This window comes from Streptococcus suis YS56, from assembly GCF_000440115.1.
Lineage (GTDB): Bacteria > Bacillota > Bacilli > Lactobacillales > Streptococcaceae > Streptococcus > Streptococcus suis_L.
The window spans coordinates 1-51,538 of sequence record NZ_ALMY01000017.1 but is presented as its reverse complement, the minus strand read 5'-3'; the positions used below and the strand labels follow the sequence as shown (position 1 = coordinate 51,538).

Here is a 51,538-nt window from a genome sequence, read left to right as displayed (position 1 = left end):
GTTTGGAAAGCAGGCTAAAACATCAAGATAGCGTCTCACTTTTTCGCTATCTTGTTCTTTATAGGTTGTGGTCTGTTTTTAAAGTGATGTTCAGTTTTTTTAAGGCTGCCCAAACTGAGGGAATACTACAGTCAAAATGCTCTGCAATTTCCCTTAAGAAAGCATCTGGATGTTCCTTGACATAGGCTTCCAAGCGGTCAAGCGGAAGTTTGCGAGGACTACGAGCTCGTGGTTTACGATTCAGATGTCCTTCATTTTTCAGCTGTGTCTCCCAACGGTACAAGGTATCGGTTCCAATACCAAATAGGTCACAGGTTTCCTTTTTTGTGTGTCCTGATTGGACATAGGCAATAACGCGTTTTCTAAAATCAATTCCGTAAGTCATAAGTCTATTTTATCATACATCAAATAAAAACTAAACAACTATAAAATCCGTGTCATGTCATATCCTTTCTCGGTAGTCTAAAGGTAAATCGAAGCCCTGGAGTTGCCTCAACAGACACTCGACCACCCAATCTCTCAATAATATTTTTTACGATAGCTAATCCTAAACCATGTCCTTCTACTTGTTGACGTGTATCGTCTTCCCTGTAAAATTCTTCAAAAATCAAGTTAAGTTTATTCTTTTCTAGACCTTTCCCATTATCCGTAAAGGTCCAAACAACTTCTTGCTCCTCTAGATGACCAGCAAGGCTTATTTTCAATGGACGAACAGCTGCGTATTTTCTGGCATTATCAACCAGATTGTCCAAAATCCGACGGAATTGGGTAGGATCAATCTCAACAGGCAAGTTTTCAGATAGATCCAGTTGGAACTGAACGCCTTCATCTGCCAACTCAGCTGTTTTTTCTCTTACATATTCCTGTAAAAATGGAGACAGATCAAGTTTCACTTTATCAAAAGGCATCTTATCTGTTTGTAACTGTGAGAATGCAAATAGTTTTTCCAGTAACTTCTCCATCACCTGAGATTTTTGATAAATGACCGTCAGGTACTGATTGCGCTTTTCATCCGTATTGGCAATACCATCCAAAATTCCCTTGGCATAGCCTTTGATAGACGTCAAGGGAGTTCGCAAATCATGAGAAATATCTGCGACCATCTGCGTTCGGTTTTGCTCATACAATCGATTTTTCTCATGGGCAGCTAACAAGGAAGTCTGCATTTGATTGAACCCTTGGGTCAATTCTTCAAATTCCTTATCACCTTGGTAGGTCAGAGGTACTGTATAATCTCCCTGTTGGATACGGTCTACACCGCTATGCAATTCATCCAAAGGACGCATGACGACACTTAAAAGACGGCGAGTAAAGAAGAAATTCAGCACCACAACAACCACGATACCTGCTCCACCAACAAATAAAAGTTGTAGTAGAAAGGCCTGAAATTCCTGACTTTCTTGCTGTTCTTCCATATCCTCTAGCATAGCATAGAGATAGTAAATCTGACCATCTGTTGCGACCTTGCGACTAATGACAATTTCTCCATCCACATAGGAAGTGTGGGTTGTAGCAGACACTGTTACTTCTGACAATTCATCTGCATCATCTGTCAGATTTGAAAATAAGACCTCGCCATTACTCTCTACGTATAATTTTGCATCACTTAATGCTAAATCGTCAGCTAATTTGGGAAAATCTGTACCTGAAAAGCTTTCCAGCGTTTGCTGGCTGCTAGCTGTCTTCTGACTGGTTGATTGCCAAGTACCCTGACTACGATAAATGCTGTTCACCACATAGACACTAACTCCTAACATGGCTATCAATGATAAGACCAGCATAATCATATTCAAGCGAAATATTCGTTTCTGTAAATTCATTCTTCTTCTCTTCTAGTCAATTTTTTCACATTATAAGCAAAATCGCAGCATTTGTAAAGCATGGAAAACCATCAACTAAAAAAGCCTAGTAAAACTAGACTTTTTATTGTGTTCTTAATACCAGCCGTTTGCCAACCAGAAGGCTTTAGCTGCTGACCATGAACCGTAGCGTTCTGCTACATAGGCATCTGCCACACGCTCTTGGTTTTCTGGTGAATAGTCACCATTCAAATAAGTATTGGTTAACTGGTAGCGACCAATGTAGATACCGTTACGGGCATCATAGCTACCGCTTGATTCCTTCATTGCAATCCATTCTTTTGCTGCTGCATCCTCAGCGCTCAAATTTGAAGAATAGGTGCTAGTTGTTGCAGTAGAAGTTGATGATGTTGTTGATTGAGTTTGTTCAACTGAACTCTCTACTGTCTTCACTGTCACATCACCCAATTCGATAACTTGACCGACATGGATAAAATCTAAGTTGGTAATCTTATTCTGCTCTGCTAATTTTTCAACAGTAGTATTGTGTGTTTCAGCAATTTCAGACAGGGTATCACCAGACTTTACAGTATAGGTTTCTGCACTGACTACACCCGCAGTCAAAAGGGAGATTCCCGCTACCAAACCAGCAATAGTTGTTTTTAAGTTTTTCTTTAATGTAATGTTCATAATAGTCACATTCCTTTCTATCATGTGTCTATCATACCCTCTAACTATTACTTAGACTTTGTGAAATTGTTACAAATATTACAGACAAGTTGAGATTAGACAATAAAAACGCTATTTCTAGCGTTTTTTACTCATTTTTTCAATATAAATAAGAGTCCAGCTAAAGCTAACATAACTAAAATTGCTAACGTATCTGCTAACTTCCATTCCAAAATCCGGTACTTGGTTCTCCCATCTCCGCCTTGATACCCACGCGCCTCCATCGCCGTTGCAAGAGCATCTGCCCTCTTAAAACTTGATGCGAATAAGGGAATCAAAATAGGAATAACTGACTTTACCTTCTGAATAAGATTTCCCTCATTAAAGTCCACTCCACGAGCTCTCTGAGCATTCATAATCCGAGTGGTATCATCCATCAAGGTCGGTACAAAACGCAAGCTCATGGATAACATCAAACCAATTTCATGCACAGGAACTTTAAATTTCTTCAAAGGTGCAAGACCTGATTCAATACCATCTGCCAAGCTAAGGGGTGTCGTCGTCAAGGTCAACAAGGTCGAGAAGAAAATAATCAAAACAAAGCGAACAAAAATAATCGCCGCCTGTTGCAAACCCTCAACTGATAATTTAAAAATCCAAAATTCCCATAAAAGTGTCGCTCCAGGTGTAAAGAAAACCTGAAAGAAAGTTGTAAATAGAATAATTCCTATCATCGGTTTCAAACCATTAATAAAAAATGATAAGCGAATACGAGATAAAACAACCATTCCTAAAACAAATGCTATCAACAAGGCATTGGTGACCAAATTATTGGCCCAAAAAATCATCAATAGAAATCCAAACATTGCTAAAAGCTTACTTCTTGGATCCAAGCGATGAAGAATGGAATTCCCTGGAATATAGCGACCCAAAATCAATTTATCCATGTGTCACCATCCCTGTAAATTCTTCAATTGTAATAGGAAGACGTTCAAATACAAAGCCTCTTCTCTCCAAATTAGCTGCAAACTTAGTAATCTTAGGCACTCCCAACTGAATACTCTCTAAAAAATCTACCTCTTGAAAAATATCAACTGGTTTACCAGAACGGACCAGCTTTCCCTTTTCCATAATGTAAACAAAATCAGCATAGTTAGCCACATCGTCCATCAAATGAGTTACCAAAACGATTGTCATGCCTGATTCATGAAGCTTTTTGAAAATATCCATCAATTCCTGACGACCCGCAGGATCCAATCCAGCTGTTGGTTCATCCAAAACTAAGATACTTGGTTCCATTGCCAGAATCCCAGCAATAGCTACCCGACGCATTTGACCACCAGATAGTTCAAAAGGACTACGCTCAAACAAGATTTCATCAATTCCAACCAAGGCCAACTTTTCACGCGCAATCGTTTCAGCATCTTCCTGAGAAACTCCGAAATTTTGTGGACCAAAAGCAACGTCTTTTAAGACCGTTTCATCAAACACTTGACTTTCAGGAAATTGGAACACTAGCCCGACTTTCTTCCTGACTTGCTTAATATCCTTATTTTCAGATGTCGCTGTAATCACAACATCATCAATGACCACTCTTCCTTCTGTCGGCACATTCAATCCATTCAAGAGTTGTAAAATCGTTGACTTACCCGAACCCGTATGCCCAATAAGGGCCGTGTAAGAGCCATCAACAATCTCCAAATCCACACCAAAAAGCGCACGCCCCTCAAAAGGAGTGCCAGCTTGATAGGTATAGCTTACTTCTTGGAGATCAATTCCCATAAAGTTTCCTCTAATTCTTCCTCTGTAAAATGGCGGAGCGGTAAATCAAGTCCAGTCTGGCGCAAAGATGAAGCCAGTTCTGTCGTAAACGGTCTATCCAAGTCTAAATCTACCAAATCTTCTCGCATAAATAGTTCATTTGGAGTGCTAATTGATTCAACCTGTCCATTTTTCATCACGATAACTCGATCACTCAATGCAACCTCATCCAAATCATGTGTTATAGAGATAACCGTCATACCATGACGCTCCTTAATTTCACGGACAATCTTAATCAAGTCGAGACGACCTTCTGGATCCAACATAGACGTAGCCTCATCCAAAATAATAATTTTTGGACGCAAGGCAACCACTCCAGCAATCGCCACCCTCTGCTTCTGACCACCAGATAAACGAGCAGGCTCACGTGTTTTAAAATCAGTCATTCCAACCAATTCCAAAGCTTCGTCAACTCGACTACGCATCTCCTCCAAAGGGATTCCCTGGTTCTCTAAACCAAATGCAACATCATCTTCAACTGTGGCACCCACAAATTGGTTATCTGGATTTTGAAAAACCATACCAATCAAGCGTCGCTTATCCCATACATTATCAATGGTTAAGGCATCACCGTCAATATAAATATCACCTGATTCAGCTTCCAACAAACCATCAATCAAACGAACTGTTGTTGATTTACCCGAACCATTGTGTCCAATAATAGACAACCATTCTCCTTGTTTCACGTGAAACGAGACATCATTTAGGGTATAGCGCTCATCCTCTTGGTTGTATTTATATTTAAGATTTTTTACTTCTATAATATTTGTCATCATTTAAAAGTATCTTTGAATAAGTAAGAGGCACCCCTGAAATAATCATAACCTGAATATAGGGTGAAGAAAAGTGCAATATAGAGTGTTATTTGCCCCACAACGTTCCAGTGTAAGAGCAGGAAAATAACTGCAAACATCTGTGAGAATGTTTTGATTTTTCCTGGCATAGCCGCAGCTAGAACTGTTCCTCCATTTTCCACCAAGAGTAGACGAAGACCTGTCACTGCCAATTCACGACAAATAATAATTGCAACTACCCAAGCTGGGGCAAAGCCAAGCTCTACAAGCATGATAAACGCTGTCATCACCAAAATCTTATCTGCCATCGGATCCGCAAATTTTCCAAAGTTTGTTACAACCTGCCATTTACGAGCCAAATAGCCGTCTAGATAATCCGTAATACTAGCTAATGCAAAAATAAGTGCTGCCAACACATGACTAATTGTTGAATCCCAAACGGTCAGTAACAAGATAAAAATTGGGATTACCAAAATCCTACCTATCGTCAATGCATTGGGAATATTTTCTTTTTTCATTCTAATACCTTTATTGCCCTTATTCAAAATTTAAAGTGACCGCCCCTGTATCGGCTGTCAGAGCTGATAGATCTAGCTTTTGACCACCTACAGTTACCTCTACTCCTTTGACAACACCAAGAACAAGTGTAGTAGAAGTCACTCCTTCTTCAATAGTAGTAGTTACTGTTGGATTATCAGGTGTTAGTGTAACGCCCCCCTCTAACAAGGTGTCAGAAAGGCTGATCCAACTCGTTGTATTTTTTGCTGTTACAGTTACTTCTACTGGATAAGTCACTGTTTTAAGGGTCGCAACAATGTTAGAACCTGATCCTGAAATAGTCACATTTTCTGTAGCGGAACTACTTGAACTCGTTGAATTTGACTGCGCCTGCTCAGTAGAACTCGTCTCTGTGCCACTACTTGCTTCAGATACAGATTGCTCAACTATACTATATGACGTTGTAGTAGGCGTAATAGATGCTCTATTTTGGAGCCTGCTATGAACAATATAAGTCACAAAAATAATAATCAAACCCGTCGCAAGTAATAAGTAAACCAACGGAAGATAAGAGTTCTTTTTACGTTTACGAACCTTATAGCTTCTTTTCAATTCTGAAGATCGGAGTTCTTCTTCTCCATCTTCATAATATTTCACTAAACTATTGGTCTCGTAAGCATCCAGTAGGACATCTGTATCTAATTCCAAAGCCTCAGCATATGCTCTTAAAATAGAATGAACGTCATCTGAGTTTGCAATAAAATCAAAATCATTGTACTCAAGTGCCTGCAAATATTTAGCTTGGATTTTTGTTATCCGTTGCAAATCAACGAATGTCCAACCCCGTCCTTCTCTAGCTGTTCTAAGTACTTCCCCTATACTCTTTTGTCTCATAATACCCTCTCTCTATCGCTCATCATGTACAGTATACTATTCTAACAAAATTCCAAGGAAATTTCGACGGGTTGCGCCCACTTATTTTGGAAAAATCGTGAAATCTGTCATATCACAGTAATCAATAAAGCGACGACCTGCCTCTCTGATGTCATCTAACTGAAGACTTTGTATCATTTGAGGTATATCAAAAACATTTTCATATTCTGAATACTGAGAAACAAAGTGACTAGCTGTAAACTCAAGAGAATTTAAGCTACGAATAAAATCTCCATACATCTCGTTTTTCAACAATTGTAAATGATCCTCTGTCACATCTGCATCATCCTCAAATTTCCTAAGTGCTTTCATCAGTATACTAGAAAGCGTAATGGGTTCTTGAGTATCTCCCGAGATAATCAAATAGTGGTACTCAGGTGTAACCTCTAATTGGAACTGGAAAGAAGAATCAATTTTTCCCTGCTCGTATAACTGTTGATATCGTTTTGAAGTCCAACCAAACAACATGGCAAATAAAAATTGTAAACTGAGCCGATATTTCTGAATAGTCTCCCTATCAACCTCGTCATTTCCCCGTAGACCAACAGCCAATTTTGGGGTAGATACTTCAAATTGTTCTGAGAGATGCTCCTTTATCGGTAACTTTTGGACACCTGCCAATTCAAACGACTGAGCTGGATTATCCATCTGAGCTACTTGATAACTTGAAATTTGTTTCCAAACTGCCTCTAAATCAAAATTACCAATAACGAATAAATTCATGTTACTTGGATGATAAAACACATCAAAATTCTCATGTAAATCATCCGCAGTAATTGCAGCAATTGATTCAACTGTCCCTGCTATATCATAGGACAAAGGACTTTCTGGATAAAGCGATGATAAAATTCCCGTAAACAAGCGATAATCTGCATCATCTTGATACATCTCAATTTCTTGTTCAATAATCCCCTGTTCTCTTTCTACATTGTCTTCTGTAAAATACGGTTCTCGAACAAAAGATTGTAAAAGTGATAGAGACTCCAATACTTTCTGAGTCGTTGAAAATAAGTAACTAGTCTGTCTAAAACTGGTATAAGCATTTGCGCTTGCTCCCAATTTAGCAAACTCATTCATAATATCCTCTTCATTCTCAGTTTCAAACAGCTTATGTTCTAAAAAGTGTGCAATCCCTGCAGGATAAACAACACTATTACCATTAGCCAATGTAAATCGAGTATGAATACCCCCAAAATTTGTCGTTAGAATTCCATATGTCTCATGGAAATCTACTTTAGGAAGTAAAATAACTGTCAACCCATTGTCAACTTTCCCATAAAAGACAGATTCTTTCATGTAAGGATACTTCTTCTCAACTAACTTCATTCTTCTGTCCCCTCCATAAAGTAAACAGCCTGTAAATTAATCATCTGTCCTACTCGAATGACATCATCTATTGATACCGATTTGATAGCCTCAATCCAATCTAGCCAACTTAAATTTCTATTTCCTAAGGTAACTTGATTATATACTTGTTCTATCAAATTATTCTGCCTATCTTGAGCCAAGGTTGCTGAATGAATCAACATGTTTTTTGTCAACTCTAATTCTTCTTCTGTAAATTTACCACATTTTAAATCAAGTAGTTGTTTACTAATTAACTTCATTACCCTGAGTCTATTTTCGCGGCTAATTCCAGCATAGACCTTCAGCATTCCTGAAAAAATAGAGACCTGACTTCCAATTGTATAGGCCAAACTTTCTTTCTCACGAACATTCATAAATAACTTCGAATGAGAGAAAGCACCCAGTAGACCATTAAATACCATCAAAGCTGGATAGTTTACATCATTGTAAACCACCTGTAAATGATATGCCAATTCCAAAATGGACTGCCTTGCCTGTTTACGCTCGATTTTTTCTTGCGTGATGTTTGAGTATTCCTGATGATATTCTAACTCTAATTTTGGATTTCTATAAGTAAAACCAAAATCTTCAAGTTTTCTTTTGACTTGTTCTCTGTCAACCTTACCTAAGACAAATATATCAATTTTATCCATACGCAACATATTCCGATAAATCTGAAAGGTTGATTCTGCTGTTTCTTTTTCAACCAAATCAAGCCTACCGACGCGTGGAATTTGAAGAGAGGGATCTTTATAAAAAAGCTTACTCATTTCAACATCTGCATGATAAAAATTATCTTCTATCTCTGACTGAAGAAAATTGATTAAATTCGTTTTTTCAACCTCGAAAATCTGGCTATCAAATCCTCGACCCTTTTTCAGTGGTCTAAATATACACGTGTATAAAAAATCAAGAATCTCTACTGTAATATCCTCATTTTCTGGCAAGTGACGAGGACTGACATATGAAATTGTCACATCTACACAGTGCACCCTACCACGTTTTGAAACTGAGGTCGAGAACTGAGCACCATACAATTCTGCCAATCTTCTCCGAACAGCCTGAGCAGTCTGAAATTCTTGGTTACCCATTTCAAAAATATTTGCAACTAACACACGACCAGCAACTGTAGCCTCACTCATTTCAGCTGCAAAGCGAATACGTATACGATTTGTCGTAAACTGATCTGTATCAATAAAATGAAGATCTACTCCCTCTTGTAATTTCATCTTCTTCCTCTTTCAAACATCGTACCTTCCATTATACCATTTTGTGATATAATATTCTGTAACGAGGTGACTTATGGAATTTAAATTATTTGATGACTACATCACATTACAAGCATTATTAAAAACGACTGGTATTCTCCATTCAGGAGGTGCCATTAAAGGTTTCTTGGAAGAAAATACCATTCTTTTCAATGGAGAGGATGAAAAAAGACGCGGTAAAAAAATCCGTGTCGGAGATGTTATCACACTCCCAGACCACAACACCAGCATCACAATCGTCGCTCCTAGTGCAGAAGAAATACAGCAACACCAAGAGGATCAAGCTGAAAAAGAACGTGTGGCTGCAATCGTTAAAAAGTTAAATCAAGAAAATAAAAAGAATAAGAAACAGGTAAAGACTCCTAAAAAAGCAACTAAAAAGACTGAAAGAAAACCTGTTCGTTTCCCTGGTATGTAGACATGTGGCTAGAACGATTAGAGTTACAACATTTTCGCAATTACAACCAATTAGATATTGAGTTCCACAAAGGGCTCAATGTCTTTTTAGGCGAAAACGCCCAAGGAAAAACCAATATTCTAGAATCTATCTATGCTTTAGCTTTAACACGAAGTCATCGAACACGGACAGATAAGGACCTACTACAGTTTCAAGAAAAGGAATTATCTATTTCGGGTTTACTCCATCGCGCAAGCGGTAAAGTTCCACTTGACATTCACTTGACAGATAAGGGGCGAGTGACCAAGGTCAACCATCTCAAACAAGCAAAACTTTCTAATTACATTGGACATATGAACGTCGTCCTATTTGCTCCAGAAGATTTACAGCTGATAAAAGGTGCCCCTGCTTTGAGAAGAAAGTTCATCGATGTCGAGCTCGGGCAAATCAAACCACTCTATCTCTCTGACCTATCGAATTATAACCACGTTTTAAAACAAAGAAATACTTACCTCAAATCTACAGATAAGATTGATGAGAACTTCCTATCCGTGTTAGATCAGCAACTTGCTGAATATGGTAGTCGTGTTATCCAACATCGTATTGACTTTTTAAAGAAATTAGAGGAATTCGGAAATAGAAAAGTTCAAGATATTTCAGATAAGAGAGAGGAACTAACTATCGAATATCAATCCTCAATTAAGTTTACTACTTCTGTCAATTTAATTGACATATTCTTGACGGAATTGGAAAGGTGTCGCAAACGTGATTTATTTAAGAAAAATACAGGAGTTGGACCACATCGAGATGATGTAGCTTTCTTTATAAATGGAATGAATGCCCATTATGGTAGCCAAGGACAACACCGCAGTCTCGTTCTGTCACTCAAACTGGCTGAAATCGAGCTGATGAAAGAAGTCACACGAGAGTACCCAATTCTACTCTTAGATGATGTTATGAGTGAGCTGGATAATAATCGTCAAATCAAGCTACTAGAAACTATTACGGATACGACTCAAACATTTATTACAACGACATCTTTAGACCACCTACACAAGCTACCAGATAGTTTAAAAATCTTCCATATTGAGTCTGGTAAGGTTACTGAGTCAGAATAAGATTATTTACACTATTGTCAATAAAATTTACAAAAAAGTAAAGACCCTGTCAAGACAATGTCATTAAGTTAAGCATTTAAGCAGCTAAAGAAACTATTCTCGTCTGAGCAGTTCATGACAAAACGGGAATAGTTTTTGTATTTAGGGCGCACAAAAAGGAGGTTTTTTACCCCTATTTTTCAACTATTATGTTACTCTATAAGTGAAGCTTACAGGTGCCTTGCTTTTTATCTTTCTTTGGAACGTTCGATTTGGTCGGATGATGGATAAATGCTTGGCAATGTAGGTTTCTAATTGGAAGGAAGTGAGTTTGTTTCTAAGAAATTTTCGACAGGCATAAACAGCGTCTGAAAAACAAATTTTATAAGTCTGTTTTAACTTTGATGTTTTAATAGCAACGTGTGAGGTTAGCCATTTACAAACATTAAAATTGATAAAGCGAGCGTAGATTTCTTGGAGAATCCCTTCCTTCTTTTTTGCATGAAAATGAGTCAGACCGATACTGTATTTTAGGTCACGAAAACTGGTCTCTATGCCCCATCTGTAGGCATAGAGATCTTTTAATTTTTCTGGAGAATAATCGGTATTTGTCACCAAAGTTTCAAAGAAACCTGGCTTGATTTCGAGACGCACCATTCGAAAATGAAGTTCGTAAAACTGAAGTGGGTCACTTTTTCGGCTAGAGTTTAGTAAAAAGTCAAAGGAAGCATTATGAGGTAAAAAATGATACTGATTAGGGAAGTCTCGATACAGTTCTTTCATGTCATTGGTTTGTTTGCGACAGATGTTTAGGTCAAATACCTCATCAAAACAAGGGGTGTCAGGGAGGTTAAATCCTGATTTCATAGAATGATTCCCGTCACGAATACGAATAATATAGGACCAATTTCTTTCTTGGCAGTGAGCCATGACATTGTAGGATTCATACCCCCTATCCATTATTACCAGAGCTTGTTTGAAAGAAGAGTTCTTCATCATGTCAATAAAAGCTGCACGTTCATCAACCTCTCGATTATCTTGAATCCGTAAATCATGATATATCTCTTGTTCAAGATTGTAGAGAGCATTGATATGAATAAGATTGTAAGGAGTGTGATGTGGTCCAGTTTGAAAAGAGGTCGTTTTATCAAAACGATTTCTTGGTAGAATCACATCACTGCCATCAACAGCCAGGATAGGGAGATTATCAGAGACTGGAATTTTAGAAGTAATATCCCTAAAAAGTGTTTTAAAAGCTTGGTGTTTAATCTGATACCGTCGTTGAACAAAGGCAGATTGAGAGACAGGCAAATCTAAATCAAGTAGCTCTTTGGCTAAGGTATTACCACCCATGGTCAGTATGGCTTGAATCATGGTTTTCATAGTTAGCTGACTTTGCCGACTAAAATCTTTTTCAGGATGAAGCACAAACTGATTGGCACTAGAAACGATGTCGTTAATACTATCAAGTAAATGAGCTTTAATCTGATCTAGCATGACTTTTTCCCCTTTTATTTTTAGTGTAACATAAAAACTAACCCACCACAAAACGTGATAGGTTAGTTAACTTAATGACATTGGGCGTAAAACCGTTTGTTTTTTTTGTTATGGCTTCGAGCCAGTTTTTCTCGTAGAGAAAAACAAAAGAAAACCACCAGCTATGCTGGTGGCTGCCAAGGCTTTGAGCCTCCATTTCTTTTTCCTGTTATAATCTAATTGTTCAGGTTAGATAAGGAGGAGTAAACTAGTCCAGTGGACTAGTTTAGCATGGCTAAAACCAGTTACAGTTTATCACATACCAAATGGATGTGCTCTATCACATAGTTTTCACACCTAAGTACCGTAGAAAATCCATTTACTACAAAATAAGGCAGGACTTAATTGATATTTTCCGTCATCTATGTCGATACAAAGGCGTGGAAATCATTGAGGGACACATGATGCCAGACCATGTTCATATGCTTGTCTTGATACCTCCGAAACTTTCGGTTTCCGATTTTATGGGATATTTGAAAAGCAAAAGTGCTCTAATGATATTTGATAAACATGCCAATTTAAAATATAAGTATGGAAATCAAAAGTTTTGGGCTAGAGGCTACTATGTTAGTACCGTTGGACTGAATGAAAAGACAGTTGCGAAATATATTCGCGAGCAGGAGAAAAATGACATTGCACTTGATTCTTGAGTGTCAAAGAGTATGAAGATCCATTTTCAGATGGCAGTTTTAGAACGAGATAAAAGCCCGTTGTTACGGGCATTAGTCAAGTAATTATAGCACTAACCTGAACGAAGTTCAGCGAACGTCTTTAGACGTCGCTGGAGAGAAACGGCTTATAGCCGGTGTACAAGCCACCCGTTTTCACGGGTGGTTATGACTTACTGTACTGAATAGTTTGGAGCTTCGTTTGTAATTTGAACATCGTGTGGATGGCTTTCTTTCAAACCAGCACCTGACATTTCGATGAACTGAGCATTTTCATGCAATTCATTCAAGTTACCAGCACCTACATAACCCATACCTGAACGAAGTCCACCAACCATTTGGAAAATCATATCTGCAACAGAACCTTTATAGGCTACACGTCCTTCAATTCCTTCTGGAACAAGTTTATTGGCTTCATTTACAGATGCTTGGAAGTAACGATCTTTTGAACCTTGTTTCATGGCAGCGATAGAGCCCATACCACGATAGGTCTTGAACTTACGACCTTGGAAGATTTCTGTCTCACCTGGTGCTTCATCCGTTCCTGCAAACATAGAACCAAGCATAACGGCATGACCACCCGCAGCAAGTGCCTTGACAATATCTCCAGAATACTTGATACCACCGTCAGCGATAATGGTTTTACCATATTCACGCGCAACACCAGCTGCATCATAGATAGCTGTCACTTGTGGTACACCGACACCTGCGATGACACGTGTTGTACAGATTGAACCTGGGCCAATACCGACCTTGACAACATCAACACCAGCTTCATAAAGGGCACGAGCTCCCTCAGCTGTGGCAATGTTACCTGCAATCAAGGTACGAGTTGGGAAGTGGTCACGGATTTCTTTGATTTTACGAAGAACACCTGCTGAGTGACCGTGAGCTGTATCGATGACAATCGCATCTGCACCTGCTTCAAAGAGAGCTTCTGCACGTTCAAAAGTATCAGATGTGACACCAACAGCACCCGCAACCAAGAGACGACCAAATTCATCTTTCGCAGCATTTGGGAACTCAATCACTTTCTCAATATCTTTGATGGTAATCAAGCCTGACAAACGACCGTTTTCATCAACCAATGGCAATTTTTCAATGCGATGCTTGTGAAGAATAGCCTCCGCAGTCGCAAGATCTGTTCCAACTGGCGCTGTCACCAATTCATCACTTGTCATGTTTGTCGAAATTGGCTGTGAGTAATCTGAAATGAAACGCATATCACGGTTGGTGATAATACCGACCAACTTACGATTTTCTAATGTCTCAACGATTGGCACACCGGAAATACGATAAGTTGCCATCAATTTCTCAGCTTCTGCGATTGTGTGCTCAGGTGTTAAGAAGAATGGATCGATAATGACTCCATTTTCAGAACGTTTTACCTTACGCACTTCTTCAGCTTGCTCTGCTATGGACATATTCTTGTGGATGACACCCAAGCCACCTGCACGTGCCATTGCAATAGCCATTTTACTATCTGTTACAGTGTCCATGGCAGCAGAAATAATCGGAAGATTAAGGGTCAAATTTGGTGCTAATTGCGTTTTTAAATCAATATCATGCGGTAATACATGACTTTCAGCCGGAATAAGTAATACATCATCAAAGGTAAAGCCTTTTTTCAAAAATTTAGTGTCCCAGTTTGACATTTTCTTCCTCTTTTCTTTTTTGTTACTAGCTATCGCTATAATTATTTTATTTATGATAACATTTTGAAATCATTTGTCAAATATTATTCGCTTTAAAATAAGAAACAATAATAATTCAGAAAATTCATTCCTTCTTTCTTTTAGAAATTCGAACGTTTGGTTTTTACTTCGTCATAAAACAAACGAAAAAAGCAACGTTTTTAAAACATTGCTCTTTCATCGTTAACCTTATTTAAAGTAGTTAATTCCCATTGCATCCTTGACTTGATCCAAAGTGCTTGCTGCGACCTGACGAGCTTTTTGGCTACCTGCTTCTAACATAGCATATACTTGTCCCATGTCTTTGGCAAACTCCAGACGACGTTCACGGATTGGTCCTAATTCTCTCTCTAAAATGTCCAGCAAATAACGTTTGGTCTTCACATCGCCCAAACCACCACGTTGATAGTGCTCCTTCATAGCCTCAATCTCAGCCTTATCTTCTTTGCGCCCAAAAACGTCAAGATAGTGGAAAACCATGTTTCCTTCAATCTTACCTGGGTCTTCAACACGGATGTGGTTGGGATCAGTGTACATGGACATGACTTTCTTCTTGAGCGTATCCATGTCATCTGCCAAGTAAATCCCATTTCCAAGTGACTTAGACATCTTGGCATCACCGTCCAAACCTGGCAAGCGACCAGCTGCCTCATTTTCAGGATAAATGCCCTCCGGCTCTACCAAAATATCAGTCTGGTAAGCATGGTTAAAGCTACGAACGATTTCACGAGTCTGCTCAATCATCGGTTTCTGGTCATTTCCAACAGGGACAAAATTTGCCTTGAAGGCTGTGATGTCAGCCGCTTGAGACACAGGATAGACCAAGAAACCAGCTGGAATTCCTTCGCCAAATCCCTTCTGAGCAATCTCAGTTTTTACAGTTGGATTGCGTTCTAGACGTGCAACAGATACCAAGTTCATGTAGTACATGGTCAACTCTGCCAATTCAGGAATTTGACTCTGGATGAAAATCGTTGTCTTAGCTGGATCAAGTCCTGCCGCTAGATAATCTAGTGCTACGTTTCCAACGGATTCAACAATCTTTTGCGGTTCTTTGGCATGGTCTGTCAACGCTTGTTGGTCTGCTAAAAAGACAAAAAGTTCATGTTGACCTGCATCCTGTAATAAAACACGATTTTTCAACGAACCAACATAATGTCCAATATGTAATTTGCCTGTTGGACGGTCTCCTGTTAGGATAATCGGTTTACTCATAAAATATTCTCCTTTTACATAATAAAAGCCCACGCACAGAAAACTGTGCGAGGGCGTCAAGGACACGGTGCCACCTCACTTATAAGCATTAAATAAGCTTACATCTTTTTGCACATAAGGCCTGCTAGCCGAATCCTTATTTATTCAGATTCTATTCACTCAGTCCATTCATAAGCGACTCTTGTTTGTTTCCACCAACCACAAACTCTCTAAAAATTATCCACTTACTACTCTTCTGATTGATTCCTATTATAACCGCAAAAAATTAGAAAGTCAAGCTGACAAAGCCTTGACGATACTGTCTAAATTAGGGATAATAGAAATTGCTTTTATAACACTAACCAAGGAGAATATATGAAAGAACGTATAAAGGACTTTATCTCTGTCACACTCGGATCAGTTGTCATGGCCATTGGATTTAACAGTTTTTTTCTAGAGAATAATATCGTATCTGGTGGTGTCGGAGGTTTAGCAATCGCACTCAATGCTCTTCTGGGGTGGAGTCCGTCTGACTTTGTCCTCTACTGTAACATCCCTTTATTAATCATCTGTTGGTTTTTCTTAGGAAAATCTGTATTTATCAAAACTGTCTATGGTGCTGTCATTTATCCTCTTTGCATCAAGTTGACAGCAGGTTTACCCAACTTGACAGAAAATCCTCTCCTAGCTGCTATTTTCGGTGGAATTATCCTAGGTTTTGGACTTGGTCTTGTTTTCCTTGGAAATTCTTCTACTGGTGGGACAGGTATTCTTATTCAATTTATTCACAAGTACACCCCTTTATCATTAGGTCTGACAATGGCTATTATTGATGGTATTATCGTTGGTCTTGGATTTATTGCCTTCGATACTGATACTGTTATGTACTCGATTATTGCCCTAATGACCATTACTTATATTGTCAACCGCATGATGTCTGGTACACAATCTTCTCGAAATGTCATGATTATTTCTCAAAAATCAGAAGAAATTAAAGACTATATTACTAAAGTTGCTGATCGCGGTGTTACAGAATTTCCAATTATCGGTGGCTTTACAGGGGTTGACAAGCGCATGTTGATGACTACCATCTCTATTCCAGAAATGCAAAAACTGGAAACGGCTGTATTAGAAATTGATGAAACTGCCTTTATGGTTGTTATGCCTGCAAGTCAGGTGCGTGGACGTGGCTTCAGTCTTCAAAAAGACCATAAACATTATGATGAAGATATTTTGATTCCAATGTAATTCATTGAAAATTCAAGTTCTTTCTAGTACAATAAAACTAATAGACAGAAATAGAGGAGAAACTATGCTTACAGTATCAGACGTGTCGCTTCGCTTTAGCGACCGCAAATTATTTGACGATGTCAATATCAAATTTACAGCAGGAAATACCTACGGTTTGATTGGTGCAAACGGGGCTGGTAAATCTACATTTTTAAAAATTCTTGCTGGTGACATCGAGCCATCAACAGGTCATATTTCACTTGGACCAGACGAACGCCTTTCTGTGCTACGTCAGAACCATTTCGACTATGAAGATGAGCGCGTGATTGACGTCGTTATCATGGGGAACGAGCAACTTTACAGCATCATGAAAGAAAAAGATGCTATTTACATGAAGGAAGATTTTTCTGATGAAGATGGTGTTCGTGCTGCTGAATTAGAAGGTGAGTTTGCTGAACTTGGTGGCTGGGAAGCTGAAAGTGAAGCTTCTCAATTGCTCCAAAACCTCAACATTTCAGAAGACCTCCACTACCAAAACATGAGCGAATTGACCAACGGTGAGAAGGTTAAGGTTCTCTTGGCTAAGGCACTTTTTGGTAAACCAGATGTTCTTCTTTTGGACGAGCCAACCAACGGTCTGGACATCCAATCCATCAACTGGCTCGAAGATTTCTTGATTGACTTTGAAAATACGGTTATCGTAGTGTCCCACGACCGCCACTTCTTAAACAAAGTATGTACCCATATGGCCGACCTTGACTTCGGTAAAATCAAGATTTTCGTTGGTAACTACGACTTCTGGAAACAATCTAGTGAATTAGCAGCTAAACTACAAGCTGACCGTAATGCCAAAGCAGAAGAAAAAATCAAGGAACTACAAGAATTCGTTGCCCGTTTCTCTGCTAATGCCTCTAAGTCTAAGCAAGCTACTTCACGTAAGAAGATGTTGGATAAAATCGAGTTGGAAGAAATCATTCCTTCTAGCCGTAAGTATCCATTTATCAACTTCAAATCAGAACGTGAAATCGGTAATGACCTCCTAACAGTTGAAAACTTAAAAGTTGTCATCGATGGTGAAACGATTCTTGACAATATCAGCTTTATCCTGCGTCCAGGTGACAAGACTGCTCTTATTGGTCAAAACGACATCCAAACAACTGCTCTCATTCGTGCTCTTATGGGCGATATTGAATATGAAGGTACTGTCAAGTGGGGTGTCACTACTAGTCAATCCTACTTACCAAAAGACAATACTCGTGACTTCGATACAAACGAATCTATCCTTGATTGGCTCCGTCAATTTGCCAGCAAGGAAGAAGATGACAATACCTTCTTGCGCGGTTTCTTGGGACGTATGCTCTTCTCGGGTGATGAGGTTAACAAACCTGTAAACGTCTTGTCAGGGGGCGAAAAAGTGCGCGTGATGTTGTCAAAACTCATGCTCCTCAAGTCAAATGTCTTGGTCTTAGACGATCCAACCAACCACTTGGACTTGGAATCAATTTCCAGTCTAAACGATGGTTTGAAAGCTTTTAAAGAGTCTATCATCTTTGCCAGCCACGACCACGAATTTATTCAAACTTTAGCAAACCATATCATCGTCATTTCTAAAAACGGTGTTATCGATCGAATCGACGAAACTTATGATGAATTCTTGGAAAATGCTGAAGTACAGGCTAAAGTACAAGAACTTTGGAAAGCATAATAAAAAGGCGATTTATTCGCCTTTTCTTTTAAATCTATGAAAAAAATATTTACAAAAACATCCATTTATTATCTCTTATCTTTCCTTATTCCGCTGACTATTATTTCTATCGTCTTAGCATTTCAAGGAATCTGGTGGGGAAGTGATACAACAATATTGGCCAGTGATGGCTTCCACCAGTATGTTATTTTTAATCAAACATTACGAAATACTTTACACGGAGACGGCTCTCTCTTTTACACATTTTCAAGTGGTTTAGGACTCAATTTTTATGCTCTATCCTCCTATTACCTAGGTTCATTCCTATCTCCAATTGTCTTTTTCTTTGATTTACAATCCATGCCTGACGCTATCTATCTTGTCACTATTGTCAAATTTGGATTGACTGGGTTGTCAACTTATGTCAGCCTAAAGGGTATCCATAAAAATTTGAAAGAAGAATGGGCACTATTACTCGCTACTAGTTTTTCTCTGATGAGTTTTAGTACAAGTCAATTAGAAATAAACAACTGGCTAGACGTTTTTATACTCCTCCCACTAATTCTTCTTGGATTGCATCGATTATTAAAAAAACAGGGTCCGATTCTCTACTACATAACATTAACATGCTTGTTTATCCAAAACTATTACTTCGGGTATATGGTGGCTATTTTTCTAACATTATGGACATTGGTTCAATTATCATGGATAGATAGTCAGAGAATCAAAAGATTTATCAACTTTACAATAGTGTCAATTTTATCTGCTCTAAGCAGCATGTTCATGTTGTTACCAACCTACTTGGATTTAAAAACTCATGGTGAGACATTTACAAAAATTGTCAACCTAAAAACCGAAGACTCTTGGTATCTGGACTTCTTTGCGAAAAACTTAGTTGGTAGCTTTGATACAACAAAATTCGGTTCTATTCCCATGATCTCTGTTGGTCTCGTTCCACTAATACTCGCTTTATTATTCTTTACATTAAAAGAAATAAAACCAACTGTCAAACTCTCCTATGCTCTATTCTTTACATTCATTATTTCAAGTTTCTACCTACAACCACTCAATCTTTTTTGGCAAGGTATGCATGCGCCAAACATGTTCCTCTATCGTTATGCATGGGCTCTATCAATAACCGTTATCTATTTAGCAGCAGAGACACTGGTACGACTACGTCAAGTAAGTATTAAAAATTTTACTCTGATTGTTTCATTTTTACTCATTTGCTTTGCTTCTACCTTTATTTTTAGAGATCATTATGAGTTTCTAATGGATGTAAATTTCCTACTCACACTAGAATTTCTAATAGCCTACTTCATTCTTTTTGTAGCAATGATTCGCTATAAATCATCCTTAAAATGGACTAATATTGTTTTATTGTTCTTCACTTTCTTAGAACTTGGATTACATAGTCATTATCAGGTTCAGGGGATTTCTGATGAATGGCATTTTCCTAGCCGATCAAACTATGAAGAAAAATTGACAGATATTGACAGTATTGTAAAGTCTACAAAGACTGCAACTGATTCATTTTATCGTATAGAACGTCTATTACCACAAACTGGCAATGATAGTATGAAATTCAATTACAACGGTATTTCTCAATTCTCCTCCATTCGAAATCGTGCTTCCAGCTCAGTACTAGATAAGCTTGGTTTCCGTTCAGACGGTACCAATTTGAATCTTCGTTATCAGAATAATACAATTATTGCTGATAGCCTATTCGGAATCAAATATAATTTAGCTACTACGGACCCAAATAAGTTTGGTTTCACACTGAATCAGAGTCAGTCTACTATTAATCTTTACGAAAATAGTTTTAATCTAGGGTTAGCACTATTGACTGAAGGGATTTACAGAGATGTCGATTTTACAAATCTGACTCTCGATAATCAAACAAATTTTCTTAATCAACTAACAGGGCTATCTCAAAAATACTACCACACTTTATCAGATGTTGTTTCACAAAATACAGTTGAACTGAACAATCGAATGACTGTCAACAAAGTTGACAATGAGAATGCTACAAAGGCAACTTTCTTAGTAAATATACCTGCAAATAGCCAAGTATACTTAAATTTGCCAAATTTAACATTCTCAAATGAGAATCAAAAAAAGGTTGTCATTACTGTCAATAATCAGTCAAGTGAGTTTACACTAGATAATGCTTTCTCTTTCTTCAATGTGGGGAGCTTTACTACAGATGTACAAGTTCAAGTCGATGTATATTTTCCTGAAAATAATCAAGTTTCTTTTGATAAACCACAATTTTATCGATTGGACTTATTAGCTTTCCAACAGGCTATTTCCATTCTCCAAGAAAAACAAGTAGTAACAAAAACTGATGGTAATAAAGTAACCGTTGATTTTGTAACCGATAAAGAAGCCTCGCTCCTCCTTACTTTACCCTATGATAAAGGATGGAATGCAACCATTGATGGTAAACCTATCAAAATCCAAAAAGCACAAGAGGGTTTTATGAAAGTGGATGTAAGTCCAGGTCAAACTAAACTAGTTTTAACCTTTGTACCAAATGGTTTCTATCTAGGTTTACTGATTTCTTTGGGTGCAGTTTTTGTATTTTTCTCCTATCAATTCATTAGATACTATTATTCTAAGAACCGAGAATCCTAAACTTTCTCGGTTTTTTCTTGTAAAAAACAAAAAACCTTGATTTCTCAAGGTTTCCTATGCTTTATCTACTCCGCCAACAGATAATTATACGTTAAAATAAGTTAAAATATATAACAAAAATAGCGATAATCAAGGGTTTGTTACTTATCTAGGGAGTAATAAAAAGCGGGAATTTGACCAAATTTTGACCAAATGATTTTTTCCAAAATATTTAAGTTTTTTTCTGAATTATACAGAATTTTTATAAAAATACACTCTGACCAAGTTTTGACAAAGAAGCGTTTCGGAGTGACTAAAAATTTTCAAAATCTATTAACATTCCTAAAAATTGTTGGAATAGCGCAGTCTTTCCGAAATTTTTTGGAATCCAAAAAATCTTCCTACAATAAGTAAGAAGATTTTTTCATATTCGCTAACTATCCTTGTTTGCGTCTTCTTACACTTGCAAGACCAAGGCTAGATAATACTGACACACCTGCGAGTGCCAACAAACTTGTTTGCTCCCCTGTGTTTGGCAAGGTCTTAGCACGTTCAACACGTGAATAAGTAATTTTGTCACCAACCTGCGTTATACCAGCTTGTTTTCCAATTTTAGTTTGCACTACAGATGTTGCTTTCTTCCCATCAACGTAGTCAATAACTACCCCATTGGCATCTAGTACTGGAGTCGCAATACCACCTGCATTGTTGATAGCTTCAGCCTTAGTCTTCAAGTCAGCCAAGCGTTTAGCCTCAGCCTCAGCACGGTCTTGTTCCGCCTTCAGGTTAGCCAACTCCTCGTAGCGAGCAGTTTTCTCAGTTGCATTAGCTTTAAGGGTTGCAAGTAACTCCTTAGCAGTCTCATACTCTGCACGAGCAACTGCAAGGGCTTGATTAGCTTCAGTAAGCTTAGCATTCAAGACCGTAAGAACTGCACCCTTGTCAACCAAAGCTTTAGCAAGTTCATTGTACTTAGCAGTAGCTTTTTCAGAGTCAGATTTAGCTGTGCTTTGTTTAGCAATAGCATCCGTAAGGGCAAGTTGTGCAACCTGGTCAGCCTTCTTAAGTACTTCCAGAGTTTCTTTTTCTTGTGCAAGTACCCCTTGGGCTTTTTCATCTGCTGAGCGAGCCTCTACCAGTTCAGCCTTAGCTTTAGAAAGGGCGTTAGCCTTATCGATAGCACTAGCCTTAGCTACGGCAAGAGTTTCCTTAGCAGACTGCAAGGATGCTTGGTCTTTTTCAAGTTGAGTTTCAGCATCTTTTACTGCTTGCTCAAGAGCAGGAATATCTACTGTACCCGACTTCAAGTCAGAAAGTTGTTTTTGAGCATCTGCAAGGGCTTGTTGTGCATTAACATATGCAGTATTTGCATTTTGGTAAGCTACATTTGCTGTTTGGGCATTAGCCAAAGCAGTATCATAAGCTGATTGAGCTGCTGCGACTGCTGATTCGTCTACTACTGTTTTAGTTACTGTTTCGTAAATAGGGGTAGTTGTTGTAGTACCACCTGTTACTGTTGAATACTTATTAACAATTGGGGTACCTACAGTATCGCTAAATGTAACAACAACCTTAGGTACACGTTCCCCATGACCGTCCTTGAACGACAATACATCTAAGGATACCCCTACGGAGCTTGGTCCTTCTACAAGACCCAACACCTTAAGGGCTGTAGAAAAATCAGAGTTGTTTCCAACACCATTTACAATATTGTAAAGAGGACGATACAACTGATGACCTACCGCTGCCACTACCATAGACTTCAACTCTGCCATTGTAGAAACAGTCGCATCTCTATCATCAAATTGAGCGATATTTGCAATATTGTTAATGATTGTAGTGTTTTCGTTATTTGCAATATTTTTAGCAATAACTGTAACATCATTAATTGTTCCAGTAGCTTTTGTAAAGAAACCGCTAGAAACAAGCTGGTCATGAGTCATACCTTGATAATTAGCAAACATACCATTAAATAAGGTATCTGTAGTATTGTTTGCTACTGATACACTAGACTTAGTTACATCCAACAAAGGAGTACCTAGTTTAGAACGTAATTCATTAACCAATGAGGCATAGAAAAGGCTTAAGTCTGTGCGTTGCTCTTCTGTAAGGTCATGAACCTTTACAAGAGTAGAGTTATCTGTATCTGAGAAAGAGTAACGAAGGTTCTCAGTCCAAGATTGGAACTCGGCAACAGTTGGTGATGCCAGCAAGTCACGAACGTTCACTTTAACAGAAACAGTAGAGCCTCCGCTCTGATAAGAAATTCCTTTAGCTAGAGCAGACTCAATATCGGCAATTGTTCCTGTACCATTAGCATAGTTTTGAATAGCCTTCAGATAATCTGAGTTGGTTACAACACCATTTACACCCGAGAAGCGACCTGATTGAGCAACACCAGTATTTAATGTAGACGTACCGCCAGTAGTCTTAGTCTCAGTACCAACCTGAACAGTTTCAGTTACAGTAGTACCCTCCTTAGCAGTATCAAGAGCTGATTTAGTAGTAGATACTTCTTTATCAGCGTCTGATTTAGCTTTAGTTGCATTTGCCAAAGCACTTGCAGTTGAGTCAACATCAGCTTCCTTAGACGCTACTACCCCTTCTTGTGTTGCGATAGCTTGTGCCTTGTTGGTTTCAGCCAACTGTGCAGACTCAAGAGCCTGTTTAGCTTCTGCTAAGTCAGTAGTGTCTTTAGTAACAGCTTCAGTAAGAGTATCTACATCTTTCTGAAGTTGAGTTGTATCTGTAGTACCTGAAAGGTCTGCTACTTTCTTCTCGGCATCGGCAACCGCACTTGCAGTTTTTTGAGCATTAGCATCAGCATCAGATACGACACCCTCTTGAATAGTTACCGCCTCTGCTGTTGCATTTGCAGAATTTTTAGCAGTCTCTACAGTTTCATTAGCTGTAGCCAACGCTTCAGACTTGGCATCGGCATCAGTTTTAGCATCTGCTACTACCTCTGGTGTGACCTTATTAGCTTCTACAATTTGAGTATTCAAATCAGAAACCGTAGAATCACCCGTAGCAATAGTTTCTTCTAAACCACCTACAACTACTTCTTGCTCTGTAACCGCTTGGTTAGCTTGGTCTGCTTCAGCCTTGGCTTCAGACACCTGAGCATCAGTTACCTTAGTTTCAACAACTCCTTCACTTGCACCAGACTCAGCAATCACCTCAACCGAAGTAGAATCAGTACCAGTAACAACCTCCTCAGCACTCACTACCCCGCCTACTAGCATTGAAGTAGTCAATACAGATACAACCGCACCAGTACGCAATTTCTTAATGGTTCCGTGACCATGAATGTTAGATTTAAGCATAATATATAAACTCCTAAATAGCTTTTTAAAGATATTATACCATGTTTTATAGCATTTAAAAGCTATTTTACAAAAATATTCGCTTTTGGAGTAGTTCTTTAAAGATATTAAATACAGTAGTATAGGTTCTAAAAGAGGTATCAACATGAAAACAACAAATTTAAGGGCATATATCGGTAAACGGATTCGTATTCTCAGAATCCAAAAAAACATGACCCAGCAACAACTAGAGGAGTATGCCGACCTCCCTTTAAAATACGCCTATAAACTCGAAAACTTAGAACCAAACATAAAAATCCAAACACTTGAAAAAATCATGTCTGCTCTTGATACAGATGTAGAAACATTTTTTGATATCTCGCTAAAAGAAAACAACCCTCTGACCAATCAATTACTGTCCCTGCTTGCTGAGCTCCCTAAAGATAAACAAGAGCGACTCTTAAAACTTATGATAAATTTAATAGAAGAAGTTGAAAAATAAGCCAAGTCGAAAAATGACTTGGCTTTTTGCATGCTCTAATCTATGTAATTATCAAATCCGTTTCGTGTTTGAACAGATTTGATAAACTGTTCAACATTCTCCCAGTCCTCAAACTCCTCAACTATCTTAAACATTTCTAATCGTTCAGCTAGTTGGCAAAATACTGTAACATTCTCCTCTGATTCAAAAATCTTTTCAATTAAAGGGAGATAATCAAGCACATTCGTTAATAGTTGCTCATTTTGTAATAACATAGGTAGAGCATAATGACGATTACTTGATTTCTTCATCTTCTCCAATATCTTAGGGAATTCTTTGTTTTCAATTCGATGCTCAATAATGTCCGTAACCTTGTCCATAATTACTTTATCATTGTTTTGAATGCCTTCGTATATTTTTTCACTTAATTCACTAAATATTTCATTTTCAAAGATAGCATTATAAGCTCTATCACTAATAGCTGTTTTGGACGTAGAAGGGTTTCCTTGGAAGATTTTTTCTAGTGTTTTAACACCTACTTCAGAATCAATCATATCATCGACGTATTCTAATATTGCTTTGTATCCTTTTTCTTCAGCTGAAAGTTCTTGAAATTCCTTGAATTCCTCTAAATCTTCAACAAAGTTCAGAGTTATACAAGCCAGTAATAATTTTTCTTGTTGTTCAACCGTATCTATAGACATAAATAGCTCCTCACATATTTTTTTCATTAGCTTAGCATAACCGACAAACAAATTCAAGTGCTTTTTATTACGTTAGTGAAGGCAAAAAAAGCCTATTACATCAGTACTTAGACGTTAGGTAGATACTGAATTGTTTATGTGCTATTCTCGTAGTGTGAGATAGCTATTACACAAAATTACATATCTTCAATAAATTTGAAAATCCATGAATTTATTGGTGCATTTAATAAAATGGTTGGAAAGATAGGTTTTCTTATGGAAACTAAACAAACAACACTTCAAGGAATTCTTCTTGGAGCAAATAGAATAAAAAATTACGAGACTGGACAAGAAACTGGTCAAACCCAATTTAGTGTCGGTGTGCGAACTCCAGAAGGTCGATTCAATCAAACAAATATCAAAGCGGATACGGTTAATGTCTCTGACTTTGCTTCTTTGTTTGATGAGAAGGTAGAAATCATTCTCGAAAATGTTTCTATTAATGCTTATATAAGTGGGAATCGCGCTGCACTTTCGGTCAAAGCTAAGTCTGCTTTTATTGAAATTATTTAATGGATAGCGGGGAGTATCTCCCCTTATCCGATAGAAAGGAATTTTTATGACAATTGTGTCTTTGTTAATTATCCTATTTGCTGGATTTCTTTATTTTGCTCTTAGAATTAGCGAGATTAAAGAAAAACAGAAACAGGCTCAAATGCTTCAATTAAACCTTCCAACAATCATAGCAGATATTGAACAAGTAATTGAAAAAACTGCAACTGTTTCAGGGCAAAAACTTCTTTTTGATAGTCGCTATATTCGATATTTACAAACTAGCAGTGATTATCGTTCTCACCTTGTTAGCTTTCCTATTATGCTATCTAGAAAGCCTGTTGATGAAGAAGAGAGCTATATCCAACAAGTCTTTTTGACACAATTTAGCAAATATCTAGCTGAATCTACAACTTATACAAACTGGTCAGACAAAGGGAAGTCGTTATATGTTACACCTCAATTTGGAGAGTTGTTGAGGTATAACAATCAGTACTATCTCAATTTGGAGATTCAGTTTTCCTATAGTACTTATTAGGAGTATAAACAGATGAAATGCTTTCTGGATAAAAATCTAGCTGATTATGGGAACCATTTTTTCTGGGATATACCAGTTGGGCGTGTGCCACACGCTCTCTTTGTTGGCTCCTCGGGGTCTGGTAAGACGTATGCGGTAAAACTTTTTCTAGCACGTTTTGCACACACCTACCCCAGAGCCACGTTTCTGATTGGCGACTATAAGGCTGATTCTGACTTTTCTTTTTTAGATGGTTGTAAAGGATTTAAGCGTTTTAATGATGTCGCAGAACTCCTTACTTTAGCATTATCAATTCTTGAAAATCGTCAAAAAGGGCTTGATAAATCCAGAGAATTTGTAGTAGTCTGCTTTGATGAATTTACTGCATGGCAAAATAGCCTTGATAAGAAGGAGCGTGACCAAGCTATAAAAGACTTTACACGTCTTATTCAATTATCACGGTCATTTTCTATATTTGTAGTCGTTTCCCAGCAGGACGCTCATAAGTCAACACTTGGCTTATCACGTGATTCCATAGGTACAGTGATTGCATTGGGTAAACTGTCGAAGGAAACCATCTCTATGCTTTTCTCCGATGAAAAAGAGAACATCATAAGAAATAATTCCCGAGGGGTAGGATATATGAAAATCGATGGAAAAGAGAGCCGTCACATCATAGTACCTAGTTATAACATGCAACCGCTAGAAAATTTGATTCTGGAAGCTGTTCAACGGTCAGACTGTTACTTTCAAAATGATGAGGTTGTTGCCCCGTAGCCCTGGAGGCGAAGGATTGGCTTACAGCCTCTTAACGGGGATTCTGTAAAGACCCCCGTCCCATAGTAATTACCCCTTATCACTAGATATAGTCCACTTTTACCATGTAGTTAACTAAAACAAAATCTACCGCCTAGTTAACTTTTCGTACTTGGGCGGAGAGAGGATAATTTATGACACACGAAATTGAAGTAATTCTTAATAATAACAATGAACGAAAAACAGTTATTATGACAAGCGTTGACGAAATAACATTTGTTATCAAACTCACAGAAGATACAGTCGGTGATTATCCAGATAATTGGCATCAAATTGCTTCAACGCTATCTGAGATAATAGCTAATAAACTATCTCTGCCTATTCTTTTTGGAAATTATATTCCATTAAAAACACCTCCAGCAGGCTATACAGATGGATTCACCTTTCAAGACTTGCCTTACTATTTTGCAATTGCTTGGCATCAGACTAACTTTACAATGGGTATTATATTAAAGTTCAGTGCATCTGCATTGTCGCAATATAAATCTAGTTATCAAGACTTAAACAGTAAATCAATTGACGTCCACAACATGGCGCAATTACTGGACGAGGATTACTATGAATTACGTCTTTCACGTATTGACTTTGCCGTTGACTATTTTAACTATAAGTTAACTGTCAATGACCTCTACCAAGGTTTGAAAACAAAGCAATACATCATTACCAATAACAAGGGACGTAAAAATATATCAAAAATTAGTGCTCAAGAGGTAAATGGATATGCTCAAACTGTTTATATTGGTAGCAAGAAAAAGAATATTAACGCTTTACTTCGTATCTATAATAAGTACCAGGAGCAATTAGATAATCAAGGACGGTATATGCACCTCACAAAATTCTGTGATTCTTGGATTCGTATGGAGGCTTCCTATAAAGGAACTTATAGTAATCAAATCCTAGCTCTGCTACTAACATTAGAAAGCTCTGAAGACTTGAGCAAGCTAATTGTCAATAAAATACTTGATAAGTATTGCTTCTACGAATCAACTAATGGAGAAGCTCTTGATGTAACAAGTGATTTGATGAAAAATATGGGAGACTTTCCAGCACTAGAATCATTATCTTCAAGGAATAATGACCTGATGGCAACAATATTATATTTAATGAAAGGTAGTGGCTTCTATCCACTTCTATGGAAAATAGAAACAATATGGGGAACAGAAGCACGTAACCACTTCATCATCAGACTAATTCAAGAGTATGAGGCCAACTACACCCCAAACACAGATGTAGGAATATGGTTATCTAAGTTTGGTGACAAACTCTCTAATCTTAATTTTAAAGATTTACTTGAAGATGCTTTTCAAATTTTTTATCAAAAAAACAACATCAACCCTAAAAATTCCGCCAAGAACAATAAGAATGATGTTGCCGATTAACTGAGATAAGACTAGGCTTATCCCTAGTCTATTATCTCATAATTTAGAAAGGAGATAAAGTCATGGAAATAAATAAATTTACTATTGACTTAGCAAATATCACTATTAAGCTTCCTGATTCGAAGATTATTGTAGATAAAGATGAATATGAAAGACTGAAGAAAAGTGCTGTAGCAGGTCACTATATGACACTAAACGATGTCCTAGAAATGCTCTCTGTATCTCGTCCATGGCTACTTGAAAATGTCCTATATAAGCCGATTATTCGCAAACAAATTGATATTGAACAAAACCCAAACGGATTTGTAAAATATCCTCAGAATCGAGGAGGTCGATATTTCTTTTTAGCTACTAAAACACGTGAATTTTTCGAACAGAATTTTCTAGAAATTTTCAAATAATTATGCTATGATAACCAAGACAATCCTTGGTTATCTGCTTTTTATGAAAGTGAGGTAACTATATGGCATCCTATAGACAAAGAGGTAAGAAAAAATTATGGGACTATAGAATCTTTGATGATAAAGGAAAAGTAATAGCTTCAAATTCTGGATTTAGAACTAAAAAAGAAGCTGAACTTGAAGCAATTGAGATTGAACTTAGACTTCTAAAAGGGGCTAACATTGATAGACAAATTAGTTTACATGAACTTTGGAAAAAGTGGTATGAGCTACATATCGTGCCTTTAAATAAAAAACAGGCGACACTCAACAAACACATAAAACGTGGCAAACTAATTGAAGAGTTTTTCGGAAATATGCCTTTAGTAAATATAAAGGCTAGTCGCTATCAACTCTTTATCAATCAATTTGCCAAAACTAATGGTCGTGATAATGTTGCTCGTTTAAATTCTGAAGTTAAGAAAGTTCTAGAATTTGCTAAGCAAGACCGACTTGATTTCCATGACTTTACAATAGGTGTAAAGATAACTGGATTAGAACCAGCAAAATCAAAAGAAGATAAGTATATTCATAGTAAAGCAGATTATAAAAAATTAGTTAATTATCTTTACAATAATGTAAACTATACTGACAACTTAGTTTACTATCTTCTTTACATACAGTTAAAGACTGGTATGAGATTTGGAGAGGTGTTAGGCTTAACTTGGGATTGCATACTTTGGAAAAGCAAAGAGATTGTAACTTATAGGCGATACGATTCAGCGAAAAATGAGTTTACAGACCCTAAAACAAAAACATCTGTACGAAATATTCCTATTGATGATACTGTAATAGAAGTACTCGATAAATTGCTAAAAGAGCAAGATACAATTGATTTCGATAATCCAAATAATCTTCTATTTGTTAATCCAATTTATGGTGTACCTTCAAATAAAACTGTCAATACTTGTCTCAGTGAACTGCTTCATCAATTAAATATAACTCCAAAAGTCCTAACAGCTACTGGTATTCGTCATACCTATATCAGTATTTTACTGGCTGAAGGAATTGATATTTGGACACTTTCGAAAATCGTAGGTCACAAAGATACAAAGCAAATTATAGAAACTTACTCTCATCTTATTAAGGAAAAAGAGGAAGAAGAAACTGAAAAAATTAGAAAAATCATGTCAGCAAACACTTGACCATTTTTTGACCAAATTTTCCTATTGTATGATTATTCATGTCGCTTTTTCACAATTTTTTCATTCTTATCCAATATGCAGTAAAAGCTGATATAGTTCTAAATTCATTGACCAACTTTTGACCAAAACAAGAAAAAACCTTGATTTCTCAAGGTTTCCTAGTGTTTATATACTCCGCCAACAGGGCTCGAACCTGTGACATCATGATTAACAGTCATGCGCTCTACCAACTGAGCTATGGCGGAAGAAATAGTCCGTACGGGATTCGAACCCGTGTTACCGCCGTGAAAAGGCGGTGTCTTAACCCCTTGACCAACGGACCATTTTTAGAACAATAACTAGTATAATACATGTGACTTTGTTTGTCAATACATTTTTTTGATTTTTTATTGTATTGACAGAGTGCTTTGTTTAATGTAAAATAAAATGGTTAAGGTTCCATAGCTCAGCTGGATAGAGCATTCGCCTTCTAAGCGAACGGTCGCAGGTTCGAATCCTGCTGGAATCATTTAGACCTACCTCGAGTAGGTCTTTTTTCTTGCCATAATTCATAATTAATATATAAAACTGGCAAAATCAGACCAATAAGGGCATATTCTTCAAATTGGAAGGATAGGTGAGTAGATATAATGACACCTAGCATAAACCCTATAATGGTCAATAAGATGTTTCTACCTGTTTTTCTAAGTTCTGAATCTTTTTCAATAACTCCTTTAAACCAGAGGTAAGCAGCATTTTTGACATTCCCTGTCATCATCACATTGGCATACGGAGCACCTCGTAACCTTCTAAATGTTTCTACTTGAATAGAGGCTACGAAGGCTAGACTAGCAATTGTAAAAGACGCAGGCATAATAGGTGAGAGAATGATAGTTAGTAAAATAAGAACTAACATCATTACACTACTACCAAAGTGCCAAGACCATGTTTGTTTTTCAAAATACCTTCTTGCTAAGTAGGTAAAAAATTGTCCGAATACAAAAAATAAAATGGGAATGGAAAAATTAACTACCTGCGCAAAGTCACCTTTAGCTAAAAAATAAGCTAGGGAAATAACATTTCCAGATTGTACACCAGCAAAGCGACCACCCTGAGTCACAAAAGTAAAGGCATTTAAATAACCACTGATAAACGTTAATGAACAAGCAATTCTCAATCCCTCAAAAACACGATAATCTTTTTGATTCATTTTCACTCCTTGTTTCACGTGAAACTACTTATGATATGGGCTTCCCTGCTGAATCATAAATGCACGATAAATCTGCTCGATGAGAACTAATTTCATTAGTTGATGGGGAAGTGTCAACTGTCCAAAACTCATCAACAAATTAGCTCTTTTTTTAATACAAGAATCGAGACCCAAACTACCACCGATGATAAAAGTTATATCTGAATACCCATTTACTGCAATATCAGATAACTTTTGACTAAATTCTTCCGATGGAAATTGTTTCCCTTCTATCGCTAAGGCAATGACAAAATCTCGCTCTCCAATTTTAGACATAATTCTATCGGCTTCTTTTTTTAATATTTGTTCATTCTCTGCCTGACTGGCTTTATCTGGTGTTTTTTCATCAGGAAGCTCAATCATATCCAACTTAGTAAATCGTCCCAATCGTTTACTATATTCTGCAATACCTTCTTTGAGGTACTTTTCTTTCAATTTTCCAACGGTAATCAATTTTATTTTCATAAAATAATTGTAACATATCCACAAGCATACGACAGAAAATATTTTTAGAAAATCATGATATGGCTACAGTTTTTCACATAATTCACAGAGTTATCCACAGGTTGTGGATTGATTTTTGAAAACTTTAAGCTATAATTAAGAAAGCAAGAGTAATCTTAAGGAAAATTAAAGAAATGGAAAGGATTCCTTATATGAAAAAATATTTGAAATTTGCGATTCTATTTGTAATTGGATTTTTTGGGGGGCTTATCGGGGCCTTATCAGCCTCTTTCTTCCAACCACAGGTTCAACAAGCAAATTCTGCTATCACTAGTGTCAGCAATGTTCAATATAATAATGAAACTTCCACCACAAAAGCTGTAGAGAAAGTACAAAATGCTGTTGTGTCTGTTATTAATTACCAAAAGTCAGCCAACAATGGTCTTGGTGCTATCTTTGGAAATATTGAATCATCTGACGAACTAGCTGTTGCTGGAGAGGGGTCTGGGGTTATCTATAAAAAAGATGGTCAATATGCCTATATTGTGACAAATACGCATGTTATTAATAACGCAGAAAAGATTGATATTCTTTTAGCATCTGGAGAAAAAATCAGCGGTGAACTCGTTGGTTCCGATACCTATTCTGATATAGCTGTTATAAAAATATCAGCAGATAAAGTCACTACTGTTGCTGAATTTGCTGATTCCGATACAATTAAAGTTGGAGAAACTGCTATCGCAATTGGTAGTCCTCTAGGTAGTGTCTACGCCAATACAGTTACTCAAGGTATTATTTCCAGCCTAAGTCGGACAGTTACTTCACAATCAGAAGACGGACAAACAATCTCAACCAATGCTATTCAAACCGATACAGCTATCAACCCAGGAAACTCTGGAGGACCATTGATTAATATCCAAGGACAAGTTATTGGTATCACCTCTAGCAAAATCACCTCAAGTTCTGTAAGTAGCTCAGGTGTGGCTGTGGAAGGGATGGGATTTGCTATTCCTGCAAATGATGCAGTAGCTATTATCAATCAACTTGAAAAAGATGGAAAAGTTAGCCGACCTGCTCTTGGAGTTCATATGGTTAACTTGACGACCTTGTCAACTAGTCAATTGGAAAAAGCTGGATTATCAAATACGGAATTAACATCCGGTGTAGTAATTGTCTCTACACAAAGTGGGCTACCTGCAGATGGAAAATTAGAAACTTTTGATGTCATTACTGAGATTGACGGAGAAACTATTCAAAATAAGAGTGATCTCCAAAGCGCTCTCTACAAACATCAAATTGGAGACACAATCACTGTAACTTATTACCGCAATAATCAGAAACAAACTGTTGACATTAAGTTGACACATTCTACAGAAGAACTTAGTGAATAATTGACAAATGAGGCTTTACACAATTGTAAAGTCTCGTTTTTTTTGCTAGAATAAGGATATATGGAAGAATTACGTACACTAAATATTTCAGAAATCCATCCCAATCCCTATCAGCCAAGAATTCATTTTGATGAAAAGGAGCTACTTGAGCTCGCTCAATCCATTAAGGAAAATGGCTTAATTCAACCGATTATTGTAAGAAAATCTTCTATTATCGGATACGAATTATTAGCAGGAGAAAGAAGGTTGCGAGCCAGTCAATTAGCTGGACTGACTACAATACCAGCAGTGGTAAAAGAACTGACTGATGATGATTTACTCTATCAGGCTATCATAGAGAATCTGCAGCGTTCTAACTTAAATCCGATAGAAGAAGCAGCCTCTTATCAAAAATTGATTAGTAGAGGGTTAACACATGATGAAGTTGCTCAAATCATGGGAAAATCAAGACCATATATCAGTAATTTATTGCGCCTACTAAATCTATCATCTCAGACTAAACAAGCTGTAGAAGAAGGAAAAATTTCACAAGGGCACGCGCGACAATTGGTATCATTTTCAGAAGAAAAGCAAGCCGAATGGGTTCAACTCATTTTATCAAAAGATTTAAGTGTGCGTACGCTTGAAAAATTAATAGCTGCAAATAAGAAAAAACACACTAAGCTTAAACAACGCGACCAATTTTTAAAAGAACAGGAAGATTCACTCAGTAAAACTCTTGGAACAACTACAAAAATTCTCAAGAAGAAAAACGGGAGCGGAGAAATTCGAATTAGCTTTAATGACCTCGATGAATTCGAAAGAATTATCAACAATTTTAAATAGACTTGTTTACAATTTATTTTTATAAACACTCTTTTCCACACTAAAATCATTACAAAAAGTCAGGACCAGCAAAGGTTCTGACTTTTATTCACATCTTGTGGAAAACTTTTCTTAACAGTGTGGATTTTTAAAATTATCTGTGGAAAACTTTTATTTTTTATGGTACACTATTCTAACGAATATAATGTGAAAGGGGGAAAATATGAACCAAGAACAACTTTTTTGGCAACGATTTATTGAATTAGCAAAAGTAAATTTTAAGCCATCTATTTATGATTTTTATGTCGCTGATGCAAAATTACTCGGAATCAACCAGCAAGTTGCCAATATTTTCTTAAATCGTCCATTTAAAAAAGATTTCTGGGAAAAAAACTTCGAAGAGTTAATGATTGCCGCTAGTTTTGAAATCTACGGAGAGCCTCTTGCCATCCAATATCAATTTACAGAGGATGAACAGGAGATTAAGAGCATTACAAACGCAAGAAGTTCAGTGGTTCACCAGGTACAGACACCTGAGCCGGCTACTCCTCAAGAAACTTTTAAACCGGTTCATTCTGATATAAAATCCCAGTACACCTTTGCTAATTTTGTACAAGGAGACAATAATCACTGGGCAAAGGCTGCAGCTTTAGCTGTATCTGATAACCTAGGTGAGCTCTACAATCCCTTATTCATTTTTGGTGGTCCTGGTCTTGGAAAAACTCATATTTTAAATGCGATTGGAAATAAGGTTCTAGCTGATAATCCCCAGGCAAGGATAAAATATGTCTCATCGGAAACATTCATCAATGAATTTTTAGAACACCTCCGTCTCAATGATATGGAAAGTTTCAAAAAAACCTATCGCAATCTGGACCTACTTCTAATTGATGACATTCAGTCTCTCCGTAATAAAGCAACAACACAGGAAGAATTTTTCCATACTTTTAATGCGCTTCATGAAAAAAATAAGCAGATTGTACTCACAAGCGACCGTAATCCTGATCACTTAGACAATTTGGAAGAAAGACTAGTAACACGTTTCAAATGGGGGTTAACCAGTGAAATCACTCCACCTGATTTTGAAACACGTATCGCAATTTTACGTAACAAGTGCGAGAACCTGCCTTATAACTTTACAAATGAGACGCTATCCTATCTAGCTGGGCAATTTGATTCGAACGTACGTGACCTTGAAGGTGCCTTAAAAGATATCCATTTGATAGCCACTATGCGTCAACTGTCTGAGATAAGTGTCGAGGTTGCTGCTGAGGCTATTCGATCAAGAAAACAAACAAATCCACAAAACATGGTTATTCCTATTGAGAAAATCCAAACCGAAGTGGGAAATTTCTACGGTATCAGCTTGAAAGAATTAAAAGGTTCTAAGCGTGTTCAACATATCGTTCACGCGCGACAAGTTGCTATGTTTTTAGCACGTGAAATGACAGACAATTCCCTTCCTAAAATTGGGAAAGAATTTGGTAATCGAGACCATACAACCGTTATGCATGCATACAATAAAATAAAAACTCTCCTCTTGGATGATGAGAATTTAGAAATAGAGATTACCAGTATAAAAAATAAACTTCGTTAACCTGTGTATAACTTTTAAAAAAACTTCTGATTTTTCCACAAGTTGTGAACAAGTTAATTTCCGCAATTTTATTGGTCTTTCATCACTTTTCCACAGAATACACAGAGACTACTATTACTATTAACCTTATAGATAATAAATAAAGGAGAATCCATGATTCAATTTTCTATTAATAAAAATATATTTCTACAAGCACTTAGTATTACTAAACGAGCAATCAGTACAAAAAATGCTATTCCAATTCTTTCAACAGTAAAAATTACAGTAACTAGTGAAGGAATCACTTTAACTGGTTCAAATGGACAAATCTCGATTGAACATTTTATTTCTATTCAAGATGAAAATGCAGGACTTTTGATCAGTTCTCCAGGCTCCATTCTCTTAGAAGCTGGTTTCTTTATTAATGTCGTATCCAGCATGCCGGATTTGGTCCTTGACTTCAATGAAATTGAACAAAAGCAAATCGTTTTGACAAGTGGTAAGTCTGAAATCACATTAAAGGGAAAAGAAGCAGAACAGTATCCTCGTTTACAGGAAGTTCCAACTTCAAAACCATTGGTGTTAGAAACCAAAGTATTAAAACAAACAATTAATGAAACAGCATTTGCAGCGTCTACACAAGAAAGTCGTCCTATTCTTACGGGTGTTCATTTTGTTTTAACAGAAAATAAAAATCTAAAAACTGTTGCAACAGATTCACACCGTATGAGCCAACGGAAATTGGTCCTTGATACATCTGGTGATGATTTTAATGTTGTCATTCCAAGTCGTTCTCTCCGTGAATTTACTGCAGTTTTTACAGATGATATTGAAACAGTAGAAGTTTTCTTTTCAAATAATCAAATCCTTTTTAGAAGTGAGCATATTAGCTTCTATACACGCTTATTAGAAGGTACCTACCCGGATACCGACCGCTTAATTCCAACTGAGTTTAAAACAACTGCAATTTTTGATACTGCAAATCTTCGTCACTCGATGGAGCGTGCTCGTCTTCTTTCAAATGCAACCCAAAATGGTACAGTAAAACTAGAAATTGCTAATAATGTTGTATCGGCTCATGTAAATTCTCCAGAAGTTGGACGTGTGAATGAGGAATTAGATACTGTAGAAGTATCAGGTGAAGACTTAGTAATCAGCTTTAACCCAACTTACTTGATAGAAGCATTGAAAGCCACAACTAGTGAACAAGTGAAAATTAGCTTTATCTCTTCTGTCCGTCCATTTACATTGATTCCCAATAATGAAGGGGAAGATTTTATTCAATTGGTTACACCAGTTCGTACCAACTAAATAATATTAAGAACGGCTAAACTAGCCGTTTTTATGTTATACTAAAAAATAGCATCTAGCTTATTTTTATATATTTAGTGATGGGGAATAAATGACGTTATATATATTAGCTAATCCTAATGCTGGTAGCCATACTGCTGAACACATCATATTCAAAATAAAAGAAAGTTATCCACAGCTTGCAGTTAACATTTTTATGACAGTTGGGCCTGAGGATGAAAAAAGTCAAATCGAGGCTATTTTAAAGGAGTTTGTCAGTAGTGAGGACCAATTAATGATTTTAGGCGGAGACGGCACACTATCTAAAGCTTTGCGTTTTTGGCCAGCTAGTCTACCGTTTGCTTATTATCCAACAGGATCTGGAAATGATTTTGCAAAAGCAATGAATATAACATCGCTCTATAGAAGTGTAGATGCCATTTTAGAGGGAAAAACAAGTCGGATATATGTTTTAAACAGTTCATACGGAACGGTTGTAAATAGTGTGGATTTTGGCTTTGCAGCTCAAGTTGTCAATGGTTCAACGAATTCAATTTTGAAAAAAATTCTGAACAAGGTAAAACTTGGGAGGTTAACTTATCTATTCTTTGGTATTAAAACATTATTTTCAAAACAAGCTATAAACTTAGAATTAACTCTTGATGAAAAATCTTATCAGTTAGATAATCTCTTTTTTATTTCTGTAGCAAATAGTCTTTATTTTGGTGGAGGAATCATGATATGGCCAACAGCAAGTGCTAAAAAGAAGGAAGTAGATATTGTTTACTTCAAAAATGGAAATTTCTACCAACGTCTACAATCATTGTTAGCCTTATTAACGAAGAGGCATGAATCTTCTCATACAATTCAGCATTTAACAGGGGTAGATGTAGTTTTAAAATCAATAGAAAAATTATTATTGCAAATAGATGGAGAGATATGCACTGCAAATGAGGTAACGTTAACCTATCAGGAAAGAAGTATGTATCTTTAAGGAGGAAGTATGTATCAATTAGGATCCTTTGTCGAAATGAAAAAGCCTCATGCCTGTGTCATCAAATCGACCGGCAAGAAGGCCAATAAATGGGAAGTCATCCGTCTAGGAGCGGATATCAAAATCCGTTGTACCAACTGTGACCATGTGGTTATGATGAGCCGGCATGATTTTGAACGAAAAATGCAACAAGTGCTGCCGAGTGAAGCCTAGTTGACAGTTTGCAACTGCTGGTTGCGAATATTTCCTAAAAAGTGCTAGTCAACTGTTCCCTTCTAAACTATAATAGACTTATAAAAAAGAGGAGGAAATGATCATGAATCAGTTAGCACAGCAAATTCGAGTTTTAAGAACAGCCAATAACCTATCCCAAGATGAGTTGGCAGAGAAACTCTATATTTCCCGTCAGGCTGTTTCCAAGTGGGAAAATGGTGAAGCAACGCCGGATATCGACAAACTGGTCCAGCTGGCAGAAATTTTTGGTGTCAGTCTGGATTATTTGGTTTTAGGAAAAGAGCCTGAGAAGGAAATTGTGGTGGAACAACGAGGAAAAATGAATGTTTGGGAATACTTGAACGAAGAATCCAAACGACCTCTTACAAGAGGGGATGTTGTCGTTCTCATTTTTCTTGCAGTTATGCTTTTAGGTGGATTATTTATTCAGCATTATTTTTAACGAAGCTTGCCAAACAGCAAGCTTTTTCTCTACTTTTCTGCTATAATAGTCATGATTGAATTTTTAATTGGAGAGTAAAAAAACATGGCTTTAACAGCAGGAATCGTCGGTTTGCCAAACGTTGGTAAATCAACCCTATTTAATGCAATTACCAAGGCAGGAGCTGAGGCTGCCAACTACCCTTTCGCAACTATTGATCCAAATGTTGGTATGGTGGAAGTGCCAGATGAGCGTTTGCAGAAGTTGACAGAACTCATCACTCCTAAAAAGACAGTTCCAACCACTTTTGAATTTACCGATATTGCTGGTATCGTAAAAGGTGCTTCTAAAGGTGAAGGGCTTGGAAATAAATTCTTGGCTAATATCCGCGAAGTTGATGCGATTGTCCACGTAGTTCGTGCTTTTGATGATGAAAATGTCATGCGTGAACAAGGTCGTGAAGACGCCTTTGTGGACCCAATCGCAGATATTGATACTATTAACCTAGAATTGATTTTGGCGGACCTAGAGAGCATCAACAAACGTTATGCGCGTGTAGAAAAAATGGCTCGTACACAAAAAGACAAGGACTCTGTCGCAGAATTTGCAGTCCTTGAAAAAATCAAACCTGTCTTAGAAGATGGAAAATCTGCTCGTACAGTTGACTTCACAGATGAAGAACAAAAAATCGTTAAGCAACTCTTCCTCTTGACCACTAAACCAGTCCTCTATGTTGCCAACGTCGATGAAGACAAGGTAGCAGATTCTGAGTCTATCAGTTACGTTCAGCAAATCCGTGACTTTGCAGCAACAGAAAATGCAGAAGTGGTGGTGATTTCTGCGCGTGCTGAAGAGGAAATTTCAGAACTTGACGATGAAGATAAGGGTGAGTTTTTGGAAGCCCTCGGCTTGACAGAATCTGGCGTGGACAAATTAACACGTGCAGCCTACCACTTGCTTGGACTTGGCACCTACTTTACAGCAGGAGAGAAAGAAGTTCGTGCTTGGACCTTCAAGCGTGGTATGAAAGCTCCTCAATGTGCTGGCATCATCCACTCAGACTTCGAAAAAGGCTTTATCCGTGCCGTAACCATGTCCTATGATGATTTGATTCAGTATGGCTCTGAGAAAGCTGTTAAGGAAGCAGGACGCCTCCGTGAAGAAGGAAAAGAATATGTCGTTCAAGACGGGGACATCATGGAGTTCCGCTTTAACGTATAATAGATAATCAGGTTGGAATGTATTTTCCAGCCTTTTGGCATGTAAGGAGAAAAAAATGACACGATTGATCATCGGCCTAGGAAATCCTGGGGACCGCTATTTTGAAACCAAGCACAATGTTGGCTTTATGTTGTTGGATAAGATTGCCAAGCGTGAAAATGTGACTTTTAGTCATGACAAGATTTTCCAAGCAGATATTGCCACAACCTTTATTGACGGTGAAAAAATCTATCTAGTAAAGCCAACGACCTTCATGAACGAATCAGGCAAGGCTGTCCATGCCTTGATGACCTATTATGGTTTAGATGAGACAGATATTTTGGTGGCTTACGATGACTTGGACATGGCTGTTGGGAAAATTCGTTTTCGTCAAAAGGGTTCAGCTGGTGGCCACAATGGGATTAAATCCATTGTTAAGCATATTGGCACACAAGAATTTGACCGTATCAAGATTGGTATTGGACGACCAAAAGGAAAAATGAGTGTTGTCAACCACGTATTATCAGGATTTGACACAGAAGACCGTATCGAAATTGATCTGGCTTTAGAGAAACTTGACAAGGCTGTCAACTTCTATTTGGAAGAAGATGATTTTGATACCATTATGAGAAAGTTTAACGGATAATGAATATACTAGATATACTTCACAAGAACAAGCATATCAATCAATGGCAGTCTGGTTTGAACAAATCAACACGTCAGTTACTATTAGGATTGTCTGGAACCAGTAAGTCATTGGTCATGGCGACTGCCTATGATAGTTTGGCTGAGAAAATAATGATTGTAACGGCTAGTCAGAATGAAGCAGAGAGGTTGGCTACAGATTTATCAGCCATTATAGGTAGTGAGAATGTTTACAACTTCTTTACAGATGATAGTCCGATTGCAGAGTTTGTTTTCGCTTCTAAGGAACGGACGCAGTCAAGAATTGATAGCCTGAATTTTCTGACCGATCCAACTCAGTCAGGAGTTCTAGTTGTCAGCATGGCTGCTTGTAGGATTCTGTTACCAAATCCAGAAATTTTCAAACATTCAAAGATACAGATCGAAGTTGGTCAAGAAATTGAAGTTGACAATCTTGTAAAGAAACTTGTCAACACAGGCTATAAGAAGGTTTCACGAGTTTTAACTCAAGGAGAATTTAGCCAACGAGGGGATATCCTAGATATTTTTGATATGCAAGCTGAGGCCCCTTATCGTTTGGAATTTTTTGGAGATGAGATTGATGGCATTCGTATCTTTGATGTTGACAGTCAAAAGTCTTTAGAAAATTTGGATAGCATCAGCATTGCTCCAGCATCGGATATTCTTTTGACAGCTACTGATTATGAGCGGGCCTGCAGTAGTATTGAAACAGCTATTGAACAATCGCATATAGAAGAGCAGCAGTCATATTTACGGGAAGTCCTGGCAGATATGCAAACAGAGTATCGTCATCCTGATTTACGAAAATTTCTATCAATTTTATATGAACAATCTTGGACACTGTTGGATTATTTGCCAAAGGGTTCTCCCTTATTTTTAGATGATTTTCATAAAATTGCAGACAAGCAGTCTCAATTCGAAAAAGAAACAGCAGAGTTGTTGACAGATGATTTACAAAAGGGTAAATCAGTGTCAAGTTTAAACTATTTTGCATCTACCTATTCGGAATTAAGAAAATATAAACCTGCCACCTTCTTTTCAAGTTTTCAAAAGGGGTTGGGAAATGTAAAATTTGATGCCCTCTATCAATTTACTCAACATCCTATGCAGGAATTTTTCCATCAAATTCCCTTATTGAAAGAAGAACTAACTCGGTATGCTAAATCGAAGAATACAGTCATTATTCAAGCAAGTTCTGAAGCGAGTTTACAGACTTTACAAAAATCTTTACAGGAGTATGATATTCAGCTACCTAGCTATCCATCGGATAAATTAGTAGAAGGTCAGCAACAAGTGACCATTGGGCAGTTAGCTTCTGGATTTCATTTGATGGATGAGAAGTTAGTTCTCATTACTGAAAAAGAGATTTTTAATAAAAAGATTAAGCGTAAGGTCCGTAGAACAAACATTTCTAATGCTGAGCGCATTAAGGACTATAGTGAGCTAGCTGTTGGTGACTATGTTGTTCACCATGTTCACGGGATCGGTCAGTATTTAGGGATAGAAACCATTGAAATTTCAGGTATTCACCGTGATTATGTGACAGTTCAATATCAAAACTCCGATCGTATTTCTATTCCTGTAGAGCAGATTGATCTCCTTTCCAAATACTTAGCGTCTGATGGAAAAGCTCCAAAGGTCAATAAACTAAACGATGGTCGGTTCCAACGAACCAAGCAAAAGGTTCAGAAACAAGTTGAGGATATTGCGGATGATTTGATTAAGCTTTACGCTGAACGTAGCCAATTGAAAGGCTTTGCTTTTTCACCTGATGATGAAAATCAAGTTGAATTTGACAACTACTTTAAACACGTGGAAACGGATGACCAACTTCGATCGATTGATGAAATCAAAAAAGACATGGAAAAAGATTCTCCAATGGATCGTCTGTTAGTAGGAGATGTTGGATTTGGTAAGACAGAAGTAGCCATGCGAGCCGCCTTTAAAGCTGTTAATGATGGCAAGCAAGTAGCTATTCTTGTTCCAACGACTGTTTTAGCCCAACAACATTATGCTAATTTTCAAGAACGATTTGCTGAATTTCCTGTCAATGTGGACGTTATGAGTCGCTTTAAAACAAAAAAAGAGCAGGAAAAAACACTAGAGAAGCTGAAAAAAGGTCAAGTTGACATCTTGATTGGTACCCATCGCCTTCTATCAAAAGATGTTGTTTTTGCTGATTTAGGTTTACTGGTTATTGACGAGGAGCAACGGTTTGGTGTCAAGCATAAGGAACGCTTGAAGGAACTGAAAAAGAAAATTGATGTCTTAACATTGACTGCTACCCCAATTCCTCGTACTCTACAAATGTCTATGCTAGGGATAAGGGACTTATCAGTAATTGAGACTCCACCGACCAATCGGTATCCTGTTCAGACATATGTGATGGAAACAAATCCATCTGTAATTCGAGATGCAGTTCTACGAGAAATTGATCGTGGAGGGCAGGTTTACTACCTTTACAATAAAGTTGACACTATTGAACAAAAAGTGTCTGAATTGAGAGAATTGGTTCCAGAAGCTACTATAGGATACGTCCATGGACAAATGTCGGAAATCCAATTAGAAAATACTCTCTATGCCTTTGTAGAAGGTGAGTATGATATTCTAGTGACCACAACAATCATTGAAACAGGTGTTGATATTCCAAATGCGAATACCTTATTTATTGAAAATGCCGATCACATGGGACTGTCAACTCTTTATCAACTTAGAGGACGTGTTGGTCGTTCCAGTCGGATTGCCTATGCCTATCTCATGTACCGTCCAGACAAGTCCTTGACAGAAGTAGCTGAAAAACGATTGGAGGCAATCAAGGGCTTTACAGAACTAGGATCGGGTTTCAAGATTGCCATGCAAGATTTGTCTATCCGTGGAGCTGGAAATATTTTGGGCGCTGCCCAGTCAGGATTTATTGATTCTGTAGGGTATGAACTGTATTCACAATTGCTGGAACAAGCCATTTTGGAAAAACAAGGTAAGGCAGCTCAACGTCAGAAAAGCAATTCAGAGGTCAACCTACAGATTGACGCCTATCTACCAAGTGACTATATTGCTGATCAGCGACAAAAAATTGAAATTTACAAGCGTATAAAGAATATTGACAGTCGTGTCAACTATCAAGAATTACAAGAAGAATTGATTGACCGTTTTGGAGAGTATCCTGATGTAGTAGCCTACTTACTTGAAATCGGTCTATTGAAGTCATTTTTAGACCAAGTTTTCTGTCATACAGTTCTTAGACGACAACATCAAGTGACAGTAACATTCGAACCTATGGCTGGTCAAATTTTCCTAACGCAAGATTACTTTGAAGCTTTATCTGTGACAAATTTGAAAGCTCAGATAACGGAAAATAAAGGAAAACTAGCTGTTGTGTTTAATATTCAACAGAAAAAAGAATATGAAATATTAGAGGAATTGATTTCTTTTGCCGAAAAATTAAAAGAAATTAAAGCAAGGAAGGCAGAATAAATTTCTCAAATACCTTGAAAAATGGTAAAATAGTGAACTGAGGTAAAGTATGAGACTAGATAAATATTTGAAAGTATCCCGCATTATCAAGCGTCGAACAGTTGCGAAGGAAGTTGCCGATAAAGGACGAATAAAGGTTAATGGGATTTTGGCGAAATCTTCAACAGATTTAAAAGTAAATGATCAGGTTGAAATCCAATTTGGTAATAAACTACTCACTGTAAAAGTACTTGAAATGAAAGATTCGACTAAAAAAGAAGACGCACTGAAAATGTATGAAATTATCAGTGAAAAAAGGATAGAAAAAGATGAAGAAATCTAAAATTCTACAACTGAATAATGCCTTTATTCAGTCGGAGCGTAAAAAAACTCAGCATCAATTGGCAGAACGCCAACAAAAAAATCGTTTTATGGGTGCAATTCTCATTCTAGTTATCTTTCTTTTTATGTTGCCTGCCTACAATCTTGTTGGGACATACACTAATATTCAGCAGCAGGAAAAGAAACTTGCTGAATTGGAAAAAAATTACGAAGAACTGACCAAAGAACAGAAGCAGGAAGCAGAGATGGTTGCAAAATTGAAAAATGAGGAATATGCAGCAAAGTATGTTCGGGCTAAGTATCAATACTCTAAAGAAGGGGAATTTGTCTACAATATTCCAGGGTTACCAAAATGACCGAATCTATTTTTAAAATTGTAGAGCAATTTTTACAGCATTCTGATGAAAAATTAGAAGAGTTGAATCAAAAGAATAGAGAATTAAAGTTAGAAGAAAATGAATCGTAGAAAGGAGGGAGTATGCAGAAAAAACTGCTCGTATGGTTATTGCCAGTTTTATTTGGATGGCAGGTGGTCGATAGTACAGAAATACCATTTGAACTCACAGCGCAAGAAGAATATGAATTGACTCATACTATCTATGATCAGTATTTTCAAACTATCCCTCAAAACCCAAATGTTTTTCAAACTGAGAATCTTTATTCGGATGAAGAACTGACTATAGCAGGTGGACAATTACAGCCGAACCAACATTTTTCTATTACGGATGTTCTAGTCAATAGCAAAAAAGAATTGGTTTTCCAAATAGATGACAAGGGTTACATTCTTGCAAGTAGGCATCTACTATTTGATGATGTAATTGTTACAGAAACTACTGTTGAGCAAACTTATTGGACAAAAAAAGGTTTCACATTATTAACCTCACCAATTGCTAACGAAGCTACAGAAATAAAAAATGATTTACAACCCTATCAAGCTGTTATGGTTTCTAAAATTGTGACAACTCCCTTGGGAGATTTTGCTTATGTTACAGATAAAGGTTGGATTGCAATAACTAATCTATCTGAAATAGATAATAGAATGGAAGCCGTCCAAGAATTGCTGACTAGTAAATATTCTAAAGATAATATCGGTATATATGTCAAACAATTGTCAACGGATCAAACAGCAGGTGTAAATCAAGATAAATTATTTTATTCTGCAAGTATTGCTAAACTACCAATTCTTTATTACATTCAAGAGCAACTGAATGCTGGGTATATTGATTTGACTACTAAAGTGAAATATACAGCCGAATCTATGTCCTTCCCAGGAGCTTATGTTGCTGGAGGAAGTGGTTCACTGTCAAAAACTCCTGACAACAAAGATTATTCAGTGGAAGAATTGATCAACAAGACTGCTAAAGAGTCAGATAATGTAGCTAGTAATTTACTTTCTTATTATGTAGCTAATAAATTCGATTCCAATTTTTATCAAGTAATAACTGCTAAAACAGGTAGTGAGTGGAGTATGGTTACACGTGAAACTTCAGCTGAGATCGCAGGGAAAATGATGGAAGCCTTATATATTCAAAATGGCTATGTGCTAGAAAGTTTGTTATCTACTCAATTTGATAATCAACGTATTTCGAAAGACATCTCAGTTCCAGTTGCTCATAAAATTGGCGATGCAGATGATGTCAAACACGATGTAGCGATTGTTTACGCAGGGTCTCCTTTTGTTTTATCTATTTTTACAGATAAATCAAATTATGATGAGATTACACAAATTGCAAATGATATTTACGGGATTTTAAAGTAAATGAAAGATAGATTTTTAAAAGTGACACAGGATGGTCACTTTTTTGATAAACATAAGAAAGTACTAGTAGCCGTATCCGGTGGGGTAGATTCTATGAACCTATTCCATCTTTTATACGAATGCAAACAAGTGTTAGGGATTGAACTTGGAATTGCCCATATTAATCATGGACAGAGGGAAGAATCTGTCATCGAGGAAAAATATCTTAAACAGTTAGCAGAAGAAAGTAATGTTCCCTTTTATCTGTCCTATTTTGAAGGTGATTTTTCAGAAGAAGCGGCGCGAAAATGGCGTTATGGATTTTTTGCTACAATCATGGAGAAGGAAGGCTACACTGCACTAGTGACAGCCCACCATGCAGATGATCAGGCAGAAACTGTCTTTATGCGATTGATTAGAGGAGGGCGTTTGCGTCACTTATCAGCAATTCAACCGACTCAGCCTTTTGCAACAGGAGAACTTATTCGACCACTTTTATCTTTTAAAAAGGTAGATTTTGATAAGCTATTTCATTTTGAAGATTGCAGTAATGCAGATTTCAAATATTTTCGAAATAGAGTCAGAAATGACTATATACCAAAGTTAAAACAGGAAAATCCTAAAATCGAACTTGCTCTCAATAATCTTGCAGTTGATACAAATAATTTATTTCAAGCGCTAAGAGATTTGACACAGGATTTATCCGTTACAGATGTGATGAGTTTTCAACAACAGACACCTGCGGTACAAAGTTATCTATTAGAGGAATATTTGGAAAAATTTCCTGATTTACAGCTCTCTCGTCCACAATTTAATGAAGTATTACACATCTTGCGTTCAAAAGCTAACTACTATCATTTATTGAAAAATGATTACATGTTAGAGAAGGATTATCATCGTTTTCAAATTTATAAAATAGGACCAGAGACGGATAGTCAACCAGAAAAAATCATGATAAAATCAGAGGGTATTTTTTCTTACGGTTCATATATTTTTTCTCTCAATCATCCTTTGGTAGAAGCGGATAGTATTTTATATTTTCCTACAGAAAATCCAATTGTAGTGAGGAGAAGGCAGGCTGGGGATACCATTTTAATAAACGGAGTAAATAAAAAACTCCGCCGTTGGTTTATTGATAATAAAATCTCACAGAAAGTTCGACAAAATGCGCTTATTATCGAGCAGAATGGAGAAATTTATGGAATTACGAATCTTGTTAGCAGTGATTTGAGTAAATCAGTAAAAAATGATATAATCAAAGCTACCTTATATATAAAAATGAAAGAGTAGAACAACTATGTTGGACAAAGATATTAAGAAAATTCTTGTTTCAGAAGAAGAAATCGTTGCAAAATGCAAAGAACTCGGTCAAATTCTAGCAACAGACTATGCAGATAAGAATCCTATTCTTGTAGGAATTTTAAAAGGTTCTATCCCATTTATGGCAGAATTAATGAAACATATTGATGCCCATGTAGAAACGGATTATATGGTTGTTTCTAGCTACCATGGCGGAACGGAGAGTAGCGGTACCGTTAAGATTATCAAGGATTTGGACAATAGTGTTGCAGGTCGACATATCATCTTCGTAGAGGATATTATTGACACTGGTCGCACATTAAAAGAGTTGAAAGAACTCTTTGCTTTGCGTCAGGCAGCTTCTATTAGAATTGCCACTCTTCTTGATAAACCAGAAGGTCGTGTTGTTGAAATCGAGCCAGACTACACTTGCTTTACTATTCCAAATGAATTTGTAGTTGGATTTGGCTTAGATTATGATGAAAATTATCGTAATCTTCCTTATGTTGGTGTACTCAAAGAGGAAGTTTACACAAAATAGAAAAAGGTTTCCTACTATATTATGAACAATCAACCAAATAAAGGATTTATAAAAAATCCTTTTCTCATTATTCTCGTTATTGCCACTATTGTTACAGCCTTTCAATTTTTTAACGCTGGTCAGCAAGTAGCAACTCAAGAAATCAGTTATTCACAAGTAGTAACTGAATTGAAAAATAATAATGTATCTGAAATTACTTATCAACCAAATTCAAGTGTTATTGAAATTACTGGTAAGTACAAAACAGAACAGGAAGCTAAAGATGAGTTAGCTTCATCTATTAAGTTATTCCAAGTTTCTAGCAAAGTTAAGTATAAAAACTTTAAGTCACTAATTTTACCGTCAGAAACGAATTTATCAGAGCTACAAGCTCTTGCAAATGAAAATGGAGTAAAGGTTACTATTAAACCTGAAAGTTCAAATGGACTTTGGTTAAATATCGTCTTTAATTTGTTACCGCTTATCATTGCTGGTGTATTCTTCATGATGATGATGAACCAAGGTGGTGGCGGAGCTCGAGGAGCCATGAACTTTGGACGGAATAAAGCTAAAGCTTTGGAACAGAGTAACATCAAGGTACGTTTCTCAGATGTAGCAGGTGCAGAGGAAGAAAAACAAGAATTAGTTGAAGTTGTTGAATTTTTGAAGGATCCAAAACGCTTTACTAAACTTGGAGCACGTATTCCAGCAGGTGTGCTACTAGAGGGTCCTCCAGGAACAGGTAAAACCCTGCTTGCCAAAGCAGTAGCGGGTGAAGCAGGTGTGCCATTCTTCTCCATTTCTGGTTCAGATTTTGTTGAAATGTTTGTTGGTGTCGGTGCCAGCCGTGTTCGTTCATTATTTGAAGATGCAAAAAAAGCAGCACCAGCCATTATTTTCATCGATGAAATCGATGCTGTCGGTCGCCAACGTGGTGTCGGCATGGGTGGCGGTAACGATGAACGTGAACAAACCCTCAACCAACTCTTGATTGAAATGGATGGATTTGAAGGCAACGAAGGAATTATCGTCATTGCCGCGACCAACCGTAGTGATGTTTTAGATCCAGCCCTTCTTCGTCCGGGACGTTTTGACCGTAAGGTATTGGTTGGTCGTCCAGATGTCAAGGGTCGCGAAGCAATCCTTAAAGTTCACGCAAAGAATAAACCATTAGCAGCAGATGTAGACTTGAAATTAGTGGCTCAACAGACACCAGGATTTGTTGGTGCTGATTTAGAGAACGTTCTTAACGAAGCAGCCCTTGTAGCCGCACGTCGAAACAAAACTGTGATTGATGCTTCAGATATTGATGAAGCAGAAGATCGAGTCATTGCAGGACCTTCTAAGAAAGACCGCCAAATTTCAGCTAAAGAACGTGAGATCGTTGCCTACCATGAAGCAGGTCATACAATTGTTGGTCTCGTACTATCAAATGCACGTGAAGTTCACAAAGTAACAATTGTTCCCCGTGGTCGCGCAGGTGGATACATGATTGCCCTCCCTAAAGAAGATCAAATGCTTCTATCTAAAGAAGATATGAAGGAGCAATTGGCTGGTCTTATGGGTGGTCGTGTTGCAGAAGAAATTATTTTCAATACCCAAACAACCGGTGCCTCAAATGACTTTGAACAAGCTACACAGATGGCGCGTGCTATGGTTGCAGAATATGGTATGAGTGAAAAAATGGGACCAGTGCAGTATGAAGGAAGTCATGCAATGTTTGGTGGACAAACAACTCAAAAACATATTTCTGAGCAAACTGCATATGAGTTAGATAATGAAGTAAGAGATCTGCTAAATGAAGCTCGCAACAAAGCGGCTGAAATTATTCAGTCTAATCGCGAAGCTCATAAACTAATCGCAGAAGCATTACTCAAATACGAAACTCTTGATAGTGTTCAAATTAAATCTCTGTATGAAACAGGCAAAATGCCAGAGAATATTGAACACGATGACGAAGATGTTCATCCCCTTTCTTATGAAGAAGTAAAAGAGAAGATTAATACGAAAGAGTAGTATAAAAATACTCTGGGCAAGACATTCCATAACGGATCTGCCCCCACTCTCAACCACTAAAATAACCACAAAGCCTTCGCTAAGTACATAATCTTGGCGAAGGCTTTTTTACATGCTACACATCAGAAACGGGGCATTTACAAGAAAAACGAATCAATAGCAAATGTACTTTAATACTCAATAAAAATCAAAAATAGCAAGTCTAAGCTACTTATAACATGTGAAACCTTAATTTATAAGTTTGAGTTGAGGATTGTGGATTTCAAGTAGCTGTTTTCTTCTAAAAAAATAACAAAATCGAAACGCTCCATATCCACTTTGAGTGGTAGGTGGCTATTTTTGATTTTAAATGAGTATAAAAAAGAAAAATCAAATAAAGTATGCTAGACAAAAATGTCCTGTAGAAAGACAGCACTTTTCGATAAACTTAAACCATCAACAAAAGGAGATTAAGAAATGGAATTCGAAAAAGTGTACGCAAGCGTCAAAGGTATTGTAAACAAGGCTCGAAAAGAGTTTTACATTAAACTATGGGATCGAGATGATTGGGAACAAGAAGGAATGATGACCTTATTTGAATTGTTGGAAGATCAACCGTGGCTAGTTGATGAACAAGTTCAATTATATTGTTATTTCAAAGTCAAGTTCAGAAATCGAATCAAGGATCGTATCCGTAAACAGGAAAGTCAAAAACGCAAGTTTGACCGTATGCCACATGAAGATATTCACGAATTATCTCACGCAATACAATCACCGGGATTGATAAACGATGAACTATTAATGTTGAGAGGTGCGTTGAGAGATTATCGAAAAAATCTGAGCAATGATCAACTTGATAAATACGAAAAATTAATTAGCGGACAATGTTTCAATGGTCGCCGTGAAATGATACGTGATCTACAAATTCATTTGAAAGACTTTCGCTAAAGTTAGTCACTAACATTATGTTAATCAAATCAAGAAATTGGGCAGAAGCATCATAAAAAGTTCTGTTCAGTTTCTTTTTATCTAGGTTATAGCATAGGAGAGGAGTGACTAAATGTGATACTCAGCCAATAGTAACTTAAGTGCCTGATTGACTGATTCAGCGGTATTATTTGGAATTAACCTTATGCTTTAGTATCTACATAGAACTTCTAGTGTAAAAAATCTCCAAAAACCGGTTGACAACGTGTATAAGTCGTGATAGAATAACTGAGTTGTCTCTTGAGGAGCTAGTCAGTAGCGGAATGAAAAAAAGTTTCAAAAAAGTGTTGACAAGTTCAGTAGAAGATGATAGAATAACTGAGTTGTCTCTTGAGGGACTGGTCAACAGCGAAACGAAAAAAAGTTTCAAAAAAGTGTTGACAAAGTTTTTAA

47 protein-coding genes, 3 tRNA genes, 1 pseudogene and 1 other annotated feature are annotated in these 51,538 nt (G+C 37.2%); of the genes and pseudogenes, 32 read left to right on the top strand and 19 right to left on the bottom strand.

Features of this window, described 5'->3' with window-relative positions; genetic code table 11:
• Positions 1-58: 58 nt before the first annotated feature.
• The 10 genes from SST62_RS0102895 to yfmF all read right to left on the bottom strand — a co-directional run bounded on the left by SST62_RS0102895 (position 59) and on the right by yfmF (position 9,090).
• Positions 59-385: an IS630 transposase-related protein gene (locus tag SST62_RS0102895; protein WP_029186231.1), complete on the bottom strand. Its 327-nt coding sequence runs from the start codon at positions 383-385 to the stop codon at positions 59-61.
• Positions 386-437: 52 nt separating this feature from the next.
• The gene (locus SST62_RS0102890; protein WP_029186230.1) at positions 438-1,820 is read right to left on the bottom strand and encodes a HAMP domain-containing sensor histidine kinase; all 1,383 of its coding nucleotides are present in this window, start codon (positions 1,818-1,820) and stop codon (positions 438-440) included.
• 114 nt (positions 1,821-1,934) lie between these two features.
• A complete protein-coding gene (locus SST62_RS0102885; protein ID WP_029186229.1) occupies positions 1,935-2,489 on the bottom strand; it encodes a LysM peptidoglycan-binding domain-containing protein in 555 nt (184 codons plus the stop codon).
• 131 nt (positions 2,490-2,620) lie between these two features.
• Positions 2,621-3,415: an energy-coupling factor transporter transmembrane component T family protein gene (locus tag SST62_RS0102880; RefSeq protein WP_029186228.1), complete on the bottom strand. Its 795-nt coding sequence runs from the start codon at positions 3,413-3,415 to the stop codon at positions 2,621-2,623.
• Positions 3,408-4,250 (bottom strand): energy-coupling factor transporter ATPase, encoded by an 843-nt coding sequence (locus SST62_RS0102875; RefSeq protein ID WP_029186227.1) that lies wholly within the window; start codon positions 4,248-4,250, stop codon positions 3,408-3,410. The genes SST62_RS0102880 and SST62_RS0102875 overlap by 8 nt, the downstream gene beginning before the upstream one ends.
• The gene (locus SST62_RS0102870) at positions 4,226-5,062 is read right to left on the bottom strand and encodes an energy-coupling factor ABC transporter ATP-binding protein (RefSeq protein WP_029186226.1); all 837 of its coding nucleotides are present in this window, start codon (positions 5,060-5,062) and stop codon (positions 4,226-4,228) included. The genes SST62_RS0102875 and SST62_RS0102870 overlap by 25 nt, the downstream gene beginning before the upstream one ends.
• Complete coding sequence (gene pgsA / locus SST62_RS0102865; RefSeq protein ID WP_014638849.1) at positions 5,062-5,601, bottom strand: CDP-diacylglycerol--glycerol-3-phosphate 3-phosphatidyltransferase; 540 nt, start codon at positions 5,599-5,601, stop codon at positions 5,062-5,064. Before pgsA ends, SST62_RS0102870 begins: the two co-directional genes overlap by 1 nt.
• A gap of 19 nt (positions 5,602-5,620) precedes the next feature.
• A complete protein-coding gene (gene rodZ, locus SST62_RS0102860) occupies positions 5,621-6,475 on the bottom strand; it encodes a cytoskeleton protein RodZ (protein ID WP_029186225.1) in 855 nt (284 codons plus the stop codon).
• An 81-nt stretch (positions 6,476-6,556) separates the two neighbouring features.
• Positions 6,557-7,840 carry an EF-P 5-aminopentanol modification-associated protein YfmH gene (gene yfmH / locus SST62_RS0102855; protein ID WP_029186224.1) on the bottom strand — a complete coding sequence of 428 codons (1,284 nt, stop codon included), beginning with the start codon at positions 7,838-7,840 and terminating at the stop codon, positions 6,557-6,559.
• A complete protein-coding gene (yfmF, locus tag SST62_RS0102850; RefSeq protein WP_014638852.1) occupies positions 7,837-9,090 on the bottom strand; it encodes an EF-P 5-aminopentanol modification-associated protein YfmF in 1,254 nt (417 codons plus the stop codon). Before yfmF ends, yfmH begins: the two co-directional genes overlap by 4 nt.
• A 73-nt stretch (positions 9,091-9,163) precedes the next feature.
• On the opposite strand from yfmF, the gene yaaA reads away from it, so the two are divergent.
• Together yaaA and recF are read left to right on the top strand one after the other, a co-directional pair.
• Complete coding sequence (gene yaaA / locus SST62_RS0102845) at positions 9,164-9,547, top strand: S4 domain-containing protein YaaA (protein ID WP_029186223.1); 384 nt, start codon at positions 9,164-9,166, stop codon at positions 9,545-9,547.
• Positions 9,548-9,549: 2 nt separating this feature from the next.
• Positions 9,550-10,644 (top strand): DNA replication/repair protein RecF, encoded by a 1,095-nt coding sequence (gene recF / locus SST62_RS0102840; protein WP_029186222.1) that lies wholly within the window; start codon positions 9,550-9,552, stop codon positions 10,642-10,644.
• A gap of 186 nt (positions 10,645-10,830) precedes the next feature.
• Here the strand turns inward: recF and SST62_RS0102835 are convergent, their stop codons facing one another.
• Positions 10,831-12,120: an IS4-like element ISSsu2 family transposase gene (locus SST62_RS0102835; RefSeq protein ID WP_029186221.1), complete on the bottom strand. Its 1,290-nt coding sequence runs from the start codon at positions 12,118-12,120 to the stop codon at positions 10,831-10,833.
• A 270-nt stretch (positions 12,121-12,390) separates the two neighbouring features.
• On the opposite strand from SST62_RS0102835, the pseudogene tnpA reads away from it, so the two are divergent.
• Positions 12,391-12,862 (top strand): annotated as a pseudogene (tnpA, locus tag SST62_RS01000000111410) (IS200/IS605 family transposase).
• 138 nt (positions 12,863-13,000) lie between these two features.
• Here the strand turns inward: tnpA and guaB are convergent.
• Positions 13,001-14,482: an IMP dehydrogenase gene (guaB, locus tag SST62_RS0102820; RefSeq protein ID WP_029186220.1), complete on the bottom strand. Its 1,482-nt coding sequence runs from the start codon at positions 14,480-14,482 to the stop codon at positions 13,001-13,003.
• Positions 14,483-14,710: 228 nt separating this feature from the next.
• A complete protein-coding gene (trpS, locus tag SST62_RS0102815) occupies positions 14,711-15,736 on the bottom strand; it encodes a tryptophan--tRNA ligase (RefSeq protein WP_029186219.1) in 1,026 nt (341 codons plus the stop codon).
• A gap of 46 nt (positions 15,737-15,782) precedes the next feature.
• Positions 15,783-15,989 (bottom strand) — a binding site (T-box leader).
• 101 nt (positions 15,990-16,090) lie between these two features.
• Here trpS and SST62_RS0102810 point away from each other — a divergent pair.
• From SST62_RS0102810 to SST62_RS0102800, 3 genes are all read left to right on the top strand, one after another.
• On the top strand, positions 16,091-16,963 hold the full coding sequence (locus SST62_RS0102810; protein WP_024384295.1) for a YitT family protein: 873 nt from the start codon (positions 16,091-16,093) through the stop codon (positions 16,961-16,963).
• A 64-nt stretch (positions 16,964-17,027) separates the two neighbouring features.
• The gene (locus tag SST62_RS0102805) at positions 17,028-18,650 is read left to right on the top strand and encodes an ABC-F family ATP-binding cassette domain-containing protein (RefSeq protein ID WP_012775415.1); all 1,623 of its coding nucleotides are present in this window, start codon (positions 17,028-17,030) and stop codon (positions 18,648-18,650) included.
• A gap of 36 nt (positions 18,651-18,686) precedes the next feature.
• Complete coding sequence (locus tag SST62_RS0102800) at positions 18,687-21,266, top strand: YfhO family protein (protein WP_029186218.1); 2,580 nt, start codon at positions 18,687-18,689, stop codon at positions 21,264-21,266.
• 416 nt (positions 21,267-21,682) lie between these two features.
• On the opposite strand, the gene SST62_RS0102795 is transcribed toward SST62_RS0102800, so the two are convergent.
• Positions 21,683-24,571 (bottom strand): SEC10/PgrA surface exclusion domain-containing protein, encoded by a 2,889-nt coding sequence (locus tag SST62_RS0102795; RefSeq protein WP_029186217.1) that lies wholly within the window; start codon positions 24,569-24,571, stop codon positions 21,683-21,685.
• Positions 24,572-24,716: 145 nt separating this feature from the next.
• Between SST62_RS0102795 and SST62_RS0102790 the strand changes: the two genes are divergently transcribed.
• A complete protein-coding gene (locus SST62_RS0102790; RefSeq protein ID WP_014638870.1) occupies positions 24,717-25,052 on the top strand; it encodes a helix-turn-helix domain-containing protein in 336 nt (111 codons plus the stop codon).
• Between the two features lie 35 nt (positions 25,053-25,087).
• On the opposite strand, the gene SST62_RS0102785 is transcribed toward SST62_RS0102790, so the two are convergent.
• Positions 25,088-25,735, bottom strand: a complete 648-nt coding sequence (locus tag SST62_RS0102785) for a hypothetical protein (protein ID WP_029186216.1) — start codon at positions 25,733-25,735, stop codon at positions 25,088-25,090.
• Positions 25,736-25,930: 195 nt separating this feature from the next.
• On the opposite strand from SST62_RS0102785, the gene SST62_RS0102780 reads away from it, so the two are divergent.
• The 6 genes from SST62_RS0102780 (at position 25,931) to SST62_RS0102755 (ending at position 30,563) form a co-directional block, all read left to right on the top strand.
• Positions 25,931-26,287, top strand: a complete 357-nt coding sequence (locus SST62_RS0102780) for a hypothetical protein (protein ID WP_228376834.1) — start codon at positions 25,931-25,933, stop codon at positions 26,285-26,287.
• A 46-nt stretch (positions 26,288-26,333) separates the two neighbouring features.
• Entirely contained in the window at positions 26,334-26,804 is a 471-nt protein-coding gene (locus SST62_RS0102775) for a hypothetical protein (RefSeq protein WP_029186214.1), read from the top strand.
• 12 nt (positions 26,805-26,816) lie between these two features.
• Positions 26,817-27,560: a type IV secretory system conjugative DNA transfer family protein gene (locus SST62_RS0102770; RefSeq protein ID WP_029186213.1), complete on the top strand. Its 744-nt coding sequence runs from the start codon at positions 26,817-26,819 to the stop codon at positions 27,558-27,560.
• A 173-nt stretch (positions 27,561-27,733) separates the two neighbouring features.
• The gene (locus tag SST62_RS0102765; protein WP_029186212.1) at positions 27,734-28,978 is read left to right on the top strand and encodes a replication initiation factor domain-containing protein; all 1,245 of its coding nucleotides are present in this window, start codon (positions 27,734-27,736) and stop codon (positions 28,976-28,978) included.
• Positions 28,979-29,040: 62 nt separating this feature from the next.
• Positions 29,041-29,379, top strand: coding sequence for a DUF771 domain-containing protein (locus SST62_RS0102760; RefSeq protein WP_029186211.1), 339 nt, complete (start codon positions 29,041-29,043; stop codon positions 29,377-29,379).
• Positions 29,380-29,441: 62 nt separating this feature from the next.
• Positions 29,442-30,563: a site-specific integrase gene (locus tag SST62_RS0102755; RefSeq protein WP_014638877.1), complete on the top strand. Its 1,122-nt coding sequence runs from the start codon at positions 29,442-29,444 to the stop codon at positions 30,561-30,563.
• A 172-nt stretch (positions 30,564-30,735) separates the two neighbouring features.
• On the opposite strand, the gene SST62_RS0102750 is transcribed toward SST62_RS0102755, so the two are convergent.
• Positions 30,736-30,808, bottom strand: a tRNA-Asn gene (locus SST62_RS0102750).
• A 5-nt stretch (positions 30,809-30,813) separates the two neighbouring features.
• Positions 30,814-30,885: transfer RNA gene (locus SST62_RS0102745), tRNA-Glu, on the bottom strand.
• A 112-nt stretch (positions 30,886-30,997) separates the two neighbouring features.
• Between SST62_RS0102745 and SST62_RS0102740 the strand changes: the two genes are divergently transcribed.
• Positions 30,998-31,071, top strand: a tRNA-Arg gene (locus SST62_RS0102740).
• Here SST62_RS0102740 and SST62_RS0102735 read toward each other — a convergent pair.
• Together SST62_RS0102735 and rlmH are read right to left on the bottom strand one after the other, a co-directional pair.
• Positions 31,069-31,752, bottom strand: a complete 684-nt coding sequence (locus tag SST62_RS0102735; protein WP_029171250.1) for a YoaK family protein — start codon at positions 31,750-31,752, stop codon at positions 31,069-31,071. The two genes, SST62_RS0102740 and SST62_RS0102735, sit on opposite strands and share 3 nt — an antisense overlap.
• A gap of 24 nt (positions 31,753-31,776) precedes the next feature.
• Positions 31,777-32,256, bottom strand: a complete 480-nt coding sequence (gene rlmH / locus SST62_RS0102730) for a 23S rRNA (pseudouridine(1915)-N(3))-methyltransferase RlmH (protein ID WP_004194528.1) — start codon at positions 32,254-32,256, stop codon at positions 31,777-31,779.
• A gap of 173 nt (positions 32,257-32,429) precedes the next feature.
• Between rlmH and SST62_RS0102725 the strand changes: the two genes are divergently transcribed.
• The 18 genes from SST62_RS0102725 (at position 32,430) to SST62_RS0102640 (ending at position 51,106) form a co-directional block, all read left to right on the top strand.
• Positions 32,430-33,626, top strand: a complete 1,197-nt coding sequence (locus SST62_RS0102725) for a S1C family serine protease (RefSeq protein WP_029186210.1) — start codon at positions 32,430-32,432, stop codon at positions 33,624-33,626.
• Between the two features lie 60 nt (positions 33,627-33,686).
• Complete coding sequence (locus SST62_RS0102720; protein ID WP_029186209.1) at positions 33,687-34,451, top strand: ParB/RepB/Spo0J family partition protein; 765 nt, start codon at positions 33,687-33,689, stop codon at positions 34,449-34,451.
• A gap of 202 nt (positions 34,452-34,653) precedes the next feature.
• Entirely contained in the window at positions 34,654-36,027 is a 1,374-nt protein-coding gene (gene dnaA, locus SST62_RS0102715; RefSeq protein WP_029186208.1) for a chromosomal replication initiator protein DnaA, read from the top strand.
• Between the two features lie 153 nt (positions 36,028-36,180).
• Complete coding sequence (gene dnaN, locus SST62_RS0102710; protein WP_004194538.1) at positions 36,181-37,317, top strand: DNA polymerase III subunit beta; 1,137 nt, start codon at positions 36,181-36,183, stop codon at positions 37,315-37,317.
• A gap of 91 nt (positions 37,318-37,408) precedes the next feature.
• Positions 37,409-38,290 carry a diacylglycerol/lipid kinase family protein gene (locus SST62_RS0102705; protein ID WP_029186207.1) on the top strand — a complete coding sequence of 294 codons (882 nt, stop codon included), beginning with the start codon at positions 37,409-37,411 and terminating at the stop codon, positions 38,288-38,290.
• Between the two features lie 9 nt (positions 38,291-38,299).
• A complete protein-coding gene (locus tag SST62_RS0102700) occupies positions 38,300-38,503 on the top strand; it encodes a DUF951 domain-containing protein (protein WP_029179658.1) in 204 nt (67 codons plus the stop codon).
• 103 nt (positions 38,504-38,606) lie between these two features.
• A complete protein-coding gene (locus SST62_RS0102695; RefSeq protein WP_029179657.1) occupies positions 38,607-38,966 on the top strand; it encodes a helix-turn-helix domain-containing protein in 360 nt (119 codons plus the stop codon).
• 84 nt (positions 38,967-39,050) lie between these two features.
• Complete coding sequence (gene ychF / locus SST62_RS0102690) at positions 39,051-40,166, top strand: redox-regulated ATPase YchF (RefSeq protein WP_029186206.1); 1,116 nt, start codon at positions 39,051-39,053, stop codon at positions 40,164-40,166.
• Between the two features lie 55 nt (positions 40,167-40,221).
• Positions 40,222-40,791, top strand: a complete 570-nt coding sequence (pth, locus tag SST62_RS0102685) for an aminoacyl-tRNA hydrolase (protein ID WP_029186205.1) — start codon at positions 40,222-40,224, stop codon at positions 40,789-40,791.
• Positions 40,791-44,285 (top strand): transcription-repair coupling factor, encoded by a 3,495-nt coding sequence (gene mfd, locus SST62_RS0102680; protein ID WP_029186204.1) that lies wholly within the window; start codon positions 40,791-40,793, stop codon positions 44,283-44,285. Before pth ends, mfd begins: the two co-directional genes overlap by 1 nt.
• A 49-nt stretch (positions 44,286-44,334) precedes the next feature.
• Positions 44,335-44,607 carry an RNA-binding S4 domain-containing protein gene (locus tag SST62_RS0102675; RefSeq protein ID WP_004194330.1) on the top strand — a complete coding sequence of 91 codons (273 nt, stop codon included), beginning with the start codon at positions 44,335-44,337 and terminating at the stop codon, positions 44,605-44,607.
• Entirely contained in the window at positions 44,594-44,962 is a 369-nt protein-coding gene (locus tag SST62_RS0102670; RefSeq protein ID WP_004194327.1) for an FtsB family cell division protein, read from the top strand. Before SST62_RS0102675 ends, SST62_RS0102670 begins: the two co-directional genes overlap by 14 nt.
• A complete protein-coding gene (locus SST62_RS1000000112990; RefSeq protein ID WP_004194325.1) occupies positions 44,959-45,072 on the top strand; it encodes an SP_0009 family protein in 114 nt (37 codons plus the stop codon). Before SST62_RS0102670 ends, SST62_RS1000000112990 begins: the two co-directional genes overlap by 4 nt.
• 12 nt (positions 45,073-45,084) lie before the next feature.
• The gene (locus SST62_RS0102660) at positions 45,085-46,365 is read left to right on the top strand and encodes a serine hydrolase (protein WP_029186203.1); all 1,281 of its coding nucleotides are present in this window, start codon (positions 45,085-45,087) and stop codon (positions 46,363-46,365) included.
• Positions 46,366-47,634: a tRNA lysidine(34) synthetase TilS gene (tilS, locus tag SST62_RS0102655; RefSeq protein ID WP_029186202.1), complete on the top strand. Its 1,269-nt coding sequence runs from the start codon at positions 46,366-46,368 to the stop codon at positions 47,632-47,634.
• 7 nt (positions 47,635-47,641) lie between these two features.
• Positions 47,642-48,184, top strand: a complete 543-nt coding sequence (hpt, locus tag SST62_RS0102650) for a hypoxanthine phosphoribosyltransferase (RefSeq protein WP_029186201.1) — start codon at positions 47,642-47,644, stop codon at positions 48,182-48,184.
• A 21-nt stretch (positions 48,185-48,205) separates the two neighbouring features.
• Positions 48,206-50,179, top strand: coding sequence for an ATP-dependent zinc metalloprotease FtsH (gene ftsH / locus SST62_RS0102645; RefSeq protein WP_029186200.1), 1,974 nt, complete (start codon positions 48,206-48,208; stop codon positions 50,177-50,179).
• 456 nt (positions 50,180-50,635) lie between these two features.
• Positions 50,636-51,106 carry a sigma-70 family RNA polymerase sigma factor gene (locus SST62_RS0102640; protein ID WP_024393242.1) on the top strand — a complete coding sequence of 157 codons (471 nt, stop codon included), beginning with the start codon at positions 50,636-50,638 and terminating at the stop codon, positions 51,104-51,106.
• The last annotated feature ends 432 nt before the right edge of the window (positions 51,107-51,538 follow it).

Bases quoted from the DNA above. Each gene is read 5' to 3' on its own strand.
- SST62_RS0102720 (WP_029186209.1), top strand. From the start codon at position 33,687: ATGGAAGAATTACGTACACTAAATATTTCAGAAATCCATCCCAATCCC.
- SST62_RS0102880 (WP_029186228.1), bottom strand. From the start codon at position 3,415: ATGGATAAATTGATTTTGGGTCGCTATATTCCAGGGAATTCCATTCTT.
- SST62_RS0102785 (WP_029186216.1), bottom strand. From the start codon at position 25,735: ATGTCTATAGATACGGTTGAACAACAAGAAAAATTATTACTGGCTTGT.
- trpS (WP_029186219.1), bottom strand. From the start codon at position 15,736: ATGAGTAAACCGATTATCCTAACAGGAGACCGTCCAACAGGCAAATTA.
- SST62_RS0102870 (WP_029186226.1), bottom strand. From the start codon at position 5,062: ATGACAAATATTATAGAAGTAAAAAATCTTAAATATAAATACAACCAA.
- SST62_RS0102835 (WP_029186221.1), bottom strand. From the start codon at position 12,120: ATGCTAGATCAGATTAAAGCTCATTTACTTGATAGTATTAACGACATC.
- SST62_RS0102755 (WP_014638877.1), top strand. From the start codon at position 29,442: ATGGCATCCTATAGACAAAGAGGTAAGAAAAAATTATGGGACTATAGA.
- SST62_RS0102700 (WP_029179658.1), top strand. From the start codon at position 38,300: ATGTATCAATTAGGATCCTTTGTCGAAATGAAAAAGCCTCATGCCTGT.
- SST62_RS0102705 (WP_029186207.1), top strand. From the start codon at position 37,409: ATGACGTTATATATATTAGCTAATCCTAATGCTGGTAGCCATACTGCT.
- dnaN (WP_004194538.1), top strand. From the start codon at position 36,181: ATGATTCAATTTTCTATTAATAAAAATATATTTCTACAAGCACTTAGT.
- SST62_RS0102760 (WP_029186211.1), top strand. From the start codon at position 29,041: ATGGAAATAAATAAATTTACTATTGACTTAGCAAATATCACTATTAAG.
- tilS (WP_029186202.1), top strand. From the start codon at position 46,366: ATGAAAGATAGATTTTTAAAAGTGACACAGGATGGTCACTTTTTTGAT.
- SST62_RS0102895 (WP_029186231.1), bottom strand. From the start codon at position 385: ATGACTTACGGAATTGATTTTAGAAAACGCGTTATTGCCTATGTCCAA.
- SST62_RS0102725 (WP_029186210.1), top strand. From the start codon at position 32,430: ATGGAAAGGATTCCTTATATGAAAAAATATTTGAAATTTGCGATTCTA.
- yfmF (WP_014638852.1), bottom strand. From the start codon at position 9,090: ATGAAATTACAAGAGGGAGTAGATCTTCATTTTATTGATACAGATCAG.
- SST62_RS0102660 (WP_029186203.1), top strand. From the start codon at position 45,085: ATGCAGAAAAAACTGCTCGTATGGTTATTGCCAGTTTTATTTGGATGG.
- SST62_RS0102805 (WP_012775415.1), top strand. From the start codon at position 17,028: ATGCTTACAGTATCAGACGTGTCGCTTCGCTTTAGCGACCGCAAATTA.
- recF (WP_029186222.1), top strand. From the start codon at position 9,550: ATGTGGCTAGAACGATTAGAGTTACAACATTTTCGCAATTACAACCAA.
- SST62_RS0102640 (WP_024393242.1), top strand. From the start codon at position 50,636: ATGGAATTCGAAAAAGTGTACGCAAGCGTCAAAGGTATTGTAAACAAG.
- mfd (WP_029186204.1), top strand. From the start codon at position 40,791: ATGAATATACTAGATATACTTCACAAGAACAAGCATATCAATCAATGG.
- SST62_RS0102695 (WP_029179657.1), top strand. From the start codon at position 38,607: ATGAATCAGTTAGCACAGCAAATTCGAGTTTTAAGAACAGCCAATAAC.
- SST62_RS0102800 (WP_029186218.1), top strand. From the start codon at position 18,687: ATGAAAAAAATATTTACAAAAACATCCATTTATTATCTCTTATCTTTC.
- SST62_RS0102875 (WP_029186227.1), bottom strand. From the start codon at position 4,250: ATGGGAATTGATCTCCAAGAAGTAAGCTATACCTATCAAGCTGGCACT.
- SST62_RS0102890 (WP_029186230.1), bottom strand. From the start codon at position 1,820: ATGAATTTACAGAAACGAATATTTCGCTTGAATATGATTATGCTGGTC.
- rodZ (WP_029186225.1), bottom strand. From the start codon at position 6,475: ATGAGACAAAAGAGTATAGGGGAAGTACTTAGAACAGCTAGAGAAGGA.
- SST62_RS0102885 (WP_029186229.1), bottom strand. From the start codon at position 2,489: ATGAACATTACATTAAAGAAAAACTTAAAAACAACTATTGCTGGTTTG.
- pth (WP_029186205.1), top strand. From the start codon at position 40,222: ATGACACGATTGATCATCGGCCTAGGAAATCCTGGGGACCGCTATTTT.
- SST62_RS0102735 (WP_029171250.1), bottom strand. From the start codon at position 31,752: ATGAATCAAAAAGATTATCGTGTTTTTGAGGGATTGAGAATTGCTTGT.
- SST62_RS0102795 (WP_029186217.1), bottom strand. From the start codon at position 24,571: ATGCTTAAATCTAACATTCATGGTCACGGAACCATTAAGAAATTGCGT.
- SST62_RS0102670 (WP_004194327.1), top strand. From the start codon at position 44,594: ATGAAGAAATCTAAAATTCTACAACTGAATAATGCCTTTATTCAGTCG.
- SST62_RS0102675 (WP_004194330.1), top strand. From the start codon at position 44,335: ATGAGACTAGATAAATATTTGAAAGTATCCCGCATTATCAAGCGTCGA.
- hpt (WP_029186201.1), top strand. From the start codon at position 47,642: ATGTTGGACAAAGATATTAAGAAAATTCTTGTTTCAGAAGAAGAAATC.
- yaaA (WP_029186223.1), top strand. From the start codon at position 9,164: ATGGAATTTAAATTATTTGATGACTACATCACATTACAAGCATTATTA.
- pgsA (WP_014638849.1), bottom strand. From the start codon at position 5,601: ATGAAAAAAGAAAATATTCCCAATGCATTGACGATAGGTAGGATTTTG.
- SST62_RS1000000112990 (WP_004194325.1), top strand. From the start codon at position 44,959: ATGACCGAATCTATTTTTAAAATTGTAGAGCAATTTTTACAGCATTCT.
- rlmH (WP_004194528.1), bottom strand. From the start codon at position 32,256: ATGAAAATAAAATTGATTACCGTTGGAAAATTGAAAGAAAAGTACCTC.
- SST62_RS0102790 (WP_014638870.1), top strand. From the start codon at position 24,717: ATGAAAACAACAAATTTAAGGGCATATATCGGTAAACGGATTCGTATT.
- SST62_RS0102810 (WP_024384295.1), top strand. From the start codon at position 16,091: ATGAAAGAACGTATAAAGGACTTTATCTCTGTCACACTCGGATCAGTT.
- ftsH (WP_029186200.1), top strand. From the start codon at position 48,206: ATGAACAATCAACCAAATAAAGGATTTATAAAAAATCCTTTTCTCATT.
- SST62_RS0102775 (WP_029186214.1), top strand. From the start codon at position 26,334: ATGACAATTGTGTCTTTGTTAATTATCCTATTTGCTGGATTTCTTTAT.
- SST62_RS0102770 (WP_029186213.1), top strand. From the start codon at position 26,817: ATGAAATGCTTTCTGGATAAAAATCTAGCTGATTATGGGAACCATTTT.
- ychF (WP_029186206.1), top strand. From the start codon at position 39,051: ATGGCTTTAACAGCAGGAATCGTCGGTTTGCCAAACGTTGGTAAATCA.
- yfmH (WP_029186224.1), bottom strand. From the start codon at position 7,840: ATGAAGTTAGTTGAGAAGAAGTATCCTTACATGAAAGAATCTGTCTTT.
- dnaA (WP_029186208.1), top strand. From the start codon at position 34,654: ATGAACCAAGAACAACTTTTTTGGCAACGATTTATTGAATTAGCAAAA.
- SST62_RS0102765 (WP_029186212.1), top strand. From the start codon at position 27,734: ATGACACACGAAATTGAAGTAATTCTTAATAATAACAATGAACGAAAA.
- guaB (WP_029186220.1), bottom strand. From the start codon at position 14,482: ATGTCAAACTGGGACACTAAATTTTTGAAAAAAGGCTTTACCTTTGAT.